The organism is Methylobacterium sp. Leaf465, from assembly GCF_001424705.1.
Taxonomy (GTDB): domain Bacteria; phylum Pseudomonadota; class Alphaproteobacteria; order Rhizobiales; family Beijerinckiaceae; genus Methylobacterium.
This window is the reverse complement of record NZ_LMRA01000005.1, coordinates 1-55475: the sequence shown is the minus strand read 5'-3', so window position 1 is coordinate 55475 and position 55475 is coordinate 1. Positions and strand designations below refer to the sequence as shown.

The 55475-nt window shown below is 68.1% G+C and carries 50 protein-coding genes, 6 pseudogenes and 1 riboswitch (1 of these 57 running past the window's edge); of the genes and pseudogenes, 41 read left to right on the top strand and 15 right to left on the bottom strand.

Annotated elements, in window-relative coordinates:
* Positions 1 to 1382 carry the 3' portion of a cytochrome P450 gene (locus ASG51_RS05185; RefSeq protein ID WP_056273578.1) on the top strand. Its footprint begins 28 nt before the window's first position, so 1382 of the gene's 1410 nt are visible here — the last part of the coding sequence; its start codon lies off the left edge, out of view; its stop codon occupies positions 1380 to 1382.
* Between the two features lie 362 nt (positions 1383 to 1744).
* On the opposite strand, the gene ASG51_RS05180 is transcribed toward ASG51_RS05185, so the two are convergent.
* The gene (locus ASG51_RS05180) at positions 1745 to 2425 is read right to left on the bottom strand and encodes a ClpXP protease specificity-enhancing factor SspB (protein WP_056211516.1); all 681 of its coding nucleotides are present in this window, start codon (positions 2423 to 2425) and stop codon (positions 1745 to 1747) included.
* Positions 2426 to 2859: 434 nt separating this feature from the next.
* Here ASG51_RS05180 and ASG51_RS05175 point away from each other — a divergent pair, with 434 nt between their 5' ends.
* From ASG51_RS05175 to ASG51_RS05150, 6 genes are all read left to right on the top strand, one after another.
* Complete coding sequence (locus tag ASG51_RS05175) at positions 2860 to 3687, top strand: CPBP family intramembrane glutamic endopeptidase (RefSeq protein WP_156389578.1); 828 nt, start codon at positions 2860 to 2862, stop codon at positions 3685 to 3687.
* Between the two features lie 107 nt (positions 3688 to 3794).
* Positions 3795 to 4589, top strand: a complete 795-nt coding sequence (locus ASG51_RS05170) for a thymidylate synthase (protein WP_056379535.1) — start codon at positions 3795 to 3797, stop codon at positions 4587 to 4589.
* Positions 4589 to 5086: a dihydrofolate reductase gene (locus ASG51_RS05165; RefSeq protein WP_056379532.1), complete on the top strand. Its 498-nt coding sequence runs from the start codon at positions 4589 to 4591 to the stop codon at positions 5084 to 5086. The genes ASG51_RS05170 and ASG51_RS05165 overlap by 1 nt, the downstream gene beginning before the upstream one ends.
* Before the next feature lie 275 nt (positions 5087 to 5361).
* The gene (gene hflK / locus ASG51_RS05160; protein WP_056211523.1) at positions 5362 to 6534 is read left to right on the top strand and encodes an FtsH protease activity modulator HflK; all 1173 of its coding nucleotides are present in this window, start codon (positions 5362 to 5364) and stop codon (positions 6532 to 6534) included.
* Entirely contained in the window at positions 6531 to 7484 is a 954-nt protein-coding gene (locus tag ASG51_RS05155) for a protease modulator HflC (protein WP_056211525.1), read from the top strand. The genes hflK and ASG51_RS05155 overlap by 4 nt, the downstream gene beginning before the upstream one ends.
* A gap of 106 nt (positions 7485 to 7590) precedes the next feature.
* Entirely contained in the window at positions 7591 to 9129 is a 1539-nt protein-coding gene (locus tag ASG51_RS05150) for a DegQ family serine endoprotease (protein WP_056273565.1), read from the top strand.
* 357 nt (positions 9130 to 9486) lie between these two features.
* Here the strand turns inward: ASG51_RS05150 and serB are convergent, their stop codons facing one another.
* On the bottom strand, positions 9487 to 10383 hold the full coding sequence (gene serB, locus ASG51_RS05145) for a phosphoserine phosphatase SerB (RefSeq protein WP_056379530.1): 897 nt from the start codon (positions 10381 to 10383) through the stop codon (positions 9487 to 9489).
* A 19-nt stretch (positions 10384 to 10402) separates the two neighbouring features.
* On the opposite strand from serB, the gene miaA reads away from it, so the two are divergent.
* A complete protein-coding gene (gene miaA / locus ASG51_RS05140; protein ID WP_056211530.1) occupies positions 10403 to 11365 on the top strand; it encodes a tRNA (adenosine(37)-N6)-dimethylallyltransferase MiaA in 963 nt (320 codons plus the stop codon).
* Here the strand turns inward: miaA and ASG51_RS05135 are convergent.
* Together ASG51_RS05135 and moaA are read right to left on the bottom strand one after the other, a co-directional pair.
* Positions 11343 to 12209 (bottom strand): NAD(P)-dependent oxidoreductase, encoded by an 867-nt coding sequence (locus ASG51_RS05135; RefSeq protein WP_056211797.1) that lies wholly within the window; start codon positions 12207 to 12209, stop codon positions 11343 to 11345. The genes miaA and ASG51_RS05135 overlap by 23 nt on opposite strands.
* 76 nt (positions 12210 to 12285) lie before the next feature.
* Positions 12286 to 13323 carry a GTP 3',8-cyclase MoaA gene (gene moaA, locus ASG51_RS05130; protein WP_056273558.1) on the bottom strand — a complete coding sequence of 346 codons (1038 nt, stop codon included), beginning with the start codon at positions 13321 to 13323 and terminating at the stop codon, positions 12286 to 12288.
* Between the two features lie 161 nt (positions 13324 to 13484).
* On the opposite strand from moaA, the gene ASG51_RS05125 reads away from it, so the two are divergent.
* The 8 genes from ASG51_RS05125 to ASG51_RS05090 all read left to right on the top strand — a co-directional run bounded on the left by ASG51_RS05125 (position 13485) and on the right by ASG51_RS05090 (position 19568).
* Entirely contained in the window at positions 13485 to 13958 is a 474-nt protein-coding gene (locus ASG51_RS05125) for a DUF971 domain-containing protein (RefSeq protein WP_056211534.1), read from the top strand.
* A 45-nt stretch (positions 13959 to 14003) separates the two neighbouring features.
* Positions 14004 to 15377, top strand: a complete 1374-nt coding sequence (locus ASG51_RS05120; RefSeq protein ID WP_056379528.1) for an MATE family efflux transporter — start codon at positions 14004 to 14006, stop codon at positions 15375 to 15377.
* A 186-nt stretch (positions 15378 to 15563) separates the two neighbouring features.
* Positions 15564 to 16127: an iron transporter gene (locus ASG51_RS05115; protein WP_056379615.1), complete on the top strand. Its 564-nt coding sequence runs from the start codon at positions 15564 to 15566 to the stop codon at positions 16125 to 16127.
* Between the two features lie 5 nt (positions 16128 to 16132).
* Complete coding sequence (locus ASG51_RS05110; protein ID WP_056211540.1) at positions 16133 to 16474, top strand: cupredoxin domain-containing protein; 342 nt, start codon at positions 16133 to 16135, stop codon at positions 16472 to 16474.
* A 34-nt stretch (positions 16475 to 16508) separates the two neighbouring features.
* Positions 16509 to 17933, top strand: coding sequence for a 4Fe-4S binding protein (locus tag ASG51_RS05105; RefSeq protein ID WP_056379526.1), 1425 nt, complete (start codon positions 16509 to 16511; stop codon positions 17931 to 17933).
* A gap of 49 nt (positions 17934 to 17982) precedes the next feature.
* The gene (locus ASG51_RS05100; protein WP_056379524.1) at positions 17983 to 18807 is read left to right on the top strand and encodes an FTR1 family protein; all 825 of its coding nucleotides are present in this window, start codon (positions 17983 to 17985) and stop codon (positions 18805 to 18807) included.
* Positions 18808 to 18813: 6 nt separating this feature from the next.
* Positions 18814 to 19185 carry a tRNA-binding protein gene (locus tag ASG51_RS05095; protein ID WP_056379522.1) on the top strand — a complete coding sequence of 124 codons (372 nt, stop codon included), beginning with the start codon at positions 18814 to 18816 and terminating at the stop codon, positions 19183 to 19185.
* Between the two features lie 44 nt (positions 19186 to 19229).
* The gene (locus tag ASG51_RS05090; RefSeq protein ID WP_056379519.1) at positions 19230 to 19568 is read left to right on the top strand and encodes a hypothetical protein; all 339 of its coding nucleotides are present in this window, start codon (positions 19230 to 19232) and stop codon (positions 19566 to 19568) included.
* A 13-nt stretch (positions 19569 to 19581) separates the two neighbouring features.
* Here the strand turns inward: ASG51_RS05090 and ASG51_RS05085 are convergent, their stop codons facing one another.
* Entirely contained in the window at positions 19582 to 19911 is a 330-nt protein-coding gene (locus tag ASG51_RS05085; protein ID WP_056379517.1) for a DUF167 family protein, read from the bottom strand.
* Between the two features lie 174 nt (positions 19912 to 20085).
* Between ASG51_RS05085 and ASG51_RS05080 the strand changes: the two genes are divergently transcribed.
* The 4 genes from ASG51_RS05080 to ASG51_RS05065 all read left to right on the top strand — a co-directional run bounded on the left by ASG51_RS05080 (position 20086) and on the right by ASG51_RS05065 (position 23749).
* The gene (locus ASG51_RS05080) at positions 20086 to 20970 is read left to right on the top strand and encodes a CoA ester lyase (protein WP_056211552.1); all 885 of its coding nucleotides are present in this window, start codon (positions 20086 to 20088) and stop codon (positions 20968 to 20970) included.
* An 82-nt stretch (positions 20971 to 21052) separates the two neighbouring features.
* Positions 21053 to 21649 carry a hypothetical protein gene (locus ASG51_RS05075; protein ID WP_056379516.1) on the top strand — a complete coding sequence of 199 codons (597 nt, stop codon included), beginning with the start codon at positions 21053 to 21055 and terminating at the stop codon, positions 21647 to 21649.
* A 143-nt stretch (positions 21650 to 21792) separates the two neighbouring features.
* A complete protein-coding gene (locus tag ASG51_RS05070) occupies positions 21793 to 22899 on the top strand; it encodes an alkene reductase (RefSeq protein WP_056379513.1) in 1107 nt (368 codons plus the stop codon).
* Positions 22900 to 22948: 49 nt separating this feature from the next.
* Positions 22949 to 23749, top strand: coding sequence for a hypothetical protein (locus ASG51_RS05065; RefSeq protein WP_056379511.1), 801 nt, complete (start codon positions 22949 to 22951; stop codon positions 23747 to 23749).
* Positions 23750 to 23761: 12 nt separating this feature from the next.
* Here ASG51_RS05065 and ASG51_RS05060 read toward each other — a convergent pair whose 3' ends face one another.
* Both ASG51_RS05060 and ASG51_RS05055 read right to left on the bottom strand, forming a co-directional pair.
* On the bottom strand, positions 23762 to 24067 hold the full coding sequence (locus tag ASG51_RS05060) for a hypothetical protein (protein ID WP_056273525.1): 306 nt from the start codon (positions 24065 to 24067) through the stop codon (positions 23762 to 23764).
* Positions 24064 to 26361, bottom strand: a complete 2298-nt coding sequence (locus tag ASG51_RS05055; protein WP_056379509.1) for an FdhF/YdeP family oxidoreductase — start codon at positions 26359 to 26361, stop codon at positions 24064 to 24066. The genes ASG51_RS05060 and ASG51_RS05055 overlap by 4 nt, the downstream gene beginning before the upstream one ends.
* A 307-nt stretch (positions 26362 to 26668) precedes the next feature.
* Here ASG51_RS05055 and ASG51_RS05050 point away from each other — a divergent pair, with 307 nt between their 5' ends.
* The 6 genes and pseudogenes from ASG51_RS05050 to ASG51_RS05030 all read left to right on the top strand — a co-directional run.
* Positions 26669 to 26980 carry a hypothetical protein gene (locus ASG51_RS05050; protein ID WP_056379507.1) on the top strand — a complete coding sequence of 104 codons (312 nt, stop codon included), beginning with the start codon at positions 26669 to 26671 and terminating at the stop codon, positions 26978 to 26980.
* Positions 26981 to 27056: 76 nt separating this feature from the next.
* Positions 27057 to 27259, top strand: a riboswitch (cobalamin riboswitch).
* Positions 27260 to 27366: 107 nt separating this feature from the next.
* Entirely contained in the window at positions 27367 to 29535 is a 2169-nt protein-coding gene (locus ASG51_RS05045; RefSeq protein WP_082513885.1) for a TonB-dependent receptor, read from the top strand.
* A 38-nt stretch (positions 29536 to 29573) separates the two neighbouring features.
* Positions 29574 to 29975 (top strand): hypothetical protein, encoded by a 402-nt coding sequence (locus ASG51_RS05040; protein ID WP_156389577.1) that lies wholly within the window; start codon positions 29574 to 29576, stop codon positions 29973 to 29975.
* Positions 29976 to 30018: 43 nt separating this feature from the next.
* Entirely contained in the window at positions 30019 to 31395 is a 1377-nt protein-coding gene (locus ASG51_RS05035; protein ID WP_056379502.1) for a PepSY domain-containing protein, read from the top strand.
* Between the two features lie 493 nt (positions 31396 to 31888).
* Positions 31889 to 32521: pseudogene (locus tag ASG51_RS24925) on the top strand (TonB-dependent receptor plug domain-containing protein); the annotation flags it as partial.
* A gap of 1 nt (position 32522) precedes the next feature.
* Positions 32523 to 34308 (top strand): TonB-dependent receptor (locus ASG51_RS05030; RefSeq protein ID WP_244480066.1); only part of this gene is annotated, 1786 nt, incomplete at its 5' end.
* 526 nt (positions 34309 to 34834) lie between these two features.
* On the opposite strand, the gene ASG51_RS05025 is transcribed toward ASG51_RS05030, so the two are convergent.
* Both ASG51_RS05025 and ASG51_RS05020 read right to left on the bottom strand, forming a co-directional pair.
* Positions 34835 to 36484, bottom strand: a complete 1650-nt coding sequence (locus ASG51_RS05025; protein ID WP_056379500.1) for a TadG family pilus assembly protein — start codon at positions 36482 to 36484, stop codon at positions 34835 to 34837.
* The gene (locus tag ASG51_RS05020; RefSeq protein WP_056379498.1) at positions 36481 to 36927 is read right to left on the bottom strand and encodes a TadE/TadG family type IV pilus assembly protein; all 447 of its coding nucleotides are present in this window, start codon (positions 36925 to 36927) and stop codon (positions 36481 to 36483) included. The genes ASG51_RS05025 and ASG51_RS05020 overlap by 4 nt, the downstream gene beginning before the upstream one ends.
* Positions 36928 to 37444: 517 nt before the next feature.
* Between ASG51_RS05020 and ASG51_RS24920 the strand changes: the two are divergent.
* Positions 37445 to 37668, top strand: a pseudogene (locus ASG51_RS24920) (integrase core domain-containing protein); the annotation flags it as partial.
* Between the two features lie 77 nt (positions 37669 to 37745).
* Here ASG51_RS24920 and ASG51_RS05015 read toward each other — a convergent pair.
* Entirely contained in the window at positions 37746 to 39707 is a 1962-nt protein-coding gene (locus ASG51_RS05015; protein ID WP_056379496.1) for a response regulator, read from the bottom strand.
* Positions 39708 to 39780: 73 nt separating this feature from the next.
* Between ASG51_RS05015 and ASG51_RS23890 the strand changes: the two genes are divergently transcribed.
* The 3 genes and pseudogenes from ASG51_RS23890 to ASG51_RS24915 form a co-directional block, all read left to right on the top strand.
* Positions 39781 to 40182 carry a hypothetical protein gene (locus ASG51_RS23890; protein ID WP_156389576.1) on the top strand — a complete coding sequence of 134 codons (402 nt, stop codon included), beginning with the start codon at positions 39781 to 39783 and terminating at the stop codon, positions 40180 to 40182.
* A 365-nt stretch (positions 40183 to 40547) separates the two neighbouring features.
* Positions 40548 to 41984 (top strand): annotated as a pseudogene (locus ASG51_RS05010) (MCP four helix bundle domain-containing protein); the annotation flags it as partial.
* Positions 41985 to 42048: 64 nt separating this feature from the next.
* Positions 42049 to 42336, top strand: a pseudogene (locus ASG51_RS24915) (methyl-accepting chemotaxis protein); the annotation flags it as partial.
* Positions 42337 to 42460: 124 nt separating this feature from the next.
* On the opposite strand, the gene ASG51_RS05005 reads toward ASG51_RS24915, so the two are convergent.
* A complete protein-coding gene (locus ASG51_RS05005) occupies positions 42461 to 43351 on the bottom strand; it encodes a LysR substrate-binding domain-containing protein (protein ID WP_244480065.1) in 891 nt (296 codons plus the stop codon).
* A gap of 372 nt (positions 43352 to 43723) precedes the next feature.
* On the opposite strand from ASG51_RS05005, the gene ASG51_RS05000 reads away from it, so the two are divergent.
* From ASG51_RS05000 to ASG51_RS04990, 3 genes are all read left to right on the top strand, one after another.
* Positions 43724 to 43993 carry a hypothetical protein gene (locus ASG51_RS05000; RefSeq protein WP_082501277.1) on the top strand — a complete coding sequence of 90 codons (270 nt, stop codon included), beginning with the start codon at positions 43724 to 43726 and terminating at the stop codon, positions 43991 to 43993.
* A gap of 359 nt (positions 43994 to 44352) precedes the next feature.
* Positions 44353 to 46053: an ABC transporter ATP-binding protein gene (locus ASG51_RS04995; protein ID WP_056379492.1), complete on the top strand. Its 1701-nt coding sequence runs from the start codon at positions 44353 to 44355 to the stop codon at positions 46051 to 46053.
* Positions 46037 to 47071 carry an HlyD family efflux transporter periplasmic adaptor subunit gene (locus ASG51_RS04990; RefSeq protein ID WP_056379490.1) on the top strand — a complete coding sequence of 345 codons (1035 nt, stop codon included), beginning with the start codon at positions 46037 to 46039 and terminating at the stop codon, positions 47069 to 47071. Before ASG51_RS04995 ends, ASG51_RS04990 begins: the two co-directional genes overlap by 17 nt.
* A 788-nt stretch (positions 47072 to 47859) precedes the next feature.
* Here ASG51_RS04990 and ASG51_RS23885 read toward each other — a convergent pair.
* Together ASG51_RS23885 and ASG51_RS04980 are read right to left on the bottom strand one after the other, a co-directional pair.
* Entirely contained in the window at positions 47860 to 48159 is a 300-nt protein-coding gene (locus ASG51_RS23885; protein ID WP_156389575.1) for a hypothetical protein, read from the bottom strand.
* 24 nt (positions 48160 to 48183) lie between these two features.
* A complete protein-coding gene (locus ASG51_RS04980; RefSeq protein WP_056379487.1) occupies positions 48184 to 49155 on the bottom strand; it encodes an alpha/beta hydrolase in 972 nt (323 codons plus the stop codon).
* A gap of 978 nt (positions 49156 to 50133) precedes the next feature.
* Between ASG51_RS04980 and ASG51_RS24910 the strand changes: the two are divergent.
* The 3 genes and pseudogenes from ASG51_RS24910 to ASG51_RS04970 all read left to right on the top strand — a co-directional run.
* Positions 50134 to 50310, top strand: a pseudogene (locus tag ASG51_RS24910) (recombinase family protein); the annotation flags it as partial.
* A gap of 648 nt (positions 50311 to 50958) precedes the next feature.
* Positions 50959 to 51525: a PilZ domain-containing protein gene (locus ASG51_RS04975; protein ID WP_082501257.1), complete on the top strand. Its 567-nt coding sequence runs from the start codon at positions 50959 to 50961 to the stop codon at positions 51523 to 51525.
* Positions 51526 to 51886: 361 nt separating this feature from the next.
* Positions 51887 to 52105, top strand: coding sequence for a hypothetical protein (locus tag ASG51_RS04970; protein ID WP_056218723.1), 219 nt, complete (start codon positions 51887 to 51889; stop codon positions 52103 to 52105).
* A 384-nt stretch (positions 52106 to 52489) separates the two neighbouring features.
* Here ASG51_RS04970 and ASG51_RS04965 read toward each other — a convergent pair whose 3' ends face one another.
* A complete protein-coding gene (locus ASG51_RS04965; protein WP_056218727.1) occupies positions 52490 to 52681 on the bottom strand; it encodes a hypothetical protein in 192 nt (63 codons plus the stop codon).
* Between the two features lie 342 nt (positions 52682 to 53023).
* On the opposite strand from ASG51_RS04965, the gene ASG51_RS04960 reads away from it, so the two are divergent.
* The 5 genes from ASG51_RS04960 (at position 53024) to ASG51_RS04940 (ending at position 55381) form a co-directional block, all read left to right on the top strand.
* The gene (locus ASG51_RS04960; RefSeq protein ID WP_056379484.1) at positions 53024 to 53284 is read left to right on the top strand and encodes a hypothetical protein; all 261 of its coding nucleotides are present in this window, start codon (positions 53024 to 53026) and stop codon (positions 53282 to 53284) included.
* A 337-nt stretch (positions 53285 to 53621) separates the two neighbouring features.
* Complete coding sequence (locus ASG51_RS04955) at positions 53622 to 53831, top strand: hypothetical protein (RefSeq protein ID WP_056218733.1); 210 nt, start codon at positions 53622 to 53624, stop codon at positions 53829 to 53831.
* Positions 53791 to 54099 (top strand): hypothetical protein, encoded by a 309-nt coding sequence (locus ASG51_RS04950; RefSeq protein WP_244476371.1) that lies wholly within the window; start codon positions 53791 to 53793, stop codon positions 54097 to 54099. Before ASG51_RS04955 ends, ASG51_RS04950 begins: the two co-directional genes overlap by 41 nt.
* A gap of 3 nt (positions 54100 to 54102) precedes the next feature.
* A complete protein-coding gene (locus tag ASG51_RS04945) occupies positions 54103 to 54759 on the top strand; it encodes an SOS response-associated peptidase (RefSeq protein WP_056379483.1) in 657 nt (218 codons plus the stop codon).
* Between the two features lie 169 nt (positions 54760 to 54928).
* The gene (locus ASG51_RS04940) at positions 54929 to 55381 is read left to right on the top strand and encodes a BLUF domain-containing protein (protein WP_056273474.1); all 453 of its coding nucleotides are present in this window, start codon (positions 54929 to 54931) and stop codon (positions 55379 to 55381) included.
* A 6-nt stretch (positions 55382 to 55387) separates the two neighbouring features.
* On the opposite strand, the pseudogene ASG51_RS23880 reads toward ASG51_RS04940, so the two are convergent.
* Positions 55388 to 55475, bottom strand: a pseudogene (locus ASG51_RS23880) (IS5/IS1182 family transposase); the annotation flags it as partial.

The window sequence follows — 55475 nt, the reverse complement described above, 5'->3', positions numbered from 1 at the left end:
CCCCTGTCGATGCCCCCGTGCCGGTCCGCTTCCGCCCGGCGGTCCCAAAACCCCTGCGCGAGCAGCCGGGCCTGTTCGGCTTCCTGAAGGCCGCCCGCGCCAACCCGCTGACGACCTGGCTCGACGTGCATTTCGAGAAGCCGGTGGTGGCCGCCGACGGCGCCCTCGGGCGCGTCACCGTGGTGAGCGACCCGGCCCTGATCCGCTACCTCTACGTCGAGAACGCCGCCAACTACCGCAAGGACGACCTGCAGCGGCGGGTCCTTGCCCCCGGCCTCGGCAACGGGCTGCTCACCGCCGAGGGCGAGGAATGGAAGCTGCAGCGCCGGACTTTGGCGCCGATCTTCTCCGCCCGGCACGTGCTCGGCTTCAACGGAGCCATGAACGCCGCCGGTGCCCGCATCGCCCGCCGCCTGGCCCGCCGCGACGGCACCCGCATCGACGTCGCCCTGGAGATGACCCGCGTCACCCTCGACGTGCTGGAGCGGACGATCTTCACCCAGGGCCTCGCCAGCGACCCCGACGCCCTGGGCCGGGCGATCACCCGCTTCCTCGAATCCGTCGGGCCGATCGATCCCCTCGACGTGTTCGGGGTGCCGGGATTCGTGCCCCGCATCGGCCGCCTGCGGGCGCGGCCCGCCATCCGCTTCTTCGCCGAGGTGGTGGACGAACTGATCGACCGTCGCCGCGCCCTGATCGCGCAGGGGACCGCGCCGGCCGACCTGCTGACGCTTCTCCTGAAGGCGCAGGACCCGGAAACGGGGAAGGGCCTCACCGACCTCGAGGTGAAGGCCAACATCGTCACCTTCATCGCGGCCGGCCACGAGACCACCGCCAACGCCCTGACTTGGGCCCTCTACTGCTTGTCGCAGGACCCTGCCGCCCAGGCGCGGATCGAGGCGGAGGTCGATGCCGTGCCGGCGGACCAGGACTTCGACGCCGATGCGCTGCCCTACACCAGGGCCGTGATGGAAGAGACCATGCGGCTCTTCCCGCCGGTGCCGTTCCTGAGCCGGCAGGCCATCGCGGAGGACCGGATCGGCCGCATCAAGATTCCCAAGGGCTCCCTGGTGATGGTGGCGCCCTACGTGCTCCACCGCCACCGGACCCTGTGGCAGGAGCCGGACGCCTTCATGCCCGAGCGCTTCCTGCCCGAGGCCCGGGCCGCGATCCCGCGCTTCGCCTACCTGCCGTTCGGGGCCGGCCCCCGCGTCTGCATCGGCCAGAACTTCTCGCTGCAGGAGGCGGTGGTGGTGCTGGCCCACATCGCCCGCGCCGCCCGTTTCACCCTGGCCGACGACCACGCCCCGGTGGTCCCGCTCCACCGCGTCACCCTGCGCCCGGAGCACGGGCTGCACATGACGGTGAACCCCCGGGGGTGAGGGCTGGAAGCTCGACATAACCCTGCTCCCCCCTTGCGGGGAGGAGTTGGAGGGGGGGGTTGGGCGACCCTCGACGGGCGGGGACTGGCGGAGCGACCCCCAGGCCTCCCCTCTCCCCGCGAAGGGGAAAGAGACGCGTTTCGCTGTCCGAAGGGCCGTCGTCTCAGTCCAACCGGGATCGGAGGATATACCCGCGCGCAACACCGCGTCATCCCGGGGCCGCGCAGCGGAGCCCTGGATCCAGAGGCACGGGCGGTGCCAGGATTGACGCCGTCGGCGGCTCTGGATTCCGGGCTCGCCTTTGGCGCCCCGGAATGACGATGCGGTTTTTTCGTTGAGCGCCCGCGTCGGCGCCGCTTCGCTCAGCTCTTCTTGCGGAAGGCGTCGAGGCTGACGACTTCGGCGCTGGTCTCGGTGCCGTCCTCGGCCTTCTTCGCCGGGGGCTTGGCTTCGGTCCCGTCCTCCGACTTGCCGGCTTCCTTGCCCGCTCCCTTGGCAGCCTGGGCCGCGGCGGGCACCGGGGTGGTGCCGGCGCCGATCTTGGGGACGGCGCTGCCGATGGTGGCGAGGCCCGTGCCCTTCGGCTTGATCTCGGTGGGCTCGGACGCGGCACCCCGGGGCGGGGTCTTTCCGGCCGCAGCCGGCGCCTCCTCCGAATCCTCCTCGGCGGCGGCCGTCTCCGTGCCCTCGCTGAGGTCGAACTTGAGGCCGAACTGGACGGAGGGGTCGAAGAAGCCCGTCAGGGCGTCGAAGGGCACCAGCAGGCGCTCGGGCACCCCCGAGAAGGACAGCCCGACCTCGAAGGTGTGCTCGGTGACGCCGAGGTCCCAGAACTGGTGCTGGAGCACGATCGTCATGTCCTGCGGGTACTTCTCGCGCAGGCGCTGCGACATGCGCACGCCCGGCGCCTCGGTGCGGAACGAGACGTAGAAGTGGTGCTCGCCCGCGAGACCCTCGCGGGCCGCGTCGGTCAGCACCTTGCGCACCACGCCGCGCAGCGCGTCCTGCACCAGAAGATCGTAGCGGATCAGGTCGTCTGCCATCTGCGGTCGCTTATGCCCGGTCACTGCCCGCCGTCACACGCCGCGATGGCGCTCCGGGTCGGATGAAAATCGAATGGGAATGCCGGTGCCCGACCCTCCCAGAACCCTGCCTGAACGGCCTTCGCGGCCATCCGGACGTCCGCTACCAAGTCCGTCCGCTACCCAGAACCACCGTTCCGCGACGCGGCGGTCGCCCGTCGCGGCTCCGACCGAGATCTCCGCACCGGAGCGAGCTTCCGCCAAAACCCGGGGCCTGTCGAGCCTCGGGCCCTTGCGTCCAAAAGCCCGTGGTCCGGAAAGGGGCTGCCGGGTTACCGTTCGGGCCTCGAAGCCGTTCCGGCGCCGCCGGATCCCCGTCCTCGCCGAGCCTCTCGGCCAACGCCTTGATTATAGTGGGAGTGCCGCCGCATTTGAAGCCCGATGATGGTGCGCCGATGCCCGAGCCGCCGGCGGCCTGGTCCGCCTCCGCGCTCCTCCGGCCGTCCCGGGTCCGTGCCGGCCTCGGCGCGGCGACGGCGCTCGTCGGGCTGGCCTTCGCGGCCTTCCTGGCGCTGGCGGTGGCGACCCTCCTCGCCCTGGTGATCGTGCGGGTCGGCGGCGACTGGATCGACGGCATCGCGCTTCTGGGCGGAGACCGTCCCCGCCTGCACCCGCGCCAGCTCGCCATGCGGGAACTGGCGGTGGACGTGGTGCGGCAGGGGGTCCTGGCCCTCCTCGTCGTCGTCGCGGTGCGCTGGCGCGACGGCGCCGCCTGGCGCCGGACCCTGGCCCTAGTGGCGCCGGTGCCGCCACCCTGGGGGCCCGGCGCGCCCGGCCTGTCGGCGCGCCGCTTCGCCGTGATCCTGCTGGCCTGGCCGGTGATCCACATCACCTGGGTGACCGGCATCGCCGATCTGTTCCGGATGCCCATCGGCCGGCACACGGCCCTGTCTCCCGGCCTCACCCCGGCCGCGGCGGCCCTGTGGTTCGCCTACGTGCTCGTCCTGGCCCCGGTGGCGGAGGAACTGTTGATGCGCGGGGCCCTGTTCGCCCGGGCGCGGGAAGTCTTCACGGCGCGGGGCGCGATCCTGGCGACGGCGCTCCTGTTCGCCGGGGCGCATCTCACGCCCGCGGGGTTCGCCCGGCCGGTCTCGCTGATCCCCCTGGCGCTGATCCTCGGCTGGGTCCGCTGGCGCAGCGGCCGGCTCTGGCCGGGCATCCTGCTCCACGCCTGGAGCAACCTCGCCATGATCGCCTACGTGCTCGGGCCCGCGGTCGGCTGAGGCCGGAGCGCGGTCCGGGGGCGGCACGACCTGTTGACGCCCCGGTCCGCGACCTCGCCAGCCCCGGCGCTTCGGGCTATTCCGGGAGCCCCCGCCTCGGAGCCGCGATGCACGCCTATCACCAGCTTCTCGAACGCATCCTGCAGGACGGGGTGCGCAAGGACGACCGGACCGGCACCGGCACCCTCTCGGTGTTCGGGCACCAGATGCGCTTCGACCTCGGCGAGGGCTTTCCGCTGGTGACGACCAAGCAGCTCCACCTGCGCTCGATCATCCACGAGCTGCTGTGGTTCCTCACGGGCGACACCAACGTGCGCGCCCTCCAGGCCAACGGCGTGAGCATCTGGGACGAGTGGGCGGATGCGAACGGCGACCTCGGGCCGGTCTACGGCCGGCAGTGGCGCTCCTGGGCCAAGCCCGACGGCGGCAGCGTCGACCAGATCGCCTGGGTGCTCGACGAGATCCGCCGCAACCCGGATTCCCGGCGCCTCATCGTCTCGGCCTGGAACCCGGCCGATCTCGACCGGATGGCGCTGGCGCCCTGCCACTGCCTGTTTCAGTTCTACGTCGCCGAGGGGCGGCTCTCGTGCCAGCTCTACCAGCGCTCGGCGGACGTCTTCCTCGGCGTGCCCTTCAACATCGCGAGTTACGCCCTCCTCACCGCGATGATCGCGCAGGTCACGGGACTGCAGCCCGGCGACTTCGTCCACACCCTGGGGGACGCCCACCTCTACGTGAACCATCTCGAGCAGGCCCGGCTGCAGCTGACGCGGGCGCACCGCCCGCTGCCGCGCCTCGTGCTCGACCCGGCCGTGACCTCGCTGTTCGACTTCCGCTTCGAGGACATCGCGGTCGAGGGCTACGAACCCCATCCGGCGATCCGCGCCCCGGTGGCGGTCTGATGCCGGCCCCCCGCATCACGATCATCGCGGCGGTCGCCCGCAACGGCGTCATTGGCCGCGACAACGACCTGATCTGGCGCCTGCGCAGCGACCTGCGCCGGTTCAAGGCCCTGACCATGGGCAAGCCCCTGCTGATGGGGCGCAAGACCTTCGCGTCGATCGGCCGGCCGCTGCCCGGGCGGCGCACCATCGTGCTCACCCGCGATCCCGCCTTCGCGGTGCCCGAGGTCGCGGTGGCGCACGACTGGGCCGGCGCCCTGGCGGCGGCCGAGGGGGCCGACGAGCTGATGGTGGCCGGCGGCGGCGAGATCTACGCCCTCGCTCTGCCCCACGCCGACCGCATCCACCTCACGGAGGTCGATCTGGCGCCGGAGGGGGACACCGTGTTCCCGCCGTTCGACCGTGCGCTCTATCGGGAGACCCGGCGCGAAGCCCATCCGCCGGGCGAGCACGACGCCTGCGGCTTCAGCTTCGTCGACCTGGAACGGGCCGGGTGAGGGCCGGGGCGCGGAGAAGCGCCGTAAACCAATCCGGCGCGACCCATTGCGCATTGGGTTCCCATGCGGTTGTCTTTCGGCAGCCCGATGCCCAAGTGGCAATCTTGACAGGATCCGGTGCGCCCACGCAGGTGCCGGGGTCGGGTCACGACGAGATCAACACTCTTGTCCACGCGGGGGAGATTCGGCCCGCCTCCTGAGGAGGCCGGGACGGGGAGCGCGGGTGGGCTTCGTGCGCGGCGCAGACGCTGCTGGAACAGGAGAGATCGGCGAGCATGCCTTGGAGCAATCAGAGCGGCGGCGGTAGCGGCAACGGGGGAGGGCCCTGGGGCCGAGGCGGCGGCGGCAATGGCGGCGGGGGTGGCCCGTGGGGCGGCGGTGGCGGCGGCGGTGGCAAGACCCCGCCCGACCTCGAGGACCTCCTCCGGCGCAGCCAGGACCGCCTGCGCGGGGTGCTCCCGGGTGGATCGTTCGGTGGAGGCCGCGGCCTCCTGATCGCCGGCGGCATCGTGGTCGCCGTCTGGCTCGCCACCGGGTTCTACACCGTGGCGCCGCAGCAGGTGGGCATCGAGACGGTGTTCGGCCGCTATCTCAGCACCACCGGCCAGGGGCTGAACTACAACTTCCCGGCTCCCATCGGCGCCGTGACCAAGCCGAATGTCGGCCAGGTCAACAGCGTGCAGATCGGCTACCGCGCCGGGCTCGGCAACCAGAGCCGCACCGTCGACAAGCCCGAGGAGAGCCTGATGCTCACGGGCGACGAGAACATCGTCGACCTCGACTTCGAGGTGCAGTGGCGCATCAATCCCCTGAAAGCGTCCGACTTCGTCTTCAACCTCGAGAACCCGGAAGGGACGATCAAGGCCATCGCCGAGAGCGCGATGCGCGAGGTCGTCGGCCGCCGCAACATCCAGCCGATCCTGACGAACGAGCAGTCGAGCGTCGCCCAGGAGGTCCGCGAGATCACCCAGAAGGCCCTCGACGAGTACGGCGCCGGCGTGCGCATCGAGCTCGTGCAGCTCGTCAGCGTGCAGCCTCCGCCGGAGGTGCGGCCCGCCTTCTTCGACGTGAACGCGGCGCAGCAGGACGCCGAGCGCGCCAAGAACGATGCGCGCACCTACGAGAGCCAGAAGGTGCCCCTCGCCAAGGGTGAGGCGCAGAAGATCATCCAGGCGGCGGAAGCCTACAAGACGCAGTCCACCGCCGACGCGACCGGTCAGGCCGCCCGCTTCACCCAGGTCTACGATTCCTACAAGGTCGCCCCGGTCATCAGCCGCGAGCGCATCTTCCTCGAAACGATGGAGCGGGTCCTGGGCTCGGTCAACAAGGTGATCATCGACCAGAACGGAGCCGGTGCCGGCACCGGCGCCAGCGCTGCCGGCGTGCTGCCGGTGCTGCCGCTGACCGAGTTCGGTCCCCGCAACGCTGCCGGTGGAGTGGCCCGATGAACAACCAAGCCCTCCGCACCGGCCTCATGATCGTGGCGGCCGCCGTGGCCGTCGGCCTCTACGCCTCGGTCTTCACCGTCGGCCAGATGCAGCAGGCCCTGGTGCTCCGCTTCGGCGGCGTCCGCGCCGTCCTGAACCAGACCGGCACCGACAAGCCCGGCCTCTACTTCAAGCTGCCGTTCTTCGAGAACGTCGTCCTGTTCGACAAGCGGGTGCTCGACCTTGATCTCCCGGTCCAGACCCTGCTGACCACCGACCGTCAGAACCTCGAGGTGGACGCATTCGCGCGCTACCGGATCATCGATCCGCTGAAGTTCTACCAGTCGGCCAACAACATCGCCCGCGCCAACACCCTGCTGGCGAGCTTTACCAACTCGGCCCTGCGCAACCTGCTCGCCCGCTCGACCCGCGACGCCATCGTCCGGACCCAGCGCGCCGAGCTGATGAACCAGATCCAGGCCGACGTGAACCGGCAGGCCAAGGAGCTCGGCGTCGAGATCGTCGACCTGCGCATGACCCGCGTCGATCTGCCGGCCCAGAACAGCTCGGCGGTCTACAAGCGCATGACGACGGAGCGCCAGCGCGAGGCGGCCGACATCCGGGCCACCGGCGAGCAGGCCGCGGTCACGATCAAGGCCAAGGCCGACCGCGACGTCACCGTGCTGCTTTCGGAGGCCAACCAGACGGCCGAGACCCTGCGCGGACAGGGCGACGCCGACAAGAACCGCATCCTGGCGGAAGCCTACGGCAGGGACGCGGACTTCTTCAGCTTCTACCGCTCCATGCAGGCCTACGAGACCGGCTTGAAGGGCTCCGACACGCGGCTCGTGATCAGCCCCTCGTCGGACTTCTTCCGCTACTTCAGCGATCCGCAGGGCCGGACCCCGGCGACGCCGGCCGCCCGCACGCGCGCCCCGGCGGAGCCCGGCTCCACCGGCACGCTGCGCTGAGCGGTCACCATGACGCTCCGGCGGCGGACCCCGGTTCGCCGCCGGACTCTTGATCGGCGGACGGCGGAGACGATCTAAGGACGTCTTGAGACAGATGAGGTCGATTATGGTTCCCGTCGCGAGCGCCGTCCGGGCGCCCCGTTCCCGAGCGCTTCAGCGCAGCCTGCGCTCTGCCCTCGCCGCCGCCGCGCTGGCGACCGCCCTCGCCGTGACCGGCGCCCCGGCCCCGGCCTTCGCCAAGGGCCCCGAATCCCTCGCCGACCTCGCCGATCAGGTCACCGACGCGGTCGTGAACATCTCGGCCTCGACCACGGTCGACGCCCGGCCCAACGCCCGCTCCGGCCCGCAGCTCCCACAGGGCACGCCCTTCGAGGACCTGTTCGAGGAGTTCTTCAACAAGCGCGGCCAGCGCGGCGGCGGCGACCGCAGCGAGGCCGACCGCCCGAAGCCGCAGCAGCGCAAGTCGAACTCGCTGGGCTCGGGCTTCATCATCGATGCGTCCGGCATCGTGGTGACGAACAACCACGTCATCGGCGACGCCAACGACATCCAGGTCATCCTGCACAACGGCACCAAGCTGAAGGCGGAGATCATCGGCAAGGATGCCAAGATCGACCTCGCGGTGCTGCGGGTGAAGCCGGAGGCCAACAAGCCCCTCAAGGCCGTGCCCTTCGGCGACTCCGAGAAGATGCGTCCGGGCGACTGGGTCATCGCCATCGGCAACCCCTTCGGCCTCGGCGGCTCGGTCTCGGCCGGCATCGTCTCGGCCCGGGGCCGCAACATCGAGTCCGGCCCCTACGACAACTACATCCAGACGGATGCTGCCATCAACAAGGGCAATTCCGGCGGCCCGCTGTTCAACATGAACGGCGAGGTCATCGGCATCAACACGGCGATCCTGTCGCCCACCGGCGGCTCGGTCGGCATCGGCTTCGCGGTGCCCTCGAACAACGCGTCCCAGGTCATCGACCAGCTGCGCGAGTTCGGCGAGGTCCGCCGCGGCTGGCTCGGCGTGCGCATCCAGAACGTGGACGAGACCACGGCGGAAGCCCTCGACATGAAGGACGGGGTCAAGGGCGCCCTGGTCGCCGGCGTCGACGAGAAGGGCCCGGCCAAGGCCGCGGGCCTCGAGATCGGCGACGTCATCGTCAGGTTCAACGGCACGGCGGTGAAGTCGTCCAGCGACCTGCCCCGGATCGTCGCCTCGACCCCGGTCGGCAAGGTCGTGGACGTGCTCGTGATCCGCAAGGGCGCCGAGACCACGAAGTCGGTCACCCTCGGCCGTCTCGAGGACACCGAGAAGCCGACCCTCGCCAGCGTCAAGCAGCCGGAGGCCGAGAGCGCCGTGCGCCAGGTGCTCGGCCTCAACCTGTCGGGCATCACCGACGAGGCCCGCAAGCGCTACAGCCTCAAGGACAGCCTCAAGGGCGTCCTCGTCACCCGCGTCGATCCGAACTCCACGGCGGCCGACAAGCAGATCAAGCCGGGCGAGGTCATCGTCGAGGTCGGGCAGGAGGCGGTGAACGCACCCGCCGACGTCAGCAAGCGCATCGACCAGCTCAAGAAGGACGGTCGCAAGTCCGTCCTGCTCCTGGTCGCCAGTGCGAGCGGCGACGTCCGATTCGTGGCGCTGGGAATCGACTGATTCCCAGACGCCATTCGGACACACCCGGCCGCCGCCCGAGAGGGCGGCGGTTTTGTTTTGGTAGGTGGGGCTACTCTGATTCGCAGCCGGCCGATTCACCGGCCGAAGCATGTCCCGTCGCTCCCCGTCATCCCGGGGCCGAGCAGCGGAGCCCGGGATCCAGAAACACAGGTGGCGCAAGGTCTTGCAGGGTCGGCGGTTCTGGATTGCACGCCGTTGGCGCGCCCCTTCGGGTCCGGGCTCGCCTGTGGCGCCCCGGAATGACGGCGCGGTGTCGGCTGTGGTCAGGCCGGAAACCCGCGCTCAGCACCATGTCATTCCGGGGCCGCCCAAGGTGCCCCGGCATGGCGGCGCCGCTCAGCCCACGAATTCGGCCGACGAATACCCCTGCAGGTAGAGCAACGCCGTGAGGTCGCCGTGGTCGATGCGCACCTGCGCGGCGGCCGCCACCTTGGGCTTGGCCCGAAAGGCGACGCCGAGGCCGGCCTCGGCGAGCATGTCGAGGTCGTTGGCTCCGTCGCCCACCGCCAGGGTCTCCGCGGCGTCGAGGCCGAAGCGGCTGCGCAGGGCGACCAGGGTCGCGCGCTTCGTCTCCTTGTCGACGATCGGCTCGATCACCTCCCCGGTGAGCCGGCCGTCCTGGATGCCCAGCGTGGTGGCGTGGGCCTCGTCGAAGCCGATCCGGGCTGAGACCGGCCCGGTGAACAGGGTGAAGCCCCCGGAGATCAGGCAGGTGTGGGTGCCGTGGGCCTTGATGGTCCGCACCAGGGTGCGTCCGCCCGGCGTCAGGGTGATGCGCGCTTCGATCAGCGCGTCGATCGTGTCCACGGGCACGTCCCGCAGGAGGGCGACGCGCTCGCGCAGGGCCGGGCCGAAGGCGATCTCGCCCCGCATCGCCCGCTCGGTGATGGCGGCGACCCGGTCCTTCAAGCCGATCGTGTCGGCCAGCTCGTCGATGCATTCCTGCTCGATCATGGTCGAGTCCATGTCGGCCAGGAACAGGCGCTTGCGCCGGTGCGGACCGGCCTCGATCACCGCCACGTCGATCGGCTCGTGGGCCAGGGCCGCGCGCAGGCGCCGGGCCAGCGCCGGCGCATCGGCGGACGCGCCGGGGACCAGCACCTCGGCGGCGACCTCGCCATGCAGGATGCGGGGCTGGTGTTCGGTGCGCAGCACCGCCCGAGTCTCGGCCAGCACCGCATCGGTGATGGCGGGGCGGCTCTCGTTTGCTATCAGGATCGCGACGAGGGTCATCCGGGAGTTTTCCACGCCAGTGTCGCCGGTCACGCAACGCACGCACGCGCAGGTTTTGCCGGCGGCGATCCTCATCGCAGGGCCGACCGCCTCGGGCAAGTCGGGCCTGGCGCTGGCGCTCGCCCGCGATTTCGACGGAGTGGTGATCAACACCGACTCGATGCAGGTCTATGCCGACCTGCGCCGGCTCTCCGCCCGGCCGAGCGCGTCCGAGGAGGCCGAGGCGCCCCACCGGCTCTACGGCCACGTGGACGGCGCGGTGAACTACTCGGCCGGGCACTTCGCCCGCGAGGCGGCGCCGCTGATCGGCACGCTGCGCGCGGAGAAGCGCCTGCCGATCTTCGTCGGCGGCACCGGCCTGTATTTCCGGGCCCTGGAGGAGGGGCTCTCGGAGCTGCCGCCGGTGCCGGACGACGTCCGGTCGGCCCTGCGGGCGCGGGCCGAGGGCCGGGCGACGGAAGCGCTTCACGCCGATCTGGCCGAGCGCGACCCGGCCGGGGCGGCGGCCCTGCGCCCCAGCGACCGGGCGCGGGTGATGCGCGCCCTCGAGGTGTTCGCGGCGACCGGCCGGCCCATCGCGGAATTCCACGGGGCCCGCACCCCCGGGCCGCTGTCCGGCCTGCCGCTCGTGAAGCTGTTCCTGGCCCCCGAGCGCGAGGCCCTGCGCCGGGCCATCGACGCGCGCTTCGAGGCGATGATCGCGCACGGGGCGCTGGGCGAGGTCGAGGCCCTGCGCGACCGGCGCCTCGACCCGCTGCTGCCGATCATGCGCGCCCACGGGGTGCCGGGCCTGATCGCGCATCTCGACGGGACGCTGTCGCGAGCGGAGGCGATCCGGCGCGGGCAGGGCGACACGCGGCGCTACGCCAAGCGCCAGTTCACCTGGTTCCGGCACCAGATGGGGCCGGACTGGCTCTGGACGCCGCCCGAGGAGGCCCTCGGGCGGGCGCAGGCGGCGCTTACTTCTCCAGGCGGGCGATGAGGGACGAGGTGTCCCAGCGGTTGCCGCCCATGCCCTGCACGTCGGCGTAGAACTGGTCGACCAGGGCGGTGACCGGCAGCTGCGCCCCGTTGCGCCGGGCCTCGGCCAGGAGGATGCCGAGGTCCTTGCGCATCCAGTCCACGGCGAAGCCGAAGTCGAACTTGCCCGCGTTCATGGTCTTGCCGCGGTTCTCCATCTGCCAGGAGCCGGCGGCGCCCTTGGAGATCACCTCCAGCACGGCCTCGACGTCGAGGTTCGCGCGCTTGGCGAAGTGCACGGCCTCGGACAGGCCCTGGACCAGCCCCGCGATGGCGATCTGGTTGACCATCTTGGTGAGCTGGCCGGAGCCGGCCGGGCCCATCAGGCGGCTGGCGCGGGCAAAGCACAGAATCGCGGGCTCGACCGCCGCATAGGTCTCGGCCTCGCCGCCGCACATCACGGTGAGGGCCGCGTTCTCGGCGCCGGCCTGCCCGCCCGAGACGGGGGCGTCGATGAAGCCGAGGCCGGCGGCCCCGGCGGCGTCGGCGAGCTCGCGGGCGACCTCGGCCGAGGCGGTGGTGTGGTCGACGAAGACCGCGCCCTTCTCCATGCCGGCGAAGGCGCCGTCCGCGCCGAGGGTGACGCTGCGCAGGTCGTCGTCGTTGCCCACGCAGGCGAAGACGATGGCCTGGCCCTTGGCGGCCTCGCGCGGGGTGGCTGCGAAGGCGCCGCCATGGGCGGCGACCCAGGCCTCGGCCTTGGCGGCGGTGCGGTTGTAGACGGTGACCTCGTGGCCCTTGGCGGCGAGGTGGCGGGCCATCGGGCCGCCCATTACGCCGAGGCCCAGAAACGCGACCTTCGCCATCATCATCTCCGCTCGTATCCTGAATACGAGCGGGGTCTAGGAGCGATGCTCCCGAGCGTCAAACCATCGCGAAGACTTATCCGCCGGTGACGCTCATGTGGCGCGGCACGGCGGCCGGGCGGGCCCGTTCGATGACGAAGTCGTGGCCCTTGGGCTTGCGCGCGATGGCGTCGATCACCGCCTGGGTCACCAGGGCATCGTCGGGCGAGGCGCGCAGAACCGCGCGGAGATCGGCCGCATCCTCCTGGCCGAGGCACATGTAGAGCTTGCCCGTGCAGGTCAGGCGCACCCGGTTGCAGCTCTCGCAGAAATTGTGGGTCAGCGGCGTGATGAAGCCCAGGCGCCCACCGGTCTCGGCGATGCGGACATAGCGGGCCGGGCCGCCGGTGCGGTCGGGCAGGGGCGTCATCGTGTAGCGCTGCTCGAGCCGGGCGCGGGCCACCGAGAGGGGCAGGAACTGGTCGGTGCGGTCGCCCTCGATCTCGCCCAGCGGCATGACCTCGATGAGGGTCATGTCCATGCCGTCGCCGTGGGCCCAGGCGATCATGTCGGCGATCTCGTCCTCGTTGACGCCCTTCAGCGCCACCGCGTTGATCTTGACCTTGATGCCCGCCTTGCGCGCCGTCTCGATCCCGTCGAGCACCACCTTCAGGTCGCCCCGGCGGGTCACGGCGCGGAACTTGTCCGGGTCGAGGGTGTCGAGGGAGACGTTGACGCGGCGCACGCCGAGTTCGGCGAGCTCGGGCGCGAAGCGGCCGAGCTGCGTGCCGTTGGTGGTCATCGTCAGTTCTTCGAGGGCGCCCGTATCGAGGTGGCGGGACAGGCGCCGGAACAGGTGCATGATGTCGCGGCGGACCAGCGGCTCGCCGCCGGTGATGCGCAGCTTGCGCACGCCGCGCTGGATGAACACGGCGCAGAGCCGATCCAGTTCTTCCAGGGAGAGCAGGTCGCGCTTGGGCAGGAACTGCATGTCGTCGGACATGCAGTAGACGCAGCGCAGGTCGCAGCGATCGGTGACCGAGATGCGCAGGTAGGTGATCGCCCGCTGGAACGGGTCGATCAACGGCGCGGGCGCGATCGGGGCAGCGTCGTCGGTGGCGCGGGGACCCCACATGCGGGATTCTGTGCTCTGTTGGGGTGAGGAAACGTTGGCGCGGTCGCGTGACGAACCTAACATGGCACGTCATATGAGGTCTCGCACCCTCGCGGGCAAGTTTGCGTCGGTCGCAGGGGCCATGCAACCCGTGCGGCCGACGCGGCCGGAAGGAAGCCATCATGACTCAACAGGCTGTCGATCCGCACGCGGCCCCGGCCGCATCCGAGCGCTGGCCCACCGAGATCCGCCTCTCGGGTGACAAGCGCACCCTCAACGTCGCCTTTGAGGATGGCGGCCGCTTCGCCCTGCCGGCGGAGTATCTCCGCGTCTCGAGCCCCTCGGCCGAGGTCCAGGGGCACTCGCCCTCCGAGCGCAAGGTGATCGGGGCGAAGCGCGACGTGGCGATCCTCAAGGTCGAGCCGATCGGCAACTACGCCGTCAAGCTGACCTTCGACGACATGCACGACACCGGTCTGTTCGGGTGGGGCTACCTCTACGATCTCGGGCGCGAGTACCGGAACCGCTGGGCGACCTACCTGTCCGAGCTGGAGGATCGGGGCCTGAGTCGCGATCCCGTTCGCCGGGCCGCGAAGCCGACCCCCACCCCGAGCGAGGGCGGCGGAAGCTGCGGCAGCGGCTGCGGCTGCCACTGAACGGATCGACCGCCGCCCAGAAGGCCGCTGCAGGACCCCATCGATATGACGCCCTCGACCAGCCCGGCGACGAGCCGGCGCGTCCTCGCGCTCGCGCTGCCGATGACGCTCGCCAACGTGACGACGCCGCTTCTCGGCTTCGTCGGCGCCACCGTGATCGGCCGGCTCGGCGATGCCGCGCTCCTCGGCGCCATGGCCCTGGGCGCGGTGATCTTCGATGCGATCTTCTGGTCGTTCGGTTCACTGCGCATGGCCACCGCCGGTTTGACCGCGCAGGCGGTGGGGGCAAACGACCGCGCCGAGGTCGACCGGACGCTGGCCCGCGCCCTCGCGGCGGCCGTCGTGGTCGGGCTGGTGATCGTGGGGCTGCAGGGGCCGATCGGCCGGGCGGCCTTTTCCTTGAGCGGCGCGAGCCCCGCGGTGATCGCCGCGCTGGCGGCCTATTTCCACATCCGCATCTTCGCGGCCCCCTTCACCCTGGCGAACTACGCCATCCTCGGCTCGGTGCTGGGGCGCGGGCGCACCGATCTCGGGCTGATCCTGCAGGTCGCCATCAACCTCACCAACATCGTCCTCACCCTGGCCCTGGTCCTCGGCGCGGACATGAGCGTCGCCGGGGCCGGGCTTGCCACCCTGATCGCGGAGGCGGCCGGCGCCGGCCTCGGCCTGCTCCTGCTGGCGCGGCTCGGCTCGCGCCCCTTCGCGGTGCCGTTCCGGGTGGTGCGCGATCCCCTGGCGCTCGCCCGGATGCTCAGCGTCAACGCCGACGTGATGATCCGGACCCTGCTGCTGGTGGGCTGCATCACCCTGTTCTCGGCGCTCGGCGCCCGCTCGGGCGACGTGGTGCTGGCAGCCAACGCCGTCCTGTGGAATCTCTTCATGATCGGCGGCTTCTTCCTCGACGGCTTCGCCACCGCCGCCGAGACCCTGTGCGGCCAGGCGGTGGGCGCCCGGGACGAGGCCCGCTTCCGCCGCGCCGCCACCTTGAGCCTGCTCTGGTGCCTCGCCTTCGGCGGCGCCATCGCGGGCGGGTTCCTCCTCGCCGGCAACGCCTTCATCGACGCGGTGACCATGAGCCCTGAGGTGCGGGCTATGGCCAGGCTCTACCTGCTGCCGGCGGCCCTGGCGCCCTTCCTGGCGGCGCTGCCCTTCGCCTTCGACGGCATCTACATCGGCGCCACCTGGACCCGGGCGATGCGCAACCTGATGCTCGTGGCGAGCGCGGCCTACGGCCTCGCCCTCCTCGCCGCCCACGCGGCCGGCCTCGGCAATGGCGGCCTCTGGCTCTCGTTCCTGATCCTGCTGGCCGGGCGCGGAATCAGCCAGGCGCTGGCCTATCCGGGCCTGACGCGGCGGACCTTCTCTCCGGCGGGCGCGATCCCTCGGGAGAAGCACGCGGTTGACTTCACGCCTGCGTGACGCGGGTCCGGCACAGCGGCGTTCCGGCATTGGCAGCGTCAGTCACGAGCAAGATCAGCGACCGCGACTGCATCAGGGTTTACTTGGACGCTCAGGTAGAGCTTTAGTTTGGAATTGTTCTTATTAAGGAACGTGACGAAAAAGCCTCTTTGCTTGGTTTATCGTCTGGTCTACGCGCTAGACACGATGCGCAAGAATCTCCGCTCCCCCCTCGCCCTGGTCGTTCTCGTCGCCGGCGCCGTCTCCCTCGGGAGCGGGGCCCAGGCGAAGGAGACGCCCATCGGCCCGCACGTGACCCAGAACGGGATCGAGGTGGGGGCCGTCTACCTGCAGCCAATCGAGATGGATCCGCCGGACATGATGCGCGCCGCAGCCGCGTCCGACATCCATCTGGAGGCCGACATCCACGCGGCGAAGGACAACCGCAACGGCTTCGCCGAGGGCGACTGGGTGCCGTCCCTGACGGTCAGCTTCGAGATCACCAAGCTGGAGGGCGAGGCCGCCACCGGGCCGAAGGTGACCGGTTCGCTGATGCCGATGGTCGCCAATGACGGCCCGCATTACGGCGACAACGTCAAGCTCTCCGGCCCCGGCCGCTACCGCCTCAAGCTCACCGTCGCGCCGCCCGGCCCGCACAGCCATTTCGGTCGCCACGTCGACAAGGAGACCGGCGTTGCCGAGTGGTTCAAGCCCTTCGACCTGATCCAGGACTTCACCTTCGCGGGTATCGGCAAGAAGGGAGCCTACTGAGCCCCATGGCCGTTCTCTCCCGAACCCTGACCGCCGCCCTCGCGGCCGGTCTACTGGCCGCCGCCGGTCCGGCGCGTGCCGAGGATCTGCCGGTCATCAAGGTCGAGATGAAGGACGGGACCATCACCCCGGACGTCATTGAGGTCCCGGCCAACACCCGCTTCAAGCTCGAGATCACCAACACGGGCACCAGCCCGGTGGAGTTCGAGAGCGTGGAACTGAAGCGCGAGAAGGCGCTGGCCGCGGGCGCGACCTCCTCCATCGTGTTCCGCACCGTCGACCCCGGCCGCTACGACGTGTTCGACGACTTCCATCCCAACTCGAAGGCCACCCTGGTGGCGAAGTGATGCGGCTCCGATAACCCTGGCGAACCCAACCGGAATGGCAGCCTCGACGTCCCTCAAGCCGCAAGACGTCCGCACGCCGCGCGACGCCCGAGACGCCTGGATCGACGCGAAGCTCGCGGATCTCGGGCAGTGGATGCAGCGCCACGGCGGTACCATCCGCACCATCCAGTGGGGTGTGATCGCGGTCTATCTCGTGCTGGTCGCGGTGCCGGCCTTCCTGCCGCTGCCCGACCGCAGCGCGCACCTGTGGAACAACCTGACCGTCTTCGCCCAGTTCGCGTTCTGGGGCATCTGGTGGCCCTTCGTGCTGGTGAGCATGGTGGTGGTCGGCCGGGCCTGGTGCGGCATCCTCTGCCCCGAGGGGGCGCTGACCGAGTTCGCCAGCCGCTGGAGCCTGGGCCGCGCCGTGCCGCGCTGGATCACCTGGGGCGGCTGGCCGTTCATCGCCTTCGCGGGGACCACCGTCTACGGCCAGATGGTCAGCGTCTACGGCTACCCCAAGCCCGTGCTGGCGGTGCTCGGCGGCTCCACCGTGGCGGCGATCGTCGTCGGGCTGCTCTACGGCCGCAACAAGCGGGTCTGGTGCCGCTACCTCTGCCCCGTCAACGGGGTCTTCGCGGTGCTGGCCAAGCTCGCGCCGGTGAGCTTTCAGGTCGATCACGCGGGCTGGGCGGCCTCGCCGAAGCCGCGCGGGGACACCTTCAACTGCGCGCCGCTGGTGCCGGTGAAGACGATGACCGGCGCGGGCGCCTGCCACATGTGCGGGCGCTGCTCCGGCTATCGCGGGGCCGTGCGCCTCGCCCGGCGCTCGCCCACCCACGAGATCGTCCACGTCGCCGGCACCGAGCCGAGCCTCGACCAGACCGTGCTGATCCTGTTCGGCATGATGGGCCTGGCCGTCGGCGCCTTCCAGTGGTCGTCGAGTCCCTGGTTCATCGACGTCAAGCAGGCGCTGGCCACCTGGCTGATCGAGCGCGGCACGACCTGGCCCCTCGAGACCACGCTGCCCTGGTACATTCTGACGAACTATCCCGAGCACAACGACGTGCTCAGCCTCCTCGATGGCGGGCTCCTGCTGGGCTACATCGCCGCCGCCGCGATCGTCCTCGGCGTCTCCCTCTCGGGCCTCGTGGCCCTGGCCACCCTGTCCCTCGGCTGGTCGCGGGCCCGCTTCCACCACCTTACCCAGGCGCTGATCCCGGTGGCGGGCTGCGGCGTGTTCCTCGGCCTCTCGGCGCTGACCGTCACCTTCCTGCGCGGCGACGGCATCCTCATTCCCTACGTCTCGGAGATGCGCGCCGCGCTGTTGCTGGGCACCAGCCTGTGGAGCGTCTGGCTCGCCTGGTCTGTGGCCGGCCTCTCGGCGCGGGGCCTGCGCCGCATCGGCGCGACCCTCGGCATCGCCGCCGCCTGCACCCTCTCGGTCTCCGGCTGGGTGCTGCTGTTCTGGATCTGGTAGGGCGGCCGGCGCGGCCGCTCCTGCGAACACGCGAAAAGGAATCCTCCGCATGATCGGAGCCTTCGTCATCGCCTTCCGCGAGGTTATCGAGGCGGGCCTCATCATCGGCATCGTGCTCGCCGCCACCCGCGGCATCGCCGGGCGCGGACGCTGGATCGCCTTGGGCGTCCTCGGCGGCCTCGCGGGCGCGGGCTTGGTGGCGCTCTTCGCCGAACGCATCTCCGACGCCTTCGAGGGCGCGGGACAGGAAATTCTCAACGCCGGCGTCCTCATCGTCGCGGTGCTGATGCTGATCTGGCACAACACCTGGATGGCCAAGCACGGGCGCGAACTCGCGGGCGAGCTGCGGGCCGCCGGCGAGGCGGTGCGCACCGGCCAGAGCACGGCCGCCGGCCTCGCCCTGGTGGTCGGCGCCGCGATCCTGCGCGAGGGTGCGGAGCTCGTGCTGTTCCTCTACGGCCTCGTGGCGTCCGGCACCTCCGGGCCGGACATCCAGTTCGGCGCCCTGGCCGGCGTCGCCGTCGGCGCCGCGACCTCTTCGGTGAGCTATTTCGGCCTCGCCGCGATCCCGACCCGCTACGTCTTCTCGGTGACGAGCGGCCTCATCGTCCTGCTGGCGGCGGGCCTCGCGGCGCAGGCGGCGCAGTTCCTCACCAATGCGGGCCTGATCACCGTGCTCGACCGGCCCCTGTGGAACACCTCCGCCGTCCTGCGGGAGGACAGCCTCGTCGGACGCGTGCTCCACGCCCTCGTGGGCTACACGGACCGCCCGAGCGGCATGCAGGTCCTGGTCTATCTCGGCACCATCCTGGTCATGGTCGCGCTGATGCAGGTGTCGTCCACCGGCAAGCGCCGCCAGCTCCGCACCGCCTGAGCGTCCATGCACGTCACCCACCCCGCCGATGCACCGGCCGCCCCGGCCATCCCCTTCGACGCCTTCCTGGCGGTGGATATCCGCGTCGGGACCGTCGTCTCGGCCGAGCCGTTCCCCGAGGCGCGCAAGCCGGCCCTGAAGCTCGTCATCGATTTCGGGCCGGCGATCGGCACCAAGCGGTCGAGCGCGCAGATCACCGAGCATTACCGGGCCGAGGACCTGCCCGGCCGGCAGGTCGCCGCCGTGGTGAACTTCCCGCCGCGCCAGATCGGCAAGTTCCTGTCGGAGGTGCTGACTCTCGGATTCGCCGATCCGAACGGCGCCGTGGTGCTGGTCCGCCCCGACCAGGCCGTGCCGAACGGCAGCCGCCTGTTCTGAGGTGCGGGTTGCCGGACGGTCGGTTTTTCGCCATCCCTGTCCGCATGAGCGACCTCGGACACGACGAATCCGGCATCGAGTGGGACGATGGGTTCGCCGATCAGCTGATCGGCGCGACGCTCTTCGTCGGCGTCACCTATCTCGATCACGACGGAACCCTAATCCGCCGCGAGCAGGTCTTCGGCCGGGTCGAGACCGTGGATGCCGAGGCCGGAATCACGATCCGGCCCTTCGACGGCGCGGCCCCCTTCACCATGGTGCCGATCCTGGAGGCCATCGAGCCGGCCGATCCCGGTTCGTACCAGCTCTCCCCGGAGGACCCGGTGGTCGAGAACCCCGACTATACGGTGGTCTTCAGCCTGACCGCCCCGCTCCGCCACTGAGGGCGTCACCGCCCTACCGGCGCAGGGTGGCACCTTCGGTCCACGCGGCCAGCCGGGCGGCGAGCGCCGCGCCGTCGCCGGACAGGGCGACGATCTTGAGGCGGGCGGTTTCGCCGGAGACGATCCGGATATCGGACCGGCGGAGCTTCAGGGCCTTGGCCAGATAGGCGAGCAGCGCCGCGTTGGCGGCGCCCGCGACGGGCGGTGCGGCCACGCGCACCTGCAGGGCGACGCGCCCTTCCGCATCCGCCACCAGACCGTCCAGCCCGTTGCGGCCCGCCCGCGGTGTCAGGCGCAGGGCGAGGCGCAGGCCGTCCGGGGTCACTTGGTAGGGCTCGCTCATCCGTATCCGACCCTCCAAGGCCCGGCCCGAAATCCGTGTCGCCGGACGGGGCCGGGCCGCGTTCGCCGCGTGCGTTGCAACAAAATCGCTGGAATGCCACGTCAATCCGGCGGTATCGGGGTGTCTCGCCTGACGTGTTGCACTAAGCTTCAGCGAAAATCACGGGAACGCCAGATGTCCGACCTCCGCTTGCGCCGCAGCGTGCTGTATATGCCCGGTTCGAACCAGAGGGCGCTCGATAAGGCCAAGACCCTGTCGGCCGATTCGCTGATCCTCGACCTGGAGGATGCGGTGGCGCCCGACGCCAAGGACGTCGCGCGCGAGCAGGTCTGTGCCGCGGTGAAGGGCGGCGGCTACGGCGAGCGCGAGATCATCATCCGCGTCAACGCCCCCCAGACGCCCTGGGGCGAGGCCGACCTCAAGGCGGCGATCCAGGCCCGCCCCGACGCGATCCTGATGCCGAAGGTGTCCTCCCCGGCCGTGCTGGAGAGCATCGCCAACCACCTCGAAGCCCTCGACGCCCCCGAGAGCATCGCCGTCTGGGCGATGATCGAGACCCCGGCGGCGATCCTCAACATCCAGGAGATCGCCAAGGCGCAGCGCGACCGGCGCACCCGCCTGACCTGCTTCGTGCTGGGCACCAACGATCTCGCCAAGGACACCTGGGCCCAGCTCGTGCCCGGCCGCGTGCCGATGCTGCCCTGGATGATGTTCACCCTGGCGGCCGCCCGCGCCGAGGGCCTGACCATCCTCGACGGCGTCTGGAACGACATCGAGGACGTGGCGGGCTGCCGGGCCGAGTGCCAGCAGGCCCGCGACCTCGGCTTCGACGGCAAGACCCTGATCCACCCCAACCAGCTCGAGCCGGCCAACACCTGCTTTGCCCCCTCCGACGAGGAGGTCCGCCGCGCCCGCCTCGTCATCGAGGCCTTCGACCGCGCGGAGAACGCCAAGCGCGGCGCGATCAAGATCGAGGGCCGCATGTACGAGCGCCAGCACATCGGCATGGCCCGCCGGGCGGTGAACTGGCGCGAAGCGATCGCCGCCAAGGGGTATTGAAGCCGCGCCCGGCCTCGATGATCCTCGATCATCCATTTGTGGATCGCCCGTCTCTGGCGCGGCCAACGACGGGCGGACTTCGTTGAACATCGAGATCCCGGGTGAGATCACCTTCTCGCGGACCTACAACATCCCGCCGATTTCGGTGTCGCTTCCGCTGACAGCCCGGGCCCGGACCTTCGCGCAGGCCGTGATCACGGCCATCGCGTGGTGCTTCATGATGCCCACCCTGGCGTTGTTTGTGATGCTGCTCTGGCACGCCTTGACGGTCGCGGCCGATCCCGGCGGATCGGTGCTGGTCCTGTGCGCCCTGGCGTTCCTGTTGCTTTGCTTCATGCCGAAGGCCCTCTTCGGGATGGAGGATCTTACCCGTGGCGGACTGACCCTGATTCTCGATTCCGATGGCGTCACCGATCGGCGTTCGGGACAGATCCTTCGCTGGACGGACGTGGCGACCGCGCGGATCGTTCCGAGGAGGAATGGGTGCTGGGTTCGCCTGGGCCTGCATACGCCCCTTCCGCCCCGGCGCCTGTTCGATCGCGGCGGTACAGGCCTGCTTGGGCGTCGAACCCCGGATCTGTACAACGTCGACATCACCAACCTTGACGTCCGCCAACACGTTCTCGGCCAGACGATGCTTGCGCTCGTAGCCGCCAATGGCGGGAGGGTGGAGCGCTGAGCGCATCGCGTCGGAGTGATCAACGCAGCGGGGCAGGATTGCGTCCAGCTCCTGCGCGGGAACACCCTCCGGCGCCGCTGCTTGTCCCGCCTGAAGCCCGGCGCGCCTGCGCGCCCGGTCCCATCCAGGACACAGCCGACCGCATGAGCCCGATCCTTCAGCCCTTCACCCTGGGCGACCTCACCCTGAAGAACCGCGTCGTGATGGCGCCGCTCACCCGCAGCCGCTCCTCCACCGAGGGCGTCCCGCCGGACTTCGCGGTAGATTACTACGCCCAGCGCGCCAATGCCGGCCTCATCATCAGCGAGGCCACCAACATCTCGCCCCAGGCGGTGGGCTACGCCTACACGCCGGGGATCTGGAGCGACGCGCAGGTCGAGGCCTGGAAGCACGTCACCGCCGGCGTGCACGCCAATGGGGGCCTGATCTTCCTCCAGTTCTGGCACACGGGCCGGATCTCGCATCCCGACGTGCAGCCGGGCGGACAGCTGCCGGTGGCCCCCTCGGCGCTCAAGCCCGAGGGCACGGCCTTCACGGAATCCGGCATGCAGCCGCACGTGACGCCGCGGGCGCTGGAGACGGACGAGATCCCGGGCATCGTCGAGGATTACCGCCGGGCCGCCGAGAACGCCAAGCGCGCCGGCTTCGACGGCGTCGAGATCCACTCGGCCAACAACTACCTGCTCGAGCAGTTCGTGCGCGATTCCACCAACCACCGCACCGACCAGTACGGCGGCTCGATCGAGAACCGCCTGCGCTTCCCGCTGGCCGTGGTGAAGGCCGTGACCGAGGTCTGGGGCGGGGGCCACCGCGTCGGCATCCGCCTGTCGCCCGCCACCACCGAGCCCGGTAAGACCCCCCTCGACAGCGACCCCAAGGCGACCTTCGGCGCCTACGTGGAAGCCCTGAACGCCTTCGGCCTGCTCTACGTCCACACCATCGAGGGCGTGACGCAGCAGACCCGCGACGTGCCGGATTCGGTCGATTTCGGCCAGATCCGCGAGCGCTTCCGGGGCGCCTATATCGGCAACAACCAGTACACCCTGGAGCTCGCCGAGAAGGACCTCGCCGAGGGCCGCGCCGACCTCTTCAGCTTCGGCCGCCCCTATATCGCCAACCCGGACCTCGTGCAGCGCCTGGAGGCCGGCGCGCCCCTGGCCGAGGCCCCGAAGTCCTACTGGTACGGCGGCGGCGCCAACGGCTACTCGGACTGGCCGGGCATGAACGGCCCGGTGGCGATCAAGCGCTGAGCGGGCAAGAATCGCAGTGCCTGGTTGATGTGGAGATCCTTCGTAAGGAATGGCTGCCACGTTCGGCGCCATGACGATGCATGGATTTCGAGCGGCCTTCGTTGTGTTCGGCCTCATTGGCGCCGCCGTCTCGGGCGGCGCCGTGAGCGCGGCGCCGAGCGTGCAGGTCATCTATCTGCTGCCAGCCGACCGTCAGGAGTCCGAGAGTTACCGGCGTGCTGCCGAGTTCGGAGTCAGGCATTTTCAAGCTTGGCTGAGCGATGCGCTCAGGGGCCCGACCTTTCGCCTTGCAGATCCGGCGGTGCGCATCGTCCGGTCCGAGAAGAACGCAGCTTGGTTTCGCTCCACCGACCGACACACCGGCTACAGCGCATTTTATCGCAATACGGTGGATGAACTCGCGCGTATGGGCGTTGTCCGGTTCAACGATCCCGCCTCACGCTTTTTGGTCTACGTCGATGCTGACCATGCCTGCGGACAATCCGGCGCTGGTGGCAGTGGCGTCGCCGTTGTCTCGGCCAACGACCTTCGCGGCTTGTCTGGCGAGCGTATTGTTCCTGCCTGCGACAGGGCGAATGGAGCTGAAATTGCGGGAAGGTGCCGCTGGATCGGCGGTATCGGGCATGAGTTTCTGCACACGATCGGATTGATGCATCCGGACCGGTCACCAGCCTGCCAAACTGCCCAGTGTCGTGCCGAGGCCTTGATGATGCAGGGCTATATCACCTATCCGCGTGCGATTCTGCTCGATGAGGAGAAGGCGCAGCTTCTTCGCTCGCCGTTCATCGAGACGGGTATCCGGACGGAAGCCCGTGACTGCACCGAGGTGATCGCCTCCTCGGTCCGCTGATCCTCGAACAACCTAACCATGCAGCTGCGCCAGCACCGCATCCCCCGCCGGGCTGGCAACGTAGCGCGTACGCTGGGTCCGCGCGTTCCGGTCGGTCAGGGCGAGGAGTCTCGCCTCGCTCGCCAGCGTCTCGACGGCGCGCAGCACCAGGGCGTGCTCCAGGTCGAAGACGCGGGCGAAGCTGCGGCTGTCGCGGGCGAGGTCGAGGTGGAGGGCGGCGAGAATGCCGGCCTCCAGGGTCGAGAGTCCGGGCTGGAGGGCGACCACCGCGTCGGTGGCCGCCAGGAAGGTCTCCGCGTCGGCCGGCGGTTCGCTCATGCGGCGGCCGGCGCGCGCAGGCGCACCAGCACCGACTTCGAGGTCGGCGTGTCGCTGCCCTCGCCGAAGGTGGAGAGCGGCACGAGGACGTTGAGCTCCGGGTAGTAGCCGGCGAGCGATCCGCGCGGCATGTCGAAGGGAACGAGGCGGAAGTCCTCGGCCACCCGGGTCACGCCGTCGTCATGGGTGCCGACGATGTCGACCCGGTCGCCCGTTCGGGCCCGGATCTCGGCCAGGTCGTCCGGGTGTGCGAAGACCACGCGGCGCTCGCCGTAGACGCCGCGGTAGCGGTCGTCGAGGCCGTAGATCGTGGTGTTGTACTGGTCGTGGCTGCGGAAGGTCTGGAGCACGAAGGTGTCGCTCGCGCGCTTCGCCCGCTGGTGCTCCGTCGCCTCGGGCAGGGGATCGGCGGAGAAGTTGGCCCGGCCGGTGGGCGTTTCGAAGCTGCGCTCGGCGGCGAGGTTCTTCAGCATGAAGCCGCGCGGGCGCCGGACGCGCAGGTTGTAGCCGGTGAAGCCCGGGATCGTACGCTCGATCAGGTCGCGGATGCGGTCGTAATCGTCGGCGAGGGCCGCCCAGTCGACCCGCGCGGAACCGACCGTTGCCGCCGCCATGCCGGCGATGATGCCGATCTCGGAGCGCAGCTCGGCCGAGGCCGGCTTGTTGATGCCGCCCGAGCCGTGGACCATGCTCATGGAATCCTCGACCGTGACGATCTGGGTCTTGCCCTTCGCGTTCCGGTCGATCTCGGTGCGGCCGAGGCAGGGCAGCAGGTAGGCGACGCGGCCCGGCACGAGGTGCGAGTGGTTGAGCTTCGTCGCGATGTGGACGGTGAGTTCGCAGGAGGCCAGGGCCTTGGCCACAAGGGTGGTGTCCGGCGTGGCGCGGGCGAAGTTGCCCCCGAGGCCGATGAAGGCCTTCGACGAGCCGTCGAGCATGGCCCGGATGGCGGCGAGCACGTTGTGGCCGTGCGTGCGCGGGGCGGTGAAGCCGAATTCCCGCTCCAGGGCGTCGAGGAGGGCGGCCGGCGGCTTTTCGTTGATGCCGACGGTGCGGTCGCCCTGCACGTTGGAATGGCCGCGCACCGGGCACAGGCCGGTACCGGGGCGACCGACATGGCCGCGCAGCAGCATCACGTTGGCGAGTTCCCGGACGGTGGCCACCGAGTGGCGGTGCTGGGTCACGCCCATGGCCCAGGTGCAGATCACCTTGTCGGCGGCGAGATAGACCCCGGCCGCGACCTCGAGGTCGGCCCGGGCCAGGCCGGACTGGTCCTCGATGGATTCCCAGGGGGTGGCGTCCACGGCGGCCCGGTAGGCCTCGTAGTCCGCGGTGTGGTTGCGCAGGAAGGTCCGGTCGAGCAGCGACGGCTGGTCGACGGCCAGGGCCGCATCGTCGGCCGCGAACACCGCCTTGGCGATGCCCCGGAACGCCGCCATGTCGCCGCCGAGGCGTGGCTGGTAGTAGTGGCTCGCCACCGGCGCGCTGGCGCCGCGCAGCATCTCCACGGTGTTCTGCGGGTCGGCGAAGCGCTCCAGCCCGCGCTCGCGCACGGGATTGAACACCACGACCTTCGCGCCGCGCTGGGCCGCCCGCCGCAGGTCGCCGAGCATGCGCGGATGGTTGGTGCCGGGGTTCTGCCCGACGACGAAGATCGCGTCGGCTTTCTCGAAATCCTCCAGCAGCACGGTGCCCTTGCCGACGCCGATGGCCGCCTGGAGGGCGATGCCGCTGGCCTCGTGGCACATGTTGGAGCAGTCGGGGAAGTTGTTGGTGCCGTAGTGCCGGGCGAAGAGCTGGTAGACGTAGGCGGCTTCGTTCGAGGCGCGGCCCGAGGTGTAGAACTCGGCCTGGTCCGGGTGGTCGAGCCCGCGCAGGGTGGCGCCGATTTCCGCGAACGCGGCGTCCCACGTCGTGGCGACGTAGCGGTCGCTGGCCGCGTCGTAGCGCATCGGATGCGTCAGGCGGCCCTCGCCCTCCAGGGCGTAGTCGGTCCAGCCGCGCAGCGCGCTCACGGTGTGCTTGGCGAAGAACTTCGGCGGCGTGCGCTTGTCGGTGGCCTCCCAGGACACCGCCTTCACGCCGTTCTCGCAGAACTCGAACGAGGACCCGTGCGCCGGATCGCCCCAGGCGCAGCCGGGACAGTCGAAGCCGTCGGGCTGGTTGGCCTTCAGCATGGCGCGCGCACCCGACAGGGGCGCCCGGCTTCCCAGCAGGTGCTTGCCGCAACTTTTCAGGGCCCCCCAGCCGCCAGCCGCGGAGGAGCGCTTCGGGGTCGCGACCGGATGATCCATGACGGGGTCCTGAGGGGCAGGGCTCGCATGGCCGACGATCGGCCGCGAAGCGGAGCAGTCTCGCCCCAGCGATATCGCGATGCACAGCGCGCGCTCAATCGCGCGAAAACGCAGGCCAGTCATGCCGTTAGGGGTCCCATGCGTTTTTTGCAGAGCCGATGAAGACCGGGTTAAAACCGTTCCAGGCCGCAATGCGGACAATCGGGACCTTCCTCTCCGGCCCCGGTCCCTGGCGGAGGGCGGGTCGATCGCCTAACCCTCGGGCCGGATCGGCCGCTGGAAAGCGGGGAAGACGGGAGCGGGGGAGATGCGGACGCCGGTGAGGATCTTCGCGGCGGCGGCCGTCGGCCTCGCGGTCGGCCTCGCGGTGATGGCGCATGACCGGCAGATGGGCGCCGAATGGGCCGTGTCGGCCGAGCAGATCGCCGACGCGCAGGCCTACGGCAAGCCCGGCGTGGAGCTTCCGCCGGGCCACATGGTGACCGCGCCCCAGCGCAGCGAGGGCGCGGAGCGTTTTCCCCTGAAATGGATCCTCCTCGGCCTCGCGGCCGGTGGCGCGGTCCTGGCCGGCACGGGCCACCGGCGCGCGCCGGCGCGGAAACCGGATGACCGACCCTGACGCCCGACGCCTGTCGCCTGCCGGGCACACCGGCCCGAAAACCCCGCGCGGCCATTGACGCCGTCACCGCGTGTCGGGCTTCCTGGCGTCGGACGGTTCCTCCCCGGAGGATCAAAAGGGAACGCGGTGAGGAATTTTGTTCCAACGCCGCGGCTGCCCCCGCAACTGTAAGCGGCGAGTTCCTCATCAGCACGTCACTGGGTGTTTCGACATCTGGGAAGACGATGAGAGGGCGGTGACCCGCGAGCCAGGAGACCTGCCGTCAGTCGTGGTCACACGCGAAACGCATCGGGCGGGGTGTCCTGGTGGGTGTCGGGGCGGATGCCGTGCGGCATCCGGGCCGGCCTCGTTCGCGGTGACGTGCCACAGACGTCGCCCGAGGTCCCATGTCGTCCTCCCGTTTTCGCTCGTTTCCCCGTTCACGGCCCACCGCCCGATCCTGGCTCCTCAGCGCCTGCGCCGGTTTCCTGCCCTACGGCGCCGGGATTCCGGACGCGTTCGCCGAGACTGTGCAGGCGGACCTCGCCGAATTGTCCGTGACCGCCGAGGCCCCGGCCAGCGGTGGCCGCGGGCCGGCCGCCCATGCGGGATTCGTCGGCGGCGTCACCGGCATCGGCGGCGGCCTCCGCAGCGTCGATGCGGCGAGCGCTGGCGTGATCTCGGGGGCGGCACTCAACAGCCGGCCGATCACCCGGCCCGGCGAGGCGCTCGAGAGCGTGCCCGGCCTCATCGTCACCCAGCATTCCGGGGAGGGGAAGGCCAACCAGTTCTTCCTGCGCGGATTCAACCTCGACCACGGCACCGACATCGCGCTTCACGTGGACGGCATGCCGGTGAACATGCGCACTCACGCCCACGGCCAGGGCTATGCCGACCTGAATTTCCTGATCCCGGAACTCGTCGGCGCGGTCGAATTCCACAAGGGACCCTACTTCGTCCGCGACGGCGACTTCGCCTCTGCCGGCTCGGTGCGGATCGACTATCTCGACACGGTCGCGCGCAACCTCGCGCTGACGTCGCTCGGCAGCTTCGGCTACAAGCGCGCCCTCAGCATCGCCTCCGCGCCCCTCGGCGAAGGCCACCTGCTCGTGGCCGGCGAGGCCCAGACCTATGACGGCCCCTGGGACGTGCCCGACCGCCTCGCCAAGCTGAACGCCGTCGTCCGCTACAGCCAGGGCACGGCCCTCGACGGCTTCGCGCTGACGGGCATGGCCTACTGGGCCAAGTGGAACGCCACCAACCAGATCCCGGAGCGCGCCGTGGCGGAGGGGATCATCGGCCGCTTCGGCTCCCTGAATCCCACGGACGGTGGCGACACCGGCCGCTTCTCCCTCTCGGGCCGCTGGAGCCGGACGAGCGACGCCGGCATCACCCGGGCGAGCGGCTACGTCATCCGCTACGGCATGAACCTGTTCAACGACTTCACCTACTTCCTCAACGACCCGGTGAACGGCGACCAGTTCCGCCAGCGCGACAGCCGGGTGCTCGGCGGCGGCGAGGTCAGCCACACCGTCGAGGGCACCCTGTTCGGCTTGGCCGTGGAGAACGAGATCGGCCTCCAAACCCGCACCGACGCCATCCGGGTCGGCCTGCTCAACACCACGGCGCGGCAAACCCGCTCGACCGTGCTCGATGACCGGGTGCTGGAGGCGAGCGCGGCCCTCTACGTCGAGAGCCGGATGCGCTGGACCGACTGGCTGCGCACCAGCGTCGGCGTGCGCGCCGACGGGTTCTCCGCCGATGTCCGCTCGGACACGCCAGCCAATTCCGGCACGGCCCGGGACGGGATCGTCAACCCGAAGCTCGGCCTCGTGCTGGGACCCTGGTTCGACACCGAGGTGTTCGTGAATTACGGGGGCGGCTTCCACTCGAACGATGCCCGCGGCGTCACCGCCACGGTGGATCCGGCGAGCCCGCTCTTCAACATCAGCCGCTCGCCCTTCCTGGTGCCCTCGACGGGCTCGGAGATCGGCCTGTGCAACCGCAGCCTCGCCGGGCTGGAGACGGCGGTGACGCTGTTCCAGCTCGACTTCGCCTCCGAGAACCTGTTCCAGGGCGACAGCGGCACCACCGAGCCGAGCCGTCCCACCCGCCGCTTCGGCGTCGAATGGACCAACCGCTACGCGGTGACGCCCTGGCTTTCCCTGGAGGGGGACCTGACGGTGACGAATGCCCGCTTCGCGGACCGCGACCCCGTCGGCAACCGGGTCCCGGAGGCGCCCACCACCATTGCCTCGGCCGGGTTCACCTTCGGCGAGGGGCCGGGCTGGTTCGGAGCGATGCGCCTGCGCTACTTCGGGCCGCGGCCGCTGATCGAGGACAATTCGGTGCGCTCGCGCCCGACGGCGCTGGTCAACGGGCGGGTCGGCTACAACTTCGACAACGGAATCAGCCTGTCCCTCGACGTGTTGAACCTGACCAACGCCCAGGCCGACCAGATCACCTACTTCTACACCTCCCGTTTGCCCGGCGAGGCGGCGGACGGCGTCGCGGACCGGCACTTCCACCCCGTCGAGCCGACGGCGGTACGTCTGACCCTGGCGGGGCGGTTCTAGGTCACATGCCTGGTGAAAGTCTGTGAGATGACTTTGCCATGTTGACGAAGCGTGGAACCACAGCTTACGCGGCTGTCATGCGTGCTTGGCGGCCAGATTGGGGATTCTGCCGTGCGGTCATCGCCCTGACCGTCCTCTACGCGCTTTGCCTGCAGGCGTTGCTGGGTTCCATGGCGCCCGTGCCCCAGCTGAGCTTCAACACCATCATCTGTGCCGAACACGCCGGAACGGACGCTCCGGCGGACGCGGCACTGCCCTGTCGGCATTCGTGCTGCACCCTGGTGCAAGCCGTCATGGTGCCCGTTCTGGTTCTCGCCTTCGTCGCCGTGCGCTGGTCGCCCGGCGATGCGGTGCTCCGCGCCTGGCGGACCGGAGACCCGGGAACCGCACGGGCGCCGCCCGATCCATCCGTCAGTCCCCGAGGTCCGCCGACCGCCTGATCGATCCGTTTGTCCCAGATCGCTCCGTGCCGGACCCCCAACCATGTCTCAGTCCCTCCAGGGTGACGCGACGGCCTTCCGCGCCGTCGTTTCTGCCCACCCGATGCAGGATGCCGTCTATCGCGCCGTCTGGCGCTGGCACTTCTACGCCGGCCTGCTCTGCCTGCCCGTCCTGATCCTGCTCTCGGTCACCGGCTCGCTCTACCTGTTCAAGGACGAGGTCAACACGACCCTGTTCGCGTACCGGACAAGGGTCGCCGTGCAGGCGAGCCCGCCCGTGGGTGTGGACGTCCTGCTGTTCAACGCCTCCGAGGCCGTGCCGACCGCCGTACCGGTCTCGTTGACCGAGCCCGCCGATCCGTCCGCCTCCGCGGTCGTGACGATGGCCGAGGGATCCCGCAGGATCCTGGTCTACCTCAACCCATACGACGGCTCGGTGCTGGATCGGGTCGCCCGGGACGACGAGTTCATGATGGTGGTGCGAGGCCTGCACAGCCTCGCCTACTTCGGACCGGTGGCCAACGGACTCATCGAGGTCGTGGCCGGGTTCACGATCATCCTGGTTCTGACGGGCCTCTATCTCTGGTGGCCGCGCCAGCAGGGCGGCGGGGTCGTGCGCCTCCGCGGCACACCCCGCAGGCGCGTGTGGTGGCGCGACCTGCACGCCGTCACCGGCCTGGTCGCCGGGGCCGGAATTTTCTTCCTCGCCCTGACCGGGCTGCCCTGGTCGGCCTGGTGGGGCCAGCACCTGCGCAGCTGGTCCAACGCGGCCGGCGTCGGGCAGCCCAGCGCCCTCTGGGCCAACAAGCCCGTGTCGACCGTGCCCATGCGAGAGATGCTCACCACCACCGGATGGGCCATGGAGGACGCTCCGCTTCCGACCTCGCAGCCGGCCGCCACCCCCACCATCGGGCTCGCGCGCGCCGTCGACATCCTGCGAGCCCTCGGGATGCCGCGCGGCTTCGAGGTCTCCCTGCCGTCGGGGGAGACCGGCGTCTACGCCGCGGCCGCCTACCCGAAGGACGTGCCGGGGCAGCGGATGATCTCCCTCGACCAGTACACCGGCACGCCGCTGGTCGACGTCCGGTTCGCGGACCTTGGCGGGGTCGCCCGCGCCATCCAGTACGGCATCGGCCTCCACAAGGGCGAGCACTGGGGTCGAGCCAATCAGTTCGCGATGCTGGCCTTCTGCCTGGCGACCATCCTGCTCGCCGTGACCGCCGCGACGATGTGGTGGAAGCGGCGCCCCGCCGGTCGCCTCGGCGTACCACCGTGGCCACGCGACCGGCGTGTCGCGGCCGGCGTGACCCTGATCGTCTTCGTCCTCGGGGCCCTGTTCCCCCTGACCGGGCTCGTCATCCTCGGCATGCTGCTGCTCGACCTCGGCCTGCAGGCGCTGCGAACCCAGGCGAGGACCTGAGGCAGCCGAAACGGGCGGCGTTCCCGTGCACCCCATCCTTCCCCTGCTGATCGGCCGCCGCGGCATCCTCGGCGTCGTCCTGATCGCGCTCGCGCTCTGGACACAGGTGCTCGCGCCGGCGGCGGCCCTGCGCATGCTCGCGGCGATGTCCGATCCGCTGCGCAATCCCATTCTCTGCGGCCCTGCGGTCGATGGGGGCGAGGAGGTCCGTTCGAACGTGGGGGTGCCCGCCCCGGCACACCCGGGATGCGCCCTGTGCCAGTTGTGCTGTGCAGGGGTCACCCTCCCCACGCTGCCATCGGGCCCGGCCGCCATACGGAGCGTGCACTGGCATCCGGTATCGTGGCCGATCCCCCCTCCCACACGCGCACGGCCTCCGTCCCGTTGCCTGGGGCAGCCCCGGGCTCCGCCTCACCTCGTCTGATCGCCGAACCACCCTTCCTCATCGCAGCGTGCCTACGCAGCGTCCTCCCCGATCCGTCGAGCTTTCCCCATGTTCCCGTACCCAAGCGCCCGCCGGCCCATGCGCGCCCTGGCGATCCTTCTCGGCGCAAGCCCGCTCGCGATCGCGATGGCGCAGGCCCAGACCGCCGGTCAGGCCGTGACCCTGGAAGAGCTCTCCGTCGAGGGCCAGGGCGGTGGCGCCGGACAGGGGCGGGGTCGGACTGCCCTCTCGCCCGCCGCCGCACCGACACCCATCGACCGCCCCGTCGGCGAGGTCGTCACCAGCCTCGGGCGAGACGGCATCATCGAGAACCGTCCGGCCACCAGCATCGGGTCGGTTCTGGCCAACAGCCCCGGCGTGACCGTGCGCCAGGGCAATGGCGGGCGCGACGTGGTGATCTCCATCCGGGGCAACAATGCCCGCTCCACCGGCGTGATCAAGAATACGGTCGTGCTGGAGGACGGCTTCATCCTGACCCAGCCGGACGGCGCCTCACGCTTCGACCTCGTCGATCCGCGCGCCTACAGCCGCATCGACGTGTTCCGCGGTCCGCAATCGGCGCTCTTCGGCAACTACGCCACAGGCGGCGCGCTCGCCTTCCGCACCCGGACGGGCCGCGAGATCGACGGCTTCGAGATCGGCACCGATGCGGGCAGCTTCGGCTACCTCAGCAATTACTTCNCGGCGGCGCGCTCGCCTTCCGCACCCGGACGGGCCGCGAGATCGACGGCTTCGAGATCGGCACCGATGCGGGCAGCTTCGGCTACCTCAGCAATTACTTCACGGTCGGCGGCGTCAGCGGCCCCGTCGAGATCAGCCTGTTCGCGAGCGATGTCCGTGCCAACGGCTACCAGGATCACGGTTCCTACGACACGCAGACGGTCAACCTGCTGGCCAGCTACACGCCGACGCCGGACAACCGCTTCACCCTGAAGGTGATCAACAACACGCTCAGTGCGAATCTGCCGGCCCGGTCCTCCCTGAACCAGTATCAGATCAATCCCTACCAGCGCGGTTGCGGCACGGCGGCGCTGGCGGCGCCGGGGTGTACCCTGACGAACCTGTTCGCCAACGGGGCCTTCGGCCGGACGGTGGGCGTCACCGCCGATGAGGCAGGGTTCGGGCGCGACGACCGGCGCACCATCGTCGCCCTGCGCTGGGAGCACGACCTCGACGCGCAGACGACCTGGCGCACCCAGCTCGGCTTCGACGAGCGCAACTTCAACCAGCCCTTCTATACGACCTCCTCGCGCGGCTCCTATCCATCCTGGAACTTCCTCACGGACCTGACCCGGCGCTACGATCTGTTCGGGCTGCCCGCGGTGGGCTACGTGGCGCTGGCCTACAACACCATCGACAACCACATCACGACCTTCAATCGCGCGCCCGGCGGTGGTCCGCTGCTCGGCGCGCTCATCGGGAACCAAGAGGCCGTCCAATCCAACCTCGGCGGGCGGGCCCGTACCGAGGTGGCGCTCTCCGACCAATGGACCGGCGTCGTCGGCGTCAGCGCGGAGAACACCGCGATCACGGGACGCAACGTCGCCTACGCCTATTCGGCCTCCGGCGTGACCACGACCGTCGCCGATGCCAACCGCAGCTTCCTTAACGTCGCGCCCGAACTCGCCCTGGTCTATCGGCCGACCCCGGAATGGGCGGTTCGGGGCCGGGTCGCGACCGGCTACACGACCCCGGCCGCGAGCAATCTCTTCATCACCGCAGCCGGCCTCCCCGGCAACAACATCCAACTTCGTACGCAGGAAAACCTCGGCTTCGACCTTGGCGTCGACTGGAGCCCGAGCGAGACCCTGCGCCTCAGCGTGACCGGCTTCTACGAGTTCTTCCGGAACGAGCTCGTGTCGCAATCTCCCGGCGCCGGCCTGATGAGCTACACCTTCAACGCGCCGGCCTCCGAGCATCGCGGCATCGAAGTGGCGGCCGATTGGGCGTTCGCACCCGGGTGGCGCGCGGTCGCCGCCTACACGTTCGACGACCAGATCTACACGCGCTACGTCGAACGGCTGAGCGCCGGATCTCTCAGCCGCCAATTCGACCGCTCCGGCAAAACGATCCCCGGTGTCCCGGCCAACCAATTGCTCGCCCGCATCGGATACGATGTCCCGGCCGGACCGCTCGCCGGCCTCGGAGCGTTCGTCGAGACCGTGTTCCAAGACGACTTCTTCATCGACAACGCCAACCAACTCAGGGCGCCGGGCTATACGATCGTCAACGCCAACATCCATTACGCCACGGAGCTCACGAGCGGCTATGCCAAGCGCTTCACCGCCTATGCCGAGGTGCGCAACGTCTTCGATACCGTCTACGTCGCTTCGGCGCAGAACCTCGCGAATTCCATCAGCGCGACCACGGGCCTACAGAACGGTGCGAGCGTCCTCGCAGGAACCACGGGGTCGGTGTTCGCCGGAGCGCCCCGTACCATCATCGCGGGAATGAAGCTGGCGTTCTGACCGCCCGGCATCGGATGATCCGCAGGTTCGGCAACGTTCTCCCATCGAGGAAGGGAGCCGAGCAGGCCTGTCCGCAAACGCGTCCTCCGCCTTGACCATCGTGATCGTGGCGTCGAACGTTGCACTTGCCCCCTGATCCATAGGACCAGCATCCTCACTATCGGACATCCCTGGACCGGTGCGACGACGAATGGGGCAAGCGGCGGCGGCGATCCGACCGTTGCGAACACCGGTCCGGACGCGGACGAGTGGGTGGATCACCCGTGGGGGCAGGATGAGGTCCACGAGTCGCCCGCTCTTTCAGGCGCGAAGAACGATGCCGCGGCTTCAGCAAGTCCCCTGGGACGCTCGATAGCACCAAGGCTATCGCTGGCGCGCACAGCCCCCCGAATTTCGGCCGCAAAAATCTCCGCACTGAATTCGAGCGAACGATCACGAAGATCCGCCGAGCCTCTGTATGTCTCCAACAGGTCGTAATCCATGATCTTCTGCGTCAGGTTTTGACAGCCCAAGACGAGCGGGACACTCACTGGACGAGCACGGCCTGGTCGCAGCGTGTGCCTTCCACGGTGAGGTCGGCGTAGCCCAGGCGGATGCCGAGGACCCGGAGCGTGTTGTCCAAGACCTTGTCCAGCGCGGGCGTCACCGCCGCGAGACCCGTGGCGACCGTGCTCTTGATCACCCCGGGCGCCAGGACGCCGAGACCGTTCACCTGAAGGTCGAGATCGTTGATCAGACGGCCGGTGAGGGATTGGAAGGACCCGCCTGAGGACACTGTCCGGACGGTGTGGCGGGTGATGTCGTCGTCACTGAACGTTACGAGCTGCGTGTAGGCGTTTCCGACCGTGACGCGGCTCTGGCCGGTCACCGTCAGGGCGGGAGCGACCCGCAGGAGCGTCGCCGGCTGATTGAGGTCGGGCACGCGCGCATTGGGGTCGAGGAGCGCCTTGGGGATGTCGGCCACCGCGAGGTCTGCGACGCCGGTCTGGGCTTCCAGGACGACCTGTCGGCTCTGCCGGTCCGACCAGGGGCAGGTCACCGAGCGCAGCCGCCCCTGCGCCTTGGCGACCTGCACGTAGAGAGGCAGTTGGAGGAGGCCGAGATTGAGCGGCAGGGCCAGGCTGGCCTCGATGAGGAGGCGGGTCTGCGCCGTCTGCACCGTGGCCTTCGAACTGCCGGGCTGGACGTAGCCGGAGCTCTGGCGCTTCTCGCCGATCCCCAGCGTGACCTGGGTCCGCAGCAAGCCCGGTATGCTCGCGCCGAGATCCGCGGAGACCTGGCGATCGCCGTTCGCCACCAGGATGGCGGCCGACAGGGTATCCATCAGGCCGATCGATGGACCCTTGACCCCTGTACTCGGCGCGAGGTTCGCGGCATCTCCGAGATCGATGATTCGCCCGAGGCGGACGGATCCGCCGGCACCTCGAACGACGTTGTTCAACTGCCCGAGGGCGGCTGTTGCCGCAGCGTTGCCTGCGGTCGTGGCCGCGACCGACTGGAGCGCCGAGAGCACCTGTCCCAGCGTCGCGTTCGCGGCGACGACGTCGTTGTAGTTGTCGACTTTGAGATTGAGGCCGGGCTGGAGGGTATCGAGCACGCGGAAGCCGTCGACCTGGGCCGCCGCCAGCGCTTCGTAATCCCCGACCGACAGGTTGAGCGGCTTCCCCAGCAACGCGCCGAGAACGCCGTTGAGCACCCCGGCATCCAGACGAAGCAGCCCGGAGCCGATGCTGAAGGAGGCGAACCGCGCCGAGGCGGCGGTCCCACGCACATCGATCTGCACGTCGCGCTTGAAGCCGAGAGCCGGAGCGAAGAAGGTCGGCGTCTGCGTCCGAAGATCGACCCGGACGGCACTGGGCGAGGCGGCATTGGCGACGAAGCGATCCGCCACTGGAACCTTGGCATCGCCCACATACACACCCGGCTGGACCGTGATCACCGCAGCGGCCCCGAAGCCATTGTCGGCGAGCGATTGACGCGCCAGCAGGTCGGCCCGCTGCGGATCGGAGGCCGCCAGGGTGGCGGCCAGGTCGACCGCCCCTTGCGCCTTGCGCCGGGCGACGACCATGGAGCCGTAATCCACCCCAACGGCCGTCGCCGCGAGGAGTGTGGTGAAGGCCAGCGCGGTGAAGACCGCGACAGCCCCACGCGCGTCGGGCGCGAAACGGCCGATCACAGGCCACCCCGGCGCACGCTGACCGTGCTCTGGATGAGGTCTGGCGGGAGTGGGATCAAGCCGGAGAGTCCCGAGAACCCGAGCGACTTCGCATCGAACGTCAGGGTCACTGTGAAGAGGGAAGCATCCTGGGCGTTCGGTCCAACCGTCACCAACACGGTGCCGGGCTTGAACATGGCCCCCTCCGTCAGGGCCGCCGCCACTCTCTGCCGGGCGAGAGCGGCGCGCTCCTGATCGCTCACGCCGGCGATCGAAGCCCGGGCCGCCTCCGACGCGATATGCTTCAGGTTGTGCGAGGCCCCGAGATAGATCCCGAATGCCACGATACCCGCAAAGAGCGCCAAGAGGGCGGGGACGACCAGGGCGAATTCAACAGCAGCGCTTCCTGCTTGAGCACGCAAAGCACGCCGAATCCACGCTTGGAAATTGTATTCAAAACGCATGAGAAGGCATCCGTCATGCACAACGGTTATTGATCGATGTTATGTTTTCACGGATTTCCTAACGAGACCTTTATATGACGACATCCGAGCAGCCGGATACGTCAAGATAAAACCAATAATATTGATCAATACAAGATAGTAAAACACAGGTACTGTACGAAAATGTCAGGTCCGCCGTAGCGTGATTCAGTCCTGCAATTTCTGGTTTAAGTGACGCTAGCCCTCGAATGAGGAGAACAAAGCAATTTTAAGTCGTCCAGCCTCCGGCAGTCTGCCACTGCCAAATACGACAGCGCGTCCTCGATCCCGGTGGGGCAGGGCGCTTCATCAGCCTCCCAATCGGCGCGGACGATATCCTCGGGCAGGTTCTGCCCCCCGCCTCGTCCTGGCCGCCGGGCACCGAATCAGGACACGGCGTACACCGCCACGAAGAACCTCACGGCCCTCTCCGAACGCAGTCGCAGGAGCCACGCTCAGTCCGAGCATCAGCGTCGGCGCTGGTATGCCTGAGCTAAGCATTGGCCCAGGCTCGCCACGGGAGGCCGCCGACTGTGCGAGCTTCAATGGCAAGCCCAGAGACGAGTGCCTCCGCCAAGAGATCGTCTAACCGCTGAAGGCGGCGCAGATCCTCATCGGGATCCGGTAGAGCGCCTCCAACCACCTCCAGCCGCACGTCTCCTTGGGTGACCGCCCACCCGCGCCCGGCACCTTCCGGATCTCGCTTTCCGGCGGCCTATGGCCGCCGCCATTCTAACCCCGCGGTTCCGGCTCGCAGAACCAAAGCTCCAAAGCGGACGCCGAGCCGGCTCCAACCCTTCTCAGGTTCTGAGACCGATCAGCCTTTCGGCCAAACTTGCCGAGGCGAAGTCGCCGCGATTGAGGATCTGACTCGCGCCGCGAAGCTTGCTCCGGTCGTCCGCCGAGAATTCTCGCCCTGTCAGGACGATCACCGGGATATCCGAGCAGCCGGGAATGGCGCGAACGCCTTGCAGGAAGCCGAAGCCGTCCATGATCGGCATGTTCAGGTCGACGATCACGACGTCCGGCCTGGTCTCCGTCGCCTGCTGCAGGCCCTCCTTACCATTCGAGGCCTCCAAGACCGACCAGCCTTCGTCCTCCAAGCTGGCGCGCATCGCCAGGCGCGTGGCGGCCTCGTCCTCGACCAGAAGCACGGTGCCGCGCCGGTCCGGCTCCGCCAGCCTGAACTGGTTCACGATCTTGCCGAACCGCGTCCAGTCGACCGGCTTCAGCATGTAGTCCGAAGCGCCGAGGGAGGCCGCGAGATTGCGCTGGTCGACGGACGTCACCATCACGACCGGGATCTGCGCCAGCATTTCGTCCGCCTTGATCTGGCTCAGCACCGACCAACCGTCCACGCCCGGCATCATCACGTCCAACAGGATGGCCCGTGGCCGCAACCGTCGGGCGATCTCGAGCCCGCTCCTGCCGTTCGTGGCCGTCTGGACCTTAAATCCCTCGCGATGCAGGAACCGCGTGGTGAGGGCGAGCTGGTCGCTATCGTCGTCGATGACGAGGATGACATCGCCTTCCGCCACGTCGGCGGCGATGACGTCCGGATCGGGCAAGGCTTGCGCGTCGACCGGAGGAACGAACGTCGCCGGCACGGTGAAGGTAAAGGTGCTGCCTCGGCCTGGGACGCTGGACACCGTGATGGTTCCCGCGAGCATGTCGGCGAAGGCACGGGTCAGCGAGAGGCCAAGCCCGGTCCCCCCGAAGTTGCGCGTCGTGGACGCATCGGCCTGCTCGAAACGCCGGAATAGGCGCGACACCTGTTCGGCCGTCATCCCGATCCCGGAATCCGAGACCGAGAACGAAAGCCGGTCGACCCCCGAGGCGTCGGTCATGCGGGAGGCCGCCAGGGTGATGGTCCCGCTTTCCGTGAACTTGGCCGCGTTGCTCAGAAAGTTGAAGAGCACCTGCCGGGTCTTGGTCAGGTCGGAATGCATTCGGCCCAGCCCAGGCGCGAGCTTCGTCTCCAGGGCGTTGCCCTTCTTGTTGACCAGCGTCGCGACCGAACCCGCAACGTCGCGCAGCATGTCCCCCACCGCGAAATCCTCGGCGTAGACCTCCATCTTGCCGCTCTCGACCTTGGAGAGGTCCAGCACGTCGTTGATGAGCCCAAGCAGGTGACGGGCGTTGCGCTCGACCTTGCCGATATCCGCCACGAGGTCCGACGCCGCGCAGCCATCGGAGATCTCCTCTCCCATCATCTCGCTGTAGCCGATGATGGCGGACAGAGGGGTGCGGAGTTCATGGCTCATGTTCGCCAGGAAATCGCTCTTCGCCGTGTTGGCCAGCTCGGCCGCCTCCTTGGCGGCTTCTGCGGCGGCATTGGCGCTGGTCAACGCCGCCTCTCTGTCGACGAGAACGTGGTTCGCAGTGTTGAGCCGCTCCAGCGTGGCTTCGTTCTGCGCCACGGACCGTCGCAGGGCATGGCAGATCCACACCATGGTCGCGCCGACCAGGAGGTATTGCCCCAGCAGGGCGACATCCACGCCTCCGAGGACTCCATCCCGCGTGTAGAACCACGTGGCAATCAGTGTCGATAAGAACAGTGCCAGCGCTCCTGCGCGCCAGCCGAAAGCCAAGCTCACGACCAGGAGAACCGGAATGTACAGGAGGAACGGGGCGACATAGGCTGGAGCCAGGAACCGAATGAACGTCATGGCGCCCACCAGCAGCAGCGTGACACCGTAGTCGGTGATTGTTGATGGACGTCGGAGGGCGACCGTCCCGATCAGTGTGTTCAAGCTGCTCATGGGGTGTGAGTGTCACGACCGGGGTCCTTTGGAAAGCGACCGGTTCCCGCCCCTGCCCAGTCCGAATGAAGACATGGATCCCATCGGCCGCGTTGTCGCCGATCCGGTGGTTTCTCGTGCAAGAATTGCAATGCCGTTGGAAGCGTTTCGAGCGAGCAAGCCTAGAATTGGGGAGCAGGCGCCGCGTCGCCCTTTGGGGATATCTTTAAATTTTACAGATCATACTTGTCTGCGTTTAATTATTTTCAATCAACTATTCCAGTGCATGGTTGGGGTGGTTCTTAGTCAGATGGATATGTGGTCCTGCAACCAGTCCCGTGCGGGCGTTCCGGCACGGGCGGAACTGAAAATATTCGGTCTTTGTGGAACGCTGAATCGGGTGTTTCCGGTGGATTTACACGACATCTTGCCCAACAGATTGAGAGTGGCGGTCATGGCTCTCCATGAGAAGGGTCGCGCCATCGACACGAGTTGATAAACTTTGGAGATCTCGTCGAAAAATATGACGAGCTATAATCGGATATGAATTTATTGAAAATCTAAGACTATGAATACGCGTCGTTACATAATTTGCAGCCAGTGCATTTGTTATTGGCAATGGGGTAGAGCTTTTACGCTTTCACGTTGTGGTGCCTATCCCGATGCGCTGCGGTGTCCTCAGGCGGCCGCCGGACTCAGACGAAAGCAAGATCGGCCAGCGAGAGTGCGCCTTCCCGCGTGTCGAGGCTGAAGGCGCTGGCTGGTATTTGGGACACCAGAGAGTGTCCGCTTAACACTTTCCCGTAATGATGCGCCGCCACTGCATCGGACCTCTCCGCTCGGTAGCGCCGGGAACTCATCGTGTCTGTCAGAAATCTGTCTATCCGCGCCAAGCTGATCGCCGCTTTCTCGCTGCTGACACTGCTTGCTGTCGGGTTAGGATTGCTGGGGGTGATTGGCACGCACCGCATGCGGCAGCAGGCGCTCAACATCGAAACCAACTGGCTGCCGAGCATGCGCCTCCTCGGCGAGATTGATACGCTCACTGCACGGACCAGCGCTCTCGTCCTGCGTCACACGCAAGCCGTCGACCCGGCACTCGTCGCACGCATCGAGACCGACATGGAGCGCTTTGGCAAAAAGCTCGACGAGAAGAAGTCCGCTTTCGAGCCGATGATCGACACGTCTGACGAGCGTGCGCTCTACGAGACGTTCACGCGTGAAGCCCGGAATTTCGAGGGCGTGCGCCAGTCCATTCTTCAACTCTCGCGTGCCGGTCAGAAGGCTCAGGCCTACGCGCTCTATGAGAGTCAGGGCATCATCCCCCGCCGTGCAGCCTCCGCAGCCCTCGACAAGCTCGTTGCCATGAACAACGAGGGCGCCAGTGCAGCTCAGGCCGAGAGCAAGACCGTCTTCGAGACGACCCATACCTGGGGGCTCATCGCCATAGCACTGTGTCTCCTCATCTCCACCGTCTCTGCAACGCTCATCATCCACGGCGTCACGCACGGCATTCGCGCCGTGGTCCGGCCCATGCAGGCGCTGGCGGGCGGCGACCTCTCCGTGACCATCCCGCACCAGGGCGCCCGGACCGAGATCGGCACCATCGCGGACGCCGTCCAGGTGTTCAAGGACGGTCTGATCAGAATGCGGGCCCTGGAGGAGGACACGGTCCAGGCGCGGGCGGGGGCGGAGGCGCAGCGCCAGGCGGCGATGCGGGCGATGGCCGACAGCTTCGAAGGGGTGGTGGGCGGCATCCTCGGCATGGTGACGAGTTCGGCCACCGAGCTGCAGGCCACCGCCCGGAGCATGGCCGGCACCGCCACCCAGACCGCCAACCAGACGACCAGTGTCGCTGCCGCGGCGGAAGAAGCCGCTTCCAACGTCAACACCGTGGCGGCCGCGGCCGAGGAACTCGGCTCCTCGGTGCAGGAGATCGGCCGCCAGGTCGGCACGTCCGCCACGATGGCGCAGAGCGCGGTTCGAGAGGCCGCCGAGACGGCTGAGCTGGTCCAGCAGCTCAACACGGCCGTGGCGCGCATCGGCGACGTGGTCACGATGATCACCTCGATCGCCGGGCAGACCAACCTGCTGGCGCTGAACGCCACCATCGAGGCGGCGCGGGCCGGCGAGGCGGGCCGGGGCTTCGCGGTGGTGGCCGCCGAGGTCAAGGAGCTGGCCAACCAGACAGCGCGGGCCACGCAGGAGATCGGTGGGCATATCGCCCAGATCCAGGGCTCGACAGCGCGCGCTGTCTCGGCGATCGGCAGCATCACCGCACGTATTCAGGACATCAGCGGGGTTGCAACGACGATCGCGGCGGCGGTGGAGGAGCAGGGGGCGGCCACCCAGGAAATCGTGNATCGGCAGCATCACCGCACGTATTCAGGACATCAGCGGGGTTGCAACGACGATCGCGGCGGCGGTGGAGGAGCAGGGGGCGGCCACCCAGGAAATCGTGCGCAACGTCGCGCAGGCTGCGATGGGGACGAGCGAAGTCACGAGTAACATTTCGGGGGTAGCCGGCGCCGCCGAAGAGACGGGCGCGGCCGCGAGCCAGGTACTGGGCGCCGCCTCCGAGCTGTCACGCCAGTCCGAGCACTTGAACGCCCAGGTCCGTCAATTTCTCGCAACGGTGCGGGCGGCATAGATGGCCGGCAAAGCGCCGGACACGGTGATGAGGTTCCCATCGACGAGACGGTGCAGCCCTGTTTCGTGACGTTTCGGACCACCTGCGGTGTTCGCATGATGACAGTGTTGCCGGACCGGCGACACTACAAAGTGACTGTTTCCTGGCAGGTCGCGTGCCGCTCCAGCGCAGCGATGATCGTGGACGACAGAAGTTCTGCAGCTGGTGAGAGGGGGCCGGGCGCCCGGTAGAGGACGATCTCGGTGTCCGGCAGCTTCGGCAATCGTAGGCGATTGCCGACCGAGACCAGTCCCGCCGGGATCATCTCGGTCGGCAGCACGGTGACACCGAGTCCCGCCTGAACCGCCGCTTGAAGGCCCGCCAGGCTCTGACTCGTGTAGACCACGCGCCAGGGGCGTCCGCTCGCATCCAGCGCGGACAAGGCGCGCCGGCGGTACACGTCGGGCGAAGGCGGAAGGACGAGCGGCACCGGATCGCTGGCTTCCGTGAGGAGGCGGGGCGATGCGGCCCAGTCGAGGATTTCCCGCCAGACCTTCGTGCCGCCGCCGGACCCCTGGGGCTCGCGCTTGAACAGCATCAGGTCGTAGCGGCCCTTCGAGAAATCGTCGAGCAGGTTCACGGTGAAGTCGCAGCACACCTCCAGCGCGACCTGCGGGTGGGCGCGCGCGAAGCGGGCCAGGATGTCCGATAGGTGCACGGTGGCGAAATCCTCGGGTGTGCCCAGCCGAACCACGCCCCGCACATCCGGTTCGACGATGCGAGAAAGGACCTCGCTCCCGAGCTTCAGCATCTGCCTCGCATACGTCAGCAGAACCTCGCCTTCGGGCGTCAACTGCAATTCCCGACCATCCCGGTCGAACAGGCGTTGTCCAAGGCCCTCCTCCAGCCGCTTGATCTGCAGGGAGACCGTCGACTGGGTCAGCTCCATGCGCCGGGCGGCGCGGGTGAAGCTGCCATTGTCGACGATGGCCACGAAGGTGCGCAGAAGATCGAGATCGAAGGGGAGCGATGGCATCGGCATCCCTTTGATGTCGAGGCCTTCATTCGCCGTACAAGAAGCTGGGACAAAGTCTCGCTGAGCAGATTGACCGAATTCGGTTCCCGTGTGACGGATCGCACATGAAGACTGAAGTGTATGCTACTGGGTATTTTGAATACAATGACTTCTGCCGTATCGTAAGCGGCGGTGATCGCTCTATTTGAAAACGCAATGCTTTGCATTGTGACGGAGACATTGTCGATTGCCTGGGCTTATCCAAATCTCTGTTGTGGCAGCACGGGACCGATGCGGCGGACAGAGGCCGCTTCGAGCCCCAGCCCAATCACGCGAACCCACCGGTTCGCGTGCCCCAAGCCCAAGCAATGGAGATGAGCCATGAAAGCCGTGATGAAGACCTTTGCTGCGACGCTCGTGGTCGCCCTCGGTGTCGCCGGGGCGACCTCGGTGGCGATGGCCGACTACCGGGTCGGTCCGCAGCAGCGCCCCCTTCCCCCCACCACCTGGGACGGTCTGGTCACCGGCGCGATCACGCTGCCGACAGATCAGGGCTACAGCGCATACGGTTGCCGGCGGAGTTCGGCTCAGGAAGGGAACGCCAATCAGCAGAACTTTCCGGTCCAGCAGTACGGCCAGGTCTCGGGTGGTTATCGCTGCTGACGCCCCTGCCGCCGGCCCATGGGCCGGTGGACGACGCTGACCCCGCGGGCCGCCGGCCAGACCCCCTCGGTTCGCCGAAGCCGACAGGCTCTGGCGAACCGCTACGCGAGCGCCCGCCGCACATGCGTTCCAAGACCCCCGCATAGCCCTGCATCCGGCAGGACCGCTTTTCCCGCGGCTGCCTGGAGTGCGAGGCGCCCGTCAGGCGCCCAGCCGACCGCCCGTTGCAGAGCGGATCGGTCGAGTCCGCACGGACGCGCAGCCGGGGCAAAGGTTGCGCCGTCCTCATACGAAATCCGAGCACTGGCCGGTCGCGGATCGCGAGCGGCTGCGTGCGCCACCCTGGAACGATGTGAACCATGATCGCGCCGCCGCACACACCGCTGACCTTGGCAAAGGCCTGCAAGCTGATCGGACGCCTCCTGAAGCCGGAGGCCGGATACGTCTGGATGGCGGTCGTCTACGGGGCCGCCATCGCCCTCCTGGGCCTTGCCACGCCCATCTCGGTCCAGTTGCTGATCAATTCGGTCGCGAACACCGCGCTGCCGGCGCCCCTGTTCGTGCTGTCCGGACTTCTCCTGCTCCTGCTGGCGATCGCGGCGGCGCTCAGCGCCGCCCGGGTCTACCTCATGGCGCTGTTCGAGCGGCGCGTCTTCGGCCGCATCGTGGCGGAGATCACCCTGCGCGCGGTCCACGCCCGCAATCCGTTCTTCGACGACGCCCAGCGGGGCGACCTGTTCAATCGGTTCTTCGACCTCATGACGGTCCAGAGGGCGGTGCCGCACCTTCTGATCGGCGGCTTTGCCATCGTCCTCCAATCGACCCTCGGCCTGATCCTGACGAGCTTCTACCACCCTTTCTTCCTGGCCTTTAACGGGGTCCTCGTCGGCGCGCTGCTGTTCCTGTGGCTGGTCTGGGCCGGCCCGGCGATCCGCTCGGGTGTGCGGCTCAGCCACGCCAAGCACGACACCGCCCGCTGGCTGGAGAGCGTGGGCGGCTCGAACGGGTTCTACAAGAGCAGCCGCCACCTCGACTTCGCCCTGCAGCGCTCGGAAGCCGTGACGGCCGCCTATGTGCGGGCGCACCGCCGCCACTTCGGTCACACCTTCGCGCAGACCCTCGGCTGCCTTACGGTCTACGCCGTTGCCAGCGCGGCCCTGCTGGCGCTGGGCGGATGGCTGATCCTGCAGGGCCAGCTCTCGATCGGGCAGCTCGTGGCGGCCGAACTCGTCCTGTCGGGGGTGTTCTACGGCATCTCGCAGCTCGGCTCCTACCTGGAGAGCTTCTACGACCTCGTGGCCGCGCTGCACGAACTGTCGCTGTTCTACGACATCGAGCAGGAGAACGACCTCGCGCGGACGGGGGCGGTGCCGGCGACCGGCTCCCTTCGCCTACGCGACGTCGAGGTCGAGGGCGGGCGCCTGGACTTCGCCGTCGGCAGCGGCGAGCAGATCGCCGTCACCGCGGAGGCGCAGGTCGAGCAAGCGGTGGCCGCGCTGCTCAAGCGCTCGGTGCAGCCGCGGCGCGGGTTGGTGATGATCGGCGGGGCCGACATCGCCTCCTTCGAGATGTATCGCCTGCGCTCCGAGATCCTGGTTCTCGACCGTCCGACGCTCGTCGAGACCACGATCCGCGCCTACCTCGCCCTCGCGGACGACCAGGGAGGAGCCACGACCCAGGATTGCCTCGACCGCCTCGGTCTGTCGGAGCGCATCCTGCAGCTGCCGCAGGGCCTCGACACGCCGCTCTCGTCCTCGGGCTGGCCGCTCTCGACCCGCGAGATCATGGCCCTGAAGCTGGCCGCGGCGGTGGCGCGGCCCCCCAAGCTCCTGATCCTGAGTACCCTCTACGACCTCGTGGCGCCCGAACACGTCGCGGCGGCTCTGGTGGCCCTGCGCCAGGCGGGCACGACGGTTCTGCACTTCACCCAACGTCCCGAGATACAGGCCTACGACGGCTATCTCTGGCTCTGCAGGCGCGACCAGGTCCGGTTCGCGGATCCCGCGGGTCTGCTCGCCCGCGCCAACGACAAGGAGACGTCCCGTGCTGTCGCGGCCTGAACACCTGCATCACTTCCCGACGCTGACCGCGATCCGCCCGCCCCGTGCCGCCCTCGCGCTCGCCTGGATGCTCGGTATCGGCCTCGTCCTGGCGGCGCTGATCCTCCTCACCGTGCCCTGGGTCCAGACCTCGGTCGGAACGGGCCGCGTGATCGCGCCCAACCCGGCCGACCGCGTGCAGACGATCACGGCCCTCGTCCAAGGGCGGGTCGAGCACTGGTACGTGGAGGATGGCCAAAGGGTCCGGGCGGGCGATCCGATCGCACGGCTTGCCGACAACGACCCCTTCCTGCTTCAGCGGCTCGGGGCCGAGCGGGAGCAGATCGAGGCCGAGATCGCGGCCGCCGAACAGGCGGTGCGGGTGGCCGAGAGCGAGGTCAGCCAGACCCGGGAGGCGGCGGACAAGGGCTTCGTGACGCGGCGCAACTTCGAGGCCGCGCAGATCCGTGTCGCGGAGCGCCGCGTGCGGCTGGCCGAGGTCAGGGGGAAGCTGAGTCGCCTGGATGTGACGGCGAACCGTCAGGCGGCGCAGCTGGTGCGCGCACCACGCGATGGGCGGATCCTGCATATCAACGCGGCGGCCGGAGCGACCCTGGTCAATGCCGGGGACATCCTCGCAACCCTGGCTCCGCACGCCTCCACGCGCGTGGTGGAACTGATGGTCGATGGCCGCGACGTGGCCCTGATCCGGCCCGGGCAGCCCGTGCGCCTCGCCTTCGAGGGCTGGCCGGCCATTCAGTTCAGCGGCTGGCCATCGGTGGCCCACGGCCTGTTCGATGGGCAGGTTCGGATGATCGACCCCTCGGCTCAGCCGAACGGCCTGTTCCGGGTCCTGGTGGAGCCGGCACCCGGCAAGATCGCCTGGCCGGACGTCGCGTTCATTCCCCTGGGCGCCAAGGTGCGCGGCTGGATCCAGATGGAGACGGTGACGGTCGGCTACGAACTCTGGCGCGTCCTGAACAACTTCCCGCTGGAATTCCGCAGGCCCGGTCGCGAGGGGCAGGAGGCGACAAGATGAGACGCCGTCGAACTGCATGCCCGTTATCTTCCCCGATGGTCGGAAGGCCGATGGCGGCCATCCACGCGGTTCCTGCGTTCGAGGATTCCGATCCCGGATGGGGTGTCGAACGCCTGCTTCCCAGCATCGCCTCAAGGACGCGGAAGGGCAGGGGTGGGTCGAATGCGGATGGCCCGCTTCACGATGGGGTCATACGCACACCGGACGGCAACGATGTCGGGAAACAGCGGTCGTTCCGACATCAGACGTCGCCGAGGCGGCTGTCAGCCGACCTTCAGGCCGGCCTGAAACGCGAAGGCCCACCGTTTCGGTCCGCGGTCTTCCGGTGACGGTTAAGGAAGCTTTAACCACCTTGATCGAAACTGCATCTATCAGATCGGAGATGGGGTGTTTGCCTCGGTCCGAGCCGATCACGCTGCTGGCCGACACGGCCGGCCGCAATACTGTACGACTGAAGCCGGTTGGTCCGATGGGAGCGGGAGCCTTGCTCGCCTGTCGAGCTGACCGGCTTCGCCATGCGTGGGACAGGCGTAACATGTTGCGGGAATAGTGCTTCCACGTGATCAGGCGTAGGCTCGCCGGATGTTCAGGTGGCGCATCTACCTTGTGACGACAGCGGTGCTTGCACTTCCCATCAGCGGCTTCTGGCTTCATGCCTGGCACATCGGGGCCGGCTTGAAGTGGCTTGAGCCGGACGTCGATTTGTTGGTGATCGCAGCTCTTTCCGTCGGAGCCAGTGCGTTTCTGGCCTTTTCCGTGACGAGATCGATTGCGCGGTCCTAGGCCCGTCAGGAATTGTAGCTGACGAGCGCGACCACCCACGATCCGTGATCCTTCACGAGGGCCTGTGCTCCAGCCTCGCTGGCCGTCGGAGCATGAGAGCCGGATGGCTGGATCTCATAGACGTCATAGCTTGCCGCCGTGCTCGTTGGCCCGACGTGACCAAACCCGCGAGCCGCACGGCCATGATGGCGGTCAAAGAGAAAGACCGCATCATCCGGGGAAGCCACGTTCCCGGCTTGACCAAAGCGTGCCGTATCGCCGTAGACGCGGCCCGTAGCTCTCTCGATTGCGATGTAGTGTGCCATGCGAATTCGTCCCGCCCTTTCTGATTACACACGGTCGCCGCGTGCCATCTCGAACGCGCGGTCGATGGCCTGAACGACCTGCTTTGGCGCGAGATGATGGATCATGTGGCCCATGCCTGGGACGACGATGAATTCGCTCTGAGGCAAGGCGTGGTGCAATCGCTTGGATTGACGTCCGACATTTGCAATCTGATCGTCGGCCCCGGCGATGATGACGACGGGCAATTTGAGTTCGCGGTAGTGCGCCTGCAGTTCGACCGTCACCGGGGTCATCAACGCAGCATCCTCAGCGGATGCTCGGAGCTGCAGAGGTCGCAGCATCATCTCCTTGGGGAACTCCCGATCAAACCGCTCCGGCACCCGAGCCGGCGCGAACATCCCCTTGATCATGCCCGGCATGAGAGCCCGACCAACGAGTGGCGATACGGTGTAGCGCAGGACGTCCCCGATGCCGGGGATCGCCGGGGGTGAAGCCAGGATCACATCGGCCCGCAGCGTCGGGTAGTAGTAGCCCGAAGCCAGGACGAGGCTCCGCACGAGGCTTGGCGCCTGCAGCGCCAGCGCGATGGCGACAAGGCTGCCCCAGGAGTGTCCGAGGACCACCGCGTTCGAGACGCCGAGCCGCTCCAGAGCCTTTTCGTACAACGTCGCATGAGCCCGCGGGGTCCAGATCCCGCGGGGCCGGCTGCTGTAGCCATAGCCCGGCCGGTCGAAGATGATGACCCGGTAGCGCTTGGCGAGCTCGTCCACGATTCCGCTGACCAGGAAGTCCTGGATCATCGTGCCGTTGCCGTGGATCAGCACCAAGGGCTGACCGTGGCCTCGGACGATGTAGTGCAAGCGCACACCATCCACGGTCATGAAGTCGCCGATGGGCGGCGTGCGCCGCTCGGCTTCGCGGGCGCTCACGACCGCAAACAGCGCGGATGCACCAAGAGCAGCAGCAGACCCGATGAGAGCGGGAACCAGCCAGGGCGTGGTCGAGCGGCGCGTCATAGTGTGATCCTCTGGGGTGAAAGTGGCTCCCTGATCGAGGAGACGGTGCGCGTGCGATGCGGGTCGAGCGTTCTCAGGGACGAGGGGCGGTTTCCAGGAGCCGGGGTGCCATCGCGGCGAGAGCCAGGAGTGGCCCTGGCATCACGACGCTGGCCCGCCGCATGGTCTGAGCAGCGGCTCGGCAACCCTGGATGTCGTTCGTGCCCGCCGCGCTCTCGATCTGCTGCATGTTCTCGGCGGAAGGTTTGGGAGCCGCGGGCGCAGCCGGGACCGTCGCAGACGCGACCTTCGCAGGTCCCGATGCCGTGGCCGTGGAGCCTGCCGGAGCGGCCTTGTTCTGCGCCTCACCCTGGGGGCCAGCCGCACCCGGTCCGGAGGCCGTGATCTGCCCGCTCTGACCCGAGGTGTTCTGGGGCGTGCCCGGAGCTGAGGGCTTCGCTGACGTATCGTCACTCTTCTTGGCCGTCACCGCCGTAGCGAGCTGTGGCGGTGCCTCCGCGGCCTTTGTCGCGGCCTCGGGCTGTTTCACGAAGGCAACGAGTTCCGTGCAAAGGTTCGCCGGTCTACCGGTTCCGCCGCTGCTATTGGGCGTGGGCTGACTCAATGCGCCTTGAGCGCGTGCAAGGGCTGGGTTCAGAACCAGCGCGGCGATCGTCATCGCCTTTAAAGCCCGCATGTCGATGTCCTTGGATCAGCCGGGAACGGCGCAGACGCGTTCGGAGGTGCTGATCACAAGAAACTGATCGCAGGGTGATTGGTTGCGATGGAACCTCGATGATGAACCCCAGAAAGCACTAGACATTCGCTCGAATGGCCGGGATGTCGAAGATCCGATTGTTTTCCGATTACCCTTGCCGGGCCCGATCTACGCACCCTTGAGACGCCCCATCTCTGTCGGGAAAGATAGGATTGGATTTCCATTGCGGATGAAACGTACCGGAATCACGTTCCCGATATGCCCTCGTCTCGACCCTCGACCTGCAGCGTGATGCGCTGACACGAGCCGGCTGCGAGTGCCTGCTCGAGGAGAAGACGTTCGATAAGGCCGGGATCAAGGGCCCCGAGTTCGAGGCGGCCCTCGCCTCACTCCGCCCACAGACGTGCTCGTCGTCTGGACGCTCGCTCGTCCAGATGATGCGCACCATCGACTCTCTCGATCGCGGCCATTGCCACGCGCCTCGGGGTCAGCCGGGACACGCTCTTCAGCGAGTTCCTCCAGGCCCGCCCCCGCAGCGAGGCAGACGTAGCGGATCCGGCGCGAACACCGCTTCGTCTACCCCACCGACTGGCCGCATCTCTCGGCCGTGATCCGCTTCGAGCGAGCCAAGAGACGTTGCGAGGTCTGCGCCCGTCCGCATGGACGGCGCGTCTTCCATCTGACGGATGGGCGCTGGTGGGACGGAGGGGAGGGCTCCTGGCGTGACGGGGCAGAGCGCTTCGTCTGTCCGGCGAGTGGGGCCGACGATGCTCTGGGTACCGTACGAACCACATGCGTGATCCTGACCACCGGCGACCGCGACACGACGAACAACGCGACCCGGGACCGTTCGGCCTTTGGCCAGCGCAGCCTCATGAACTCCGATCGACCCGAGCACCAGCGTCGGCGCTGGTATACCCTGTTCAGGCGCAGAGCTTTAGGTGATCTCTTCAGGGCCCGTACTAGAATTGCATCTACCCAATGTCTCACAGGAAGTTCCGCAGAGACACAAAATTCTTTTCCCGGGTAATTTCATTGTTTGTTAACCCGACAATCGGGATATTGGCTCGAGTTTGATGTATTAATGCAACAAAATGGTATAGTAGATGCCCGATCGGCGACGGTTCAAAAGACAGCAATGCAATCTTGAAGCGAGGATCTTCGTTCCGCTCTCAAGTAACGCTATTCCTTGCCTCATCACGGATATCTCAACTCACGGAAGCTTCGTGCGTACGCCGAAGAACGCGCCCATCCCGGCAAATTTCGATCTTGCGATCGGCTTGAGCAGCCTACCCCGTGCGTGTCGCATCGCCCGGCGAGAAGCGGACGGCTATGGCATCGAATTCCTTGATCCTGTTCGTCATGAGGTAGAGGAAATCCTCATCGAGACCGCATTCAAGGAAGACCTCGTCTTCGAAGCGCTCAACCCAGCCCTGGACAGCGAAGCCACGATGACCCGGGTGCGTCTTCGTCGAGCCGTCGACGCGGTGATGGATCTGATCGAGCGGCGCAACGCCATGGGCTGGGCGTATATCGAGCCCTTGCCGGATCCGTTTGATCAATCTCGGGAAGCGCTTCGCAGCACCAGCGCGGCTCTGATGCCGGCTTCGACCGCAAAGCTCTTGGCGCCTCCCTTCAGCAAGGGGCAAGGCCGTCGTTCGGCGGCTTTGTGACCGCCGCACCACGAGCGATGTTTCTCGTTCGTTCCGCAGGCCGAAGGTCTCGCCTCAGGAGGGGTCTTGGATCAGAAGAGGGGGCATTCCAGCTTCTGGTCCCGTGTCATGCTCCTCGCTTCCCATTCCGTCCTCCGGCAGCATCGCGAAGTCGTCGCCGTGATGGCCACCTATGGGATGTTCCTCGGCGGCATGCTGGTGCTCGCCTGGGCGATCTCCTGAGGGAGTCCGTGGATCGGTACGAGGCCATCGTGCATTGCGCGGCAGGGATCCGCGGCCGGGGGCCGCGCTGTCCCGGGTGGTGGCGTTCAGCGAGCTGAGATAGACCCGCCGCCCCAGGATGGGTGTGATAGGGGACGGAATGAGCGACCAGCGCAGCGCCGATTTCCTTGCCGTGGTCATCGAGAATGCGGAGCTGCGCCGGCAACTCGCGGAGGTTCAGGACCAATGCGTCGAGCTGGCGGTCGACGCGGGTGAGCAGCACGCCGCGAACGAGGCCCTGCGTCTCCGACTGGCGCAGGCCGAGCGCGAGTGCGATGCTTGGCGCGCAGAGGCCGAACAGGGGCGGCGCACGGGCTGACTTGTCGGGGGGGCGCACCATTCGACCACCGGTTCGACTGATCGAGGCTCGTGAAGCCGGTCGTTCCCGCGCAAGCCAAAAGGCCTCCCGGGCGTTCCATGTCGTGCCGACGGTTGCCAAAGCCGAGATGCCTGAATGGGGAGGGCATACGAACGGGTTGCCCGCGGAGACGGTCGAGGTACGCGATGACGTGATCGCCCGGGGCGAGGCGCATCGGAACGAGCCCATCGCAACCCTTCATGCCCTCGGCAGCCGGGGAGAGCGTTCGACGGCGAACCTATGAATGCGAGGGCAGATCGAGGGCCCGCTCGCCGCGATGCGGTGGCGTCGCGCCTGACTGCACGCGCTAGAGCCACGCACCGGGTAACCCGCCTGCCACGCGGCTCATTCCCAGTCGATCTCCAGGGAGCGCTCGAACGCCCCATCGCCGAGTTCCTTGCCTTTTGGATCGACGACCACGACGTCCCGAAAGCCTCGCCGCCGCAGCTCCCACGTCTTCTCCATCGCCTGTTCGTCCGTGCCGCAGGCGAAGGTCATCACCCTGCCACTCGGATCAATCCCCTTCACTGTGAACACGACATCTTCTCCGCTCTCGACCGGGATATGGGGTTGGCATTTGCGAGATCGTAGCCCGGATCGGATCACAGGTGGCCAAGTGGGGCAGCCTGGATCCTGGATCGGAAACGTCCGCTCAGGCAATGTCTCTGGTATACCTCTATCAGATGCAACGCCTTGGGATGTCTCTTCGGTGCCCCGTGCCTGACCAGCCGAGGCCGGATTTGCGACGCTCATTTTTAATCCGGTGCAGTGCGTGTCCCCTGGCACGTCAAGAATGAAAACGGCCCCCCATATTGTTTTCAGACAGAGAGAAACGAACCAAGACATTGGTTTGTACTGTGAAGGAGCTCGTAAGCCTTAATGAAGACCCGTATCGCCGCCCTCGCCACCGCCCTTGTCCTTGGCGCTGCTCCGATCTCGTCCGCCACAGCCTATGACAGCCCCTCTCGCTACACGTCGTTCGCACCCTACGACGTCGAGACCACGGGCTCGGTCAACGATGTGCGCCGTCCTCCGGCCTATCTCGGTTGCCCGATGAGCTCGGCCGCCGAGGGCAACGCCAACCAGCAGAACTTCCCCACCCAGCAATACGGCCAGACCTCGGGCGGAAACCGCTGCTGATTGGACTCGCGACGGAGACTCCCATGCTGGTGAAAGGCTTCTCCACCGCGATGATCGTTGCCTTCGCGGGTGGCATCGTCTGCACCATCGTCGGCTCGGCCAACGCCTCCTTGAGCCTGTAAAGGCCGAGCCCTACGGATATGCCTTCGAGACCCGCCTAGCCCTGGCCGCGGCGGGTCTCTTGCTATGCTTGACAGCTTTTCGAGGCGCAGCGTGACGCTCCCCCTGGCAAGGCGTTTCTGCCGTCTGTCCCCGGTCTGCACAGGTCGTCCACAAAGCGTTTGACCCGCGCCCGTCCAGAATGTTCCTGCTTTGTACTGAAGGGGGGACAAGACCCATGACCGCAACGCAGATCGCCGAGATGGCGTCCATGAGCGAGGCCGAGATGATCGCTCTGGCCTACGCAGAAGCGGCCGGTGGCGATGCCCGCCGGGCCCTGCTGCAGGCCATCGAGGACATCCTGAGCTTGGAGGCGAAGCTGGCCACGGCCGAACGGCGGATCTCCTATGGCTACGTTCGCGGTGCCGGACCCGGTCGGGGCACCTGACGTGGAGCGCCTGTGCGATGTCCGCGCCGAACGCATCGTCCTCCTGTGCAGTCCCTGCGGACGGCGCGGATCCTATGTAATTGAGCGACTGCGCCAGCGCTTCGGCGCGCATGCCTCGGTGCTGGACGTGTACCTGGCCCTCACGCAAACCTGCCGCTTCCAGCGCGAGGTTGGAAGCCGGACCCCCAACGTCTACGGCATGACGTGCCGGGCCAAGCTCGACACCACGGGTGGCCCTGAACCCGCGGGGCTGCCGTCGAGGACCTGAGCCATGTGCAACCTCTACAGCCTGATCACGCCCCAGGCCGAGATCCGCGCTTCCTTCGGCGTGTCGGTCGATCGCACCGGCAACCTGCCGCCGCTGCCGGGCATCTTCCCCGATCAGCGCGCGCCGATCGTGCGCGTGACCGAGGACGGCGAACGCGTCCTGGAGATGTTGCGCTGGGGCATCCCGGGCCCGAAGTCGTTCGGCGAGCATCCTGTGACCAACGTGCGCAACGTGAAGAGCCCGCACTGGCGGCCCTGGCTGAAGCCGGAGTACCGCTGCTTGGTACCGGTCTCCTCGTTCAGCGAGTACGCCGACACCAAGCCGCGAAAGACGCCGACCTGGTTCGCTCTCGGCGAGGACCGGCCGCTGTTTGCGTTCGCCGGCATCTGGCGCCCCTGGACGGGGGTGCGCGGCACGAAGGCCGAGAACCCCGACCGCATCGAGGAGGAGCACCACCTGTTCTCCTTCCTGACCTGCGAGGCCAACGGTATCGTCGGCCCGGTCCACCCGAAGGCCATGCCGGTGCTGCTGACGACGCCGGAGGCGTGGAGCACCTGGCTCGCGGCCCCGACCGAGATTGCGCTGGAGCTTCAGCGTCCCCTGCCGGATGCGATGATGCGGATCGTGGCGACGGGATCTCGAAAGGATCCGGCAGAGTGAAAAATCGAGCGGCTTCGCAAATTCCTACCTTGTCATTTGATTAACTTAGCTGCCAAACAAGCAAATCAGATTAAAGACGATCTTCACCGGGCTACGTTATCAATCCATCTGGTCGAGAGAGAAAAAGATCTACTCATACAACGCCTGATGGCAGAAGCGAAAAACTGCGATGATCCACCAGCTTGTTTATTACAGCCGCAACGTCGTCCTCGGCAACGACCGGGCGATGCTGACGAATTTGCGGGAGATCGTCACAGCCTCACAGCGCAACAACAGCCGAGACGGGATCACCGGGTTCCTGATCTTCGACAAGACCTGGTTCATCCAGATCCTGGAGGGTGAGCAGGCGCAGGTAAGCGCGACCTATACTCGTATTGCACGGGATCCGCGCCACACGACGGCGACCATCATGGATGCGCGCAACAGTCCGAGCCGCTCCTTTCCCAACTGGACCATGGGAGGCGCCATGCGGACGCCGGAGGTGGAAGAGGTCTACCTGCAGCATGGCATCGGCAGCGCCATCGAGCCCACACGCCTGAAGAGCACGCAGGTCATCAACCTCGCGCTCGACCTCCAGGCCTTCGATACCGCCAAGCGTCAGGCGCAGCGTCTCGCCAGCTAGGGTCTGTCATCGCTTGAGCCAATCGAGGGCCGCGGCAAGACAGAGGACGCCCATGAAGCTGACGGTCGTCTTCTCGTAGCGTGTGGCGATGGCG

Excerpts from the sequence above, each read along its gene's own strand:
- ASG51_RS05180 (WP_056211516.1), bottom strand. The coding sequence starts at position 2,425 with ATGGCAGACGACCTGATCCGCTACGATCTTCTGGTGCAGGACGCGCTG.
- ASG51_RS05175 (WP_156389578.1), top strand. The coding sequence starts at position 2,860 with ATGCCCGAGCCGCCGGCGGCCTGGTCCGCCTCCGCGCTCCTCCGGCCG.
- ASG51_RS05170 (WP_056379535.1), top strand. The coding sequence starts at position 3,795 with ATGCACGCCTATCACCAGCTTCTCGAACGCATCCTGCAGGACGGGGTG.
- ASG51_RS05165 (WP_056379532.1), top strand. The coding sequence starts at position 4,589 with ATGCCGGCCCCCCGCATCACGATCATCGCGGCGGTCGCCCGCAACGGC.
- hflK (WP_056211523.1), top strand. The coding sequence starts at position 5,362 with ATGCCTTGGAGCAATCAGAGCGGCGGCGGTAGCGGCAACGGGGGAGGG.
- ASG51_RS05155 (WP_056211525.1), top strand. The coding sequence starts at position 6,531 with ATGAACAACCAAGCCCTCCGCACCGGCCTCATGATCGTGGCGGCCGCC.
- ASG51_RS05150 (WP_056273565.1), top strand. The coding sequence starts at position 7,591 with ATGGTTCCCGTCGCGAGCGCCGTCCGGGCGCCCCGTTCCCGAGCGCTT.
- serB (WP_056379530.1), bottom strand. The coding sequence starts at position 10,383 with ATGACCCTCGTCGCGATCCTGATAGCAAACGAGAGCCGCCCCGCCATC.
- ASG51_RS05135 (WP_056211797.1), bottom strand. The coding sequence starts at position 12,209 with ATGGCGAAGGTCGCGTTTCTGGGCCTCGGCGTAATGGGCGGCCCGATG.
- moaA (WP_056273558.1), bottom strand. The coding sequence starts at position 13,323 with ATGTGGGGTCCCCGCGCCACCGACGACGCTGCCCCGATCGCGCCCGCG.
- ASG51_RS05125 (WP_056211534.1), top strand. The coding sequence starts at position 13,485 with ATGACTCAACAGGCTGTCGATCCGCACGCGGCCCCGGCCGCATCCGAG.
- ASG51_RS05120 (WP_056379528.1), top strand. The coding sequence starts at position 14,004 with ATGACGCCCTCGACCAGCCCGGCGACGAGCCGGCGCGTCCTCGCGCTC.
- ASG51_RS05115 (WP_056379615.1), top strand. The coding sequence starts at position 15,564 with ATGCGCAAGAATCTCCGCTCCCCCCTCGCCCTGGTCGTTCTCGTCGCC.
- ASG51_RS05110 (WP_056211540.1), top strand. The coding sequence starts at position 16,133 with ATGGCCGTTCTCTCCCGAACCCTGACCGCCGCCCTCGCGGCCGGTCTA.
- ASG51_RS05105 (WP_056379526.1), top strand. The coding sequence starts at position 16,509 with ATGGCAGCCTCGACGTCCCTCAAGCCGCAAGACGTCCGCACGCCGCGC.
- ASG51_RS05100 (WP_056379524.1), top strand. The coding sequence starts at position 17,983 with ATGATCGGAGCCTTCGTCATCGCCTTCCGCGAGGTTATCGAGGCGGGC.
- ASG51_RS05095 (WP_056379522.1), top strand. The coding sequence starts at position 18,814 with ATGCACGTCACCCACCCCGCCGATGCACCGGCCGCCCCGGCCATCCCC.
- ASG51_RS05090 (WP_056379519.1), top strand. The coding sequence starts at position 19,230 with ATGAGCGACCTCGGACACGACGAATCCGGCATCGAGTGGGACGATGGG.
- ASG51_RS05085 (WP_056379517.1), bottom strand. The coding sequence starts at position 19,911 with ATGAGCGAGCCCTACCAAGTGACCCCGGACGGCCTGCGCCTCGCCCTG.
- ASG51_RS05080 (WP_056211552.1), top strand. The coding sequence starts at position 20,086 with ATGTCCGACCTCCGCTTGCGCCGCAGCGTGCTGTATATGCCCGGTTCG.
- ASG51_RS05070 (WP_056379513.1), top strand. The coding sequence starts at position 21,793 with ATGAGCCCGATCCTTCAGCCCTTCACCCTGGGCGACCTCACCCTGAAG.
- ASG51_RS05065 (WP_056379511.1), top strand. The coding sequence starts at position 22,949 with ATGGCTGCCACGTTCGGCGCCATGACGATGCATGGATTTCGAGCGGCC.
- ASG51_RS05060 (WP_056273525.1), bottom strand. The coding sequence starts at position 24,067 with ATGAGCGAACCGCCGGCCGACGCGGAGACCTTCCTGGCGGCCACCGAC.
- ASG51_RS05055 (WP_056379509.1), bottom strand. The coding sequence starts at position 26,361 with ATGGATCATCCGGTCGCGACCCCGAAGCGCTCCTCCGCGGCTGGCGGC.
- ASG51_RS05050 (WP_056379507.1), top strand. The coding sequence starts at position 26,669 with ATGCGGACGCCGGTGAGGATCTTCGCGGCGGCGGCCGTCGGCCTCGCG.
- ASG51_RS05045 (WP_082513885.1), top strand. The coding sequence starts at position 27,367 with ATGTCGTCCTCCCGTTTTCGCTCGTTTCCCCGTTCACGGCCCACCGCC.
- ASG51_RS05040 (WP_156389577.1), top strand. The coding sequence starts at position 29,574 with ATGTTGACGAAGCGTGGAACCACAGCTTACGCGGCTGTCATGCGTGCT.
- ASG51_RS05035 (WP_056379502.1), top strand. The coding sequence starts at position 30,019 with ATGTCTCAGTCCCTCCAGGGTGACGCGACGGCCTTCCGCGCCGTCGTT.
- ASG51_RS05020 (WP_056379498.1), bottom strand. The coding sequence starts at position 36,927 with ATGCGTTTTGAATACAATTTCCAAGCGTGGATTCGGCGTGCTTTGCGT.
- ASG51_RS05015 (WP_056379496.1), bottom strand. The coding sequence starts at position 39,707 with ATGAGCAGCTTGAACACACTGATCGGGACGGTCGCCCTCCGACGTCCA.
- ASG51_RS23890 (WP_156389576.1), top strand. The coding sequence starts at position 39,781 with ATGGATCCCATCGGCCGCGTTGTCGCCGATCCGGTGGTTTCTCGTGCA.
- ASG51_RS05005 (WP_244480065.1), bottom strand. The coding sequence starts at position 43,351 with ATGCCATCGCTCCCCTTCGATCTCGATCTTCTGCGCACCTTCGTGGCC.
- ASG51_RS05000 (WP_082501277.1), top strand. The coding sequence starts at position 43,724 with ATGAAGACCTTTGCTGCGACGCTCGTGGTCGCCCTCGGTGTCGCCGGG.
- ASG51_RS04995 (WP_056379492.1), top strand. The coding sequence starts at position 44,353 with ATGATCGCGCCGCCGCACACACCGCTGACCTTGGCAAAGGCCTGCAAG.
- ASG51_RS23885 (WP_156389575.1), bottom strand. The coding sequence starts at position 48,159 with ATGGCACACTACATCGCAATCGAGAGAGCTACGGGCCGCGTCTACGGC.
- ASG51_RS04980 (WP_056379487.1), bottom strand. The coding sequence starts at position 49,155 with ATGACGCGCCGCTCGACCACGCCCTGGCTGGTTCCCGCTCTCATCGGG.
- ASG51_RS04975 (WP_082501257.1), top strand. The coding sequence starts at position 50,959 with ATGCCCGATCGGCGACGGTTCAAAAGACAGCAATGCAATCTTGAAGCG.
- ASG51_RS04970 (WP_056218723.1), top strand. The coding sequence starts at position 51,887 with ATGAGCGACCAGCGCAGCGCCGATTTCCTTGCCGTGGTCATCGAGAAT.
- ASG51_RS04960 (WP_056379484.1), top strand. The coding sequence starts at position 53,024 with ATGAAGACCCGTATCGCCGCCCTCGCCACCGCCCTTGTCCTTGGCGCT.
- ASG51_RS04955 (WP_056218733.1), top strand. The coding sequence starts at position 53,622 with ATGACCGCAACGCAGATCGCCGAGATGGCGTCCATGAGCGAGGCCGAG.
- ASG51_RS04950 (WP_244476371.1), top strand. The coding sequence starts at position 53,791 with ATGGCTACGTTCGCGGTGCCGGACCCGGTCGGGGCACCTGACGTGGAG.
- ASG51_RS04945 (WP_056379483.1), top strand. The coding sequence starts at position 54,103 with ATGTGCAACCTCTACAGCCTGATCACGCCCCAGGCCGAGATCCGCGCT.
- ASG51_RS04940 (WP_056273474.1), top strand. The coding sequence starts at position 54,929 with ATGATCCACCAGCTTGTTTATTACAGCCGCAACGTCGTCCTCGGCAAC.